Origin of the sequence: Methylosinus sporium (assembly GCF_003113265.1) — a bacterium.
Classification (GTDB): domain Bacteria; phylum Pseudomonadota; class Alphaproteobacteria; order Rhizobiales; family Beijerinckiaceae; genus Methylosinus; species Methylosinus sporium.
The window spans coordinates 1-55,815 of record NZ_PUIV01000016.1; the positions used below are offsets into that span (position 1 = coordinate 1).

At 64.8% G+C, this 55,815-nt stretch carries 54 protein-coding genes; 19 read left to right on the plus strand and 35 right to left on the minus strand.

Annotation, left to right across the window (positions count from 1 at the left end; translation table 11 throughout):
* Window positions 1–295: 295 nt before the first annotated feature.
* From C5689_RS11265 to C5689_RS11320, 12 genes are all read right to left on the minus strand, one after another.
* Window positions 296–493: a DUF1289 domain-containing protein gene (locus C5689_RS11265; RefSeq protein WP_142864557.1), complete on the minus strand. Its 198-nt coding sequence runs from the start codon at window positions 491–493 to the stop codon at window positions 296–298.
* Window positions 493–2,919: a DNA topoisomerase (ATP-hydrolyzing) subunit B gene (gyrB, locus tag C5689_RS11270; RefSeq protein ID WP_108917374.1), complete on the minus strand. Its 2,427-nt coding sequence runs from the start codon at window positions 2,917–2,919 to the stop codon at window positions 493–495. The genes C5689_RS11265 and gyrB overlap by 1 nt, the downstream gene beginning before the upstream one ends.
* A 139-nt stretch (window positions 2,920–3,058) precedes the next feature.
* Window positions 3,059–4,300, minus strand: a complete 1,242-nt coding sequence (locus C5689_RS11275) for a molybdopterin molybdotransferase MoeA (RefSeq protein WP_108917375.1) — start codon at window positions 4,298–4,300, stop codon at window positions 3,059–3,061.
* A complete protein-coding gene (gene moaC, locus C5689_RS11280) occupies window positions 4,293–4,787 on the minus strand; it encodes a cyclic pyranopterin monophosphate synthase MoaC (RefSeq protein WP_108917376.1) in 495 nt (164 codons plus the stop codon). Before moaC ends, C5689_RS11275 begins: the two co-directional genes overlap by 8 nt.
* Window position 4,788: 1 nt before the next feature.
* Window positions 4,789–5,613 (minus strand): indole-3-glycerol phosphate synthase TrpC, encoded by an 825-nt coding sequence (gene trpC / locus C5689_RS11285; RefSeq protein ID WP_108917377.1) that lies wholly within the window; start codon window positions 5,611–5,613, stop codon window positions 4,789–4,791.
* Window positions 5,614–5,730: 117 nt separating this feature from the next.
* Complete coding sequence (gene trpD / locus C5689_RS11290; RefSeq protein ID WP_108917378.1) at window positions 5,731–6,744, minus strand: anthranilate phosphoribosyltransferase; 1,014 nt, start codon at window positions 6,742–6,744, stop codon at window positions 5,731–5,733.
* Between the two features lie 49 nt (window positions 6,745–6,793).
* The gene (locus C5689_RS11295) at window positions 6,794–7,405 is read right to left on the minus strand and encodes an anthranilate synthase component II (protein WP_018266042.1); all 612 of its coding nucleotides are present in this window, start codon (window positions 7,403–7,405) and stop codon (window positions 6,794–6,796) included.
* 119 nt (window positions 7,406–7,524) lie between these two features.
* Entirely contained in the window at window positions 7,525–8,616 is a 1,092-nt protein-coding gene (locus C5689_RS11300) for a site-2 protease family protein (protein ID WP_108917379.1), read from the minus strand.
* A 167-nt stretch (window positions 8,617–8,783) separates the two neighbouring features.
* Window positions 8,784–9,296, minus strand: a complete 513-nt coding sequence (gene ldtR, locus C5689_RS11305; protein ID WP_108917380.1) for a transcriptional regulator LdtR — start codon at window positions 9,294–9,296, stop codon at window positions 8,784–8,786.
* 209 nt (window positions 9,297–9,505) lie between these two features.
* Window positions 9,506–10,066, minus strand: a complete 561-nt coding sequence (locus C5689_RS11310) for a DUF6163 family protein (RefSeq protein WP_108917381.1) — start codon at window positions 10,064–10,066, stop codon at window positions 9,506–9,508.
* 23 nt (window positions 10,067–10,089) lie between these two features.
* On the minus strand, window positions 10,090–11,607 hold the full coding sequence (gene trpE, locus C5689_RS11315; RefSeq protein WP_174800268.1) for an anthranilate synthase component I: 1,518 nt from the start codon (window positions 11,605–11,607) through the stop codon (window positions 10,090–10,092).
* A 5-nt stretch (window positions 11,608–11,612) separates the two neighbouring features.
* Window positions 11,613–13,523 (minus strand): SurA N-terminal domain-containing protein, encoded by a 1,911-nt coding sequence (locus tag C5689_RS11320; protein ID WP_108917383.1) that lies wholly within the window; start codon window positions 13,521–13,523, stop codon window positions 11,613–11,615.
* A gap of 238 nt (window positions 13,524–13,761) precedes the next feature.
* Between C5689_RS11320 and C5689_RS11325 the strand changes: the two genes are divergently transcribed.
* From C5689_RS11325 to C5689_RS11345, 4 genes are all read left to right on the plus strand, one after another.
* Window positions 13,762–14,196 carry a hypothetical protein gene (locus C5689_RS11325; protein ID WP_108917384.1) on the plus strand — a complete coding sequence of 145 codons (435 nt, stop codon included), beginning with the start codon at window positions 13,762–13,764 and terminating at the stop codon, window positions 14,194–14,196.
* Between the two features lie 158 nt (window positions 14,197–14,354).
* Window positions 14,355–14,846: a hypothetical protein gene (locus C5689_RS11330; protein WP_108917385.1), complete on the plus strand. Its 492-nt coding sequence runs from the start codon at window positions 14,355–14,357 to the stop codon at window positions 14,844–14,846.
* A gap of 212 nt (window positions 14,847–15,058) precedes the next feature.
* Window positions 15,059–16,792, plus strand: a complete 1,734-nt coding sequence (locus tag C5689_RS11335) for an ABC transporter permease (protein WP_108917386.1) — start codon at window positions 15,059–15,061, stop codon at window positions 16,790–16,792.
* Window positions 16,793–16,803: 11 nt separating this feature from the next.
* Window positions 16,804–18,111, plus strand: coding sequence for an ABC transporter ATP-binding protein (locus C5689_RS11345; RefSeq protein WP_108917387.1), 1,308 nt, complete (start codon window positions 16,804–16,806; stop codon window positions 18,109–18,111).
* Window positions 18,112–18,133: 22 nt separating this feature from the next.
* On the opposite strand, the gene C5689_RS11350 is transcribed toward C5689_RS11345, so the two are convergent.
* A complete protein-coding gene (locus C5689_RS11350) occupies window positions 18,134–18,559 on the minus strand; it encodes a CHRD domain-containing protein (RefSeq protein ID WP_108917388.1) in 426 nt (141 codons plus the stop codon).
* Between the two features lie 153 nt (window positions 18,560–18,712).
* On the opposite strand from C5689_RS11350, the gene C5689_RS11355 reads away from it, so the two are divergent.
* Window positions 18,713–19,045, plus strand: coding sequence for a rhodanese-like domain-containing protein (locus C5689_RS11355; protein WP_108917389.1), 333 nt, complete (start codon window positions 18,713–18,715; stop codon window positions 19,043–19,045).
* Window positions 19,046–19,058: 13 nt separating this feature from the next.
* Here the strand turns inward: C5689_RS11355 and C5689_RS11360 are convergent, their stop codons facing one another.
* Window positions 19,059–19,925, minus strand: coding sequence for a LysR family transcriptional regulator (locus C5689_RS11360; RefSeq protein WP_108917390.1), 867 nt, complete (start codon window positions 19,923–19,925; stop codon window positions 19,059–19,061).
* Window positions 19,926–20,022: 97 nt separating this feature from the next.
* On the opposite strand from C5689_RS11360, the gene gstA reads away from it, so the two are divergent.
* Complete coding sequence (gstA, locus tag C5689_RS11365; RefSeq protein ID WP_108917391.1) at window positions 20,023–20,640, plus strand: glutathione transferase GstA; 618 nt, start codon at window positions 20,023–20,025, stop codon at window positions 20,638–20,640.
* Window positions 20,641–20,851: 211 nt separating this feature from the next.
* On the opposite strand, the gene herA is transcribed toward gstA, so the two are convergent.
* Genes herA through C5689_RS11400 form a run of 7 tightly spaced genes read right to left on the minus strand, consistent with a single transcriptional unit; the run spans window position 20,852 to window position 30,219 of the window.
* On the minus strand, window positions 20,852–22,558 hold the full coding sequence (gene herA, locus C5689_RS11370) for an anti-phage-associated helicase HerA (RefSeq protein WP_158271799.1): 1,707 nt from the start codon (window positions 22,556–22,558) through the stop codon (window positions 20,852–20,854).
* A 23-nt stretch (window positions 22,559–22,581) separates the two neighbouring features.
* Complete coding sequence (locus tag C5689_RS11375; RefSeq protein WP_108917393.1) at window positions 22,582–23,916, minus strand: SIR2 family anti-phage-associated protein; 1,335 nt, start codon at window positions 23,914–23,916, stop codon at window positions 22,582–22,584.
* The gene (locus tag C5689_RS11380; RefSeq protein WP_108917394.1) at window positions 23,913–24,905 is read right to left on the minus strand and encodes an FRG domain-containing protein; all 993 of its coding nucleotides are present in this window, start codon (window positions 24,903–24,905) and stop codon (window positions 23,913–23,915) included. The genes C5689_RS11375 and C5689_RS11380 overlap by 4 nt, the downstream gene beginning before the upstream one ends.
* On the minus strand, window positions 24,905–26,110 hold the full coding sequence (locus tag C5689_RS11385; RefSeq protein ID WP_108917395.1) for a restriction endonuclease subunit S: 1,206 nt from the start codon (window positions 26,108–26,110) through the stop codon (window positions 24,905–24,907). Before C5689_RS11385 ends, C5689_RS11380 begins: the two co-directional genes overlap by 1 nt.
* Window positions 26,107–27,666 carry a type I restriction-modification system subunit M gene (locus C5689_RS11390; RefSeq protein WP_174800269.1) on the minus strand — a complete coding sequence of 520 codons (1,560 nt, stop codon included), beginning with the start codon at window positions 27,664–27,666 and terminating at the stop codon, window positions 26,107–26,109. Before C5689_RS11390 ends, C5689_RS11385 begins: the two co-directional genes overlap by 4 nt.
* A complete protein-coding gene (gene hsdR, locus C5689_RS11395; RefSeq protein WP_108917396.1) occupies window positions 27,653–30,025 on the minus strand; it encodes an EcoAI/FtnUII family type I restriction enzme subunit R in 2,373 nt (790 codons plus the stop codon). The genes C5689_RS11390 and hsdR overlap by 14 nt, the downstream gene beginning before the upstream one ends.
* The gene (locus C5689_RS11400; RefSeq protein WP_108917397.1) at window positions 30,022–30,219 is read right to left on the minus strand and encodes a helix-turn-helix domain-containing protein; all 198 of its coding nucleotides are present in this window, start codon (window positions 30,217–30,219) and stop codon (window positions 30,022–30,024) included. Before C5689_RS11400 ends, hsdR begins: the two co-directional genes overlap by 4 nt.
* Window positions 30,220–30,435: 216 nt before the next feature.
* On the opposite strand from C5689_RS11400, the gene C5689_RS11405 reads away from it, so the two are divergent.
* The gene (locus tag C5689_RS11405) at window positions 30,436–31,263 is read left to right on the plus strand and encodes a type IV toxin-antitoxin system AbiEi family antitoxin domain-containing protein (protein WP_108917398.1); all 828 of its coding nucleotides are present in this window, start codon (window positions 30,436–30,438) and stop codon (window positions 31,261–31,263) included.
* Window positions 31,260–32,120, plus strand: a complete 861-nt coding sequence (locus tag C5689_RS11410) for a nucleotidyl transferase AbiEii/AbiGii toxin family protein (protein WP_108917399.1) — start codon at window positions 31,260–31,262, stop codon at window positions 32,118–32,120. Before C5689_RS11405 ends, C5689_RS11410 begins: the two co-directional genes overlap by 4 nt.
* On the opposite strand, the gene C5689_RS11415 is transcribed toward C5689_RS11410, so the two are convergent.
* Together C5689_RS11415 and C5689_RS11420 are read right to left on the minus strand one after the other, a co-directional pair.
* Window positions 32,117–32,362 carry a conjugal transfer protein TraD gene (locus C5689_RS11415; RefSeq protein ID WP_108917400.1) on the minus strand — a complete coding sequence of 82 codons (246 nt, stop codon included), beginning with the start codon at window positions 32,360–32,362 and terminating at the stop codon, window positions 32,117–32,119. The genes C5689_RS11410 and C5689_RS11415 overlap by 4 nt on opposite strands.
* A gap of 1 nt (window position 32,363) precedes the next feature.
* Window positions 32,364–32,690, minus strand: a complete 327-nt coding sequence (locus tag C5689_RS11420; RefSeq protein ID WP_174800271.1) for a conjugal transfer protein TraD — start codon at window positions 32,688–32,690, stop codon at window positions 32,364–32,366.
* Between the two features lie 172 nt (window positions 32,691–32,862).
* Between C5689_RS11420 and traA the strand changes: the two genes are divergently transcribed.
* From traA to C5689_RS11435, 3 genes are all read left to right on the plus strand, one after another.
* Complete coding sequence (traA, locus tag C5689_RS11425; RefSeq protein WP_108917402.1) at window positions 32,863–35,781, plus strand: Ti-type conjugative transfer relaxase TraA; 2,919 nt, start codon at window positions 32,863–32,865, stop codon at window positions 35,779–35,781.
* Window positions 35,782–35,909: 128 nt separating this feature from the next.
* Complete coding sequence (locus tag C5689_RS11430) at window positions 35,910–36,152, plus strand: helix-turn-helix transcriptional regulator (RefSeq protein WP_108917403.1); 243 nt, start codon at window positions 35,910–35,912, stop codon at window positions 36,150–36,152.
* Window positions 36,139–36,375, plus strand: a complete 237-nt coding sequence (locus C5689_RS11435) for a hypothetical protein (protein WP_108917404.1) — start codon at window positions 36,139–36,141, stop codon at window positions 36,373–36,375. The genes C5689_RS11430 and C5689_RS11435 overlap by 14 nt, the downstream gene beginning before the upstream one ends.
* A gap of 1 nt (window position 36,376) precedes the next feature.
* Here C5689_RS11435 and C5689_RS11440 read toward each other — a convergent pair whose 3' ends face one another.
* The 5 genes from C5689_RS11440 to C5689_RS11460 all read right to left on the minus strand — a co-directional run bounded on the left by C5689_RS11440 (window position 36,377) and on the right by C5689_RS11460 (window position 41,630).
* Window positions 36,377–37,726, minus strand: a complete 1,350-nt coding sequence (locus tag C5689_RS11440) for a tyrosine-type recombinase/integrase (RefSeq protein WP_108917405.1) — start codon at window positions 37,724–37,726, stop codon at window positions 36,377–36,379.
* Between the two features lie 220 nt (window positions 37,727–37,946).
* On the minus strand, window positions 37,947–39,548 hold the full coding sequence (guaA, locus tag C5689_RS11445; protein ID WP_108917406.1) for a glutamine-hydrolyzing GMP synthase: 1,602 nt from the start codon (window positions 39,546–39,548) through the stop codon (window positions 37,947–37,949).
* A gap of 137 nt (window positions 39,549–39,685) precedes the next feature.
* Window positions 39,686–40,000, minus strand: coding sequence for a type II toxin-antitoxin system RelE/ParE family toxin (locus C5689_RS11450; RefSeq protein WP_158271800.1), 315 nt, complete (start codon window positions 39,998–40,000; stop codon window positions 39,686–39,688).
* Window positions 39,997–40,266 (minus strand): type II toxin-antitoxin system ParD family antitoxin, encoded by a 270-nt coding sequence (locus C5689_RS11455; protein ID WP_108917408.1) that lies wholly within the window; start codon window positions 40,264–40,266, stop codon window positions 39,997–39,999. The genes C5689_RS11450 and C5689_RS11455 overlap by 4 nt, the downstream gene beginning before the upstream one ends.
* Before the next feature lie 71 nt (window positions 40,267–40,337).
* The gene (locus C5689_RS11460) at window positions 40,338–41,630 is read right to left on the minus strand and encodes an RsmB/NOP family class I SAM-dependent RNA methyltransferase (protein WP_108917409.1); all 1,293 of its coding nucleotides are present in this window, start codon (window positions 41,628–41,630) and stop codon (window positions 40,338–40,340) included.
* 203 nt (window positions 41,631–41,833) lie between these two features.
* On the opposite strand from C5689_RS11460, the gene C5689_RS18470 reads away from it, so the two are divergent.
* Window positions 41,834–41,977 (plus strand): hypothetical protein, encoded by a 144-nt coding sequence (locus C5689_RS18470; protein ID WP_018266023.1) that lies wholly within the window; start codon window positions 41,834–41,836, stop codon window positions 41,975–41,977.
* Between the two features lie 69 nt (window positions 41,978–42,046).
* Here the strand turns inward: C5689_RS18470 and C5689_RS11470 are convergent, their stop codons facing one another.
* Window positions 42,047–42,553, minus strand: coding sequence for a hypothetical protein (locus tag C5689_RS11470; RefSeq protein WP_108917411.1), 507 nt, complete (start codon window positions 42,551–42,553; stop codon window positions 42,047–42,049).
* Between the two features lie 107 nt (window positions 42,554–42,660).
* Window positions 42,661–42,813 carry a hypothetical protein gene (locus C5689_RS18415; protein ID WP_158271801.1) on the minus strand — a complete coding sequence of 51 codons (153 nt, stop codon included), beginning with the start codon at window positions 42,811–42,813 and terminating at the stop codon, window positions 42,661–42,663.
* Window positions 42,814–43,192: 379 nt separating this feature from the next.
* Here C5689_RS18415 and C5689_RS11480 point away from each other — a divergent pair, with 379 nt between their 5' ends.
* Window positions 43,193–43,765, plus strand: coding sequence for a recombinase family protein (locus tag C5689_RS11480; protein ID WP_108917413.1), 573 nt, complete (start codon window positions 43,193–43,195; stop codon window positions 43,763–43,765).
* 180 nt (window positions 43,766–43,945) lie between these two features.
* Here the strand turns inward: C5689_RS11480 and glpX are convergent, their stop codons facing one another.
* The 3 genes from glpX to C5689_RS11495 form a co-directional block, all read right to left on the minus strand.
* Window positions 43,946–44,941 (minus strand): class II fructose-bisphosphatase, encoded by a 996-nt coding sequence (glpX, locus tag C5689_RS11485; protein ID WP_108917414.1) that lies wholly within the window; start codon window positions 44,939–44,941, stop codon window positions 43,946–43,948.
* 21 nt (window positions 44,942–44,962) lie between these two features.
* Window positions 44,963–46,282, minus strand: a complete 1,320-nt coding sequence (locus C5689_RS11490; protein WP_108917415.1) for a homoserine dehydrogenase — start codon at window positions 46,280–46,282, stop codon at window positions 44,963–44,965.
* Window positions 46,283–46,404: 122 nt separating this feature from the next.
* On the minus strand, window positions 46,405–46,674 hold the full coding sequence (locus C5689_RS11495; RefSeq protein ID WP_108917416.1) for a hypothetical protein: 270 nt from the start codon (window positions 46,672–46,674) through the stop codon (window positions 46,405–46,407).
* A gap of 545 nt (window positions 46,675–47,219) precedes the next feature.
* Between C5689_RS11495 and cysS the strand changes: the two genes are divergently transcribed.
* The 4 genes from cysS to cimA all read left to right on the plus strand — a co-directional run bounded on the left by cysS (window position 47,220) and on the right by cimA (window position 51,099).
* Window positions 47,220–48,584: a cysteine--tRNA ligase gene (gene cysS, locus C5689_RS11500; RefSeq protein ID WP_108917436.1), complete on the plus strand. Its 1,365-nt coding sequence runs from the start codon at window positions 47,220–47,222 to the stop codon at window positions 48,582–48,584.
* Between the two features lie 282 nt (window positions 48,585–48,866).
* A complete protein-coding gene (locus C5689_RS18960) occupies window positions 48,867–49,001 on the plus strand; it encodes a hypothetical protein (RefSeq protein ID WP_255461837.1) in 135 nt (44 codons plus the stop codon).
* A 2-nt stretch (window positions 49,002–49,003) separates the two neighbouring features.
* Window positions 49,004–49,507 (plus strand): GNAT family N-acetyltransferase, encoded by a 504-nt coding sequence (locus C5689_RS11505; protein WP_108917417.1) that lies wholly within the window; start codon window positions 49,004–49,006, stop codon window positions 49,505–49,507.
* Window positions 49,504–51,099, plus strand: coding sequence for a citramalate synthase (cimA, locus tag C5689_RS11510; protein ID WP_108917418.1), 1,596 nt, complete (start codon window positions 49,504–49,506; stop codon window positions 51,097–51,099). The genes C5689_RS11505 and cimA overlap by 4 nt, the downstream gene beginning before the upstream one ends.
* Window positions 51,100–51,271: 172 nt before the next feature.
* Here cimA and C5689_RS11515 read toward each other — a convergent pair whose 3' ends face one another.
* Window positions 51,272–51,877 carry an LOG family protein gene (locus tag C5689_RS11515; protein ID WP_108917419.1) on the minus strand — a complete coding sequence of 202 codons (606 nt, stop codon included), beginning with the start codon at window positions 51,875–51,877 and terminating at the stop codon, window positions 51,272–51,274.
* A gap of 149 nt (window positions 51,878–52,026) precedes the next feature.
* Here C5689_RS11515 and C5689_RS11520 point away from each other — a divergent pair, with 149 nt between their 5' ends.
* Entirely contained in the window at window positions 52,027–53,937 is a 1,911-nt protein-coding gene (locus C5689_RS11520) for an ABCB family ABC transporter ATP-binding protein/permease (protein ID WP_108917420.1), read from the plus strand.
* A 3-nt stretch (window positions 53,938–53,940) separates the two neighbouring features.
* Here C5689_RS11520 and C5689_RS11525 read toward each other — a convergent pair whose 3' ends face one another.
* Window positions 53,941–55,170, minus strand: a complete 1,230-nt coding sequence (locus C5689_RS11525; RefSeq protein ID WP_174800270.1) for an MFS transporter — start codon at window positions 55,168–55,170, stop codon at window positions 53,941–53,943.
* A 114-nt stretch (window positions 55,171–55,284) separates the two neighbouring features.
* On the opposite strand from C5689_RS11525, the gene C5689_RS11530 reads away from it, so the two are divergent.
* A complete protein-coding gene (locus tag C5689_RS11530) occupies window positions 55,285–55,773 on the plus strand; it encodes a MarR family winged helix-turn-helix transcriptional regulator (protein WP_108917421.1) in 489 nt (162 codons plus the stop codon).
* Window positions 55,774–55,815 lie beyond the last annotated feature (42 nt).

Sequence of the window (55,815 nt, forward strand, 5' to 3'; positions counted from 1 at the left end):
CCGCCCCGCCACACATGATGACCGGCAGTATCTTCGTCATGTCTCGCCTTTCGGTCGAGGGATGGATCGGCGGGGGCAGTTCACGCGGCGGAAGCAGCTTTTGCAAATATGTTCAAACAGATCGAGCGCTTCTGCCACGCAGGTCTCGTCCCTGCGGCCGTCCGCCGACGATTTCGTGAGCTATAGGCCGAACGCGTCGCCTTTGGCAAGTGGACGCGGGCTCTCGTGGATGCGGGTCCCTGCGGCCCCAGCGGACGAAACCCGCGCTGGGGCGGCCGTGCGCGTTCCTTCGGGATCATTTGGGTTGCGGCGAGGCGGGAGCCTCTTTCGGTAGGCGCGCGCGGCGCTCCGGCAGGGCGGCGAGAATGCGCTTTCGCTCCGCCGGCGTTGCGTCGCGCCAGCCGGCGATCTCGCCGATCGTCCGTGCGCAGCCGACGCAAAAGCCGGTCGGCGCGTCGATGCGGCAGATTTTGATGCAGGGCGTTTCGGCCATCACACGTCCAAATTGGCGACGTTCAGCGCATTCTCCTGGATGAATTCGCGGCGCGGCTCGACGATGTCGCCCATCAGCTTCACGAAAATATCCTCTGCCTCCACCGCCTCCTTCACCTTCACCTGCAGCAAAGAGCGCACCTCGCGGTCGAGCGTCGTCTCCCACAATTGCTCGGCGTTCATCTCGCCGAGGCCTTTGTAGCGCTGAATGGTGAGGCCTTTTCGGCCCTGCGCCGCCATCGCGTCATAGAGCGCGATCGGGCCGGAGAGCGCGGTCTCGTCGCCGCGTCGCGCCAGCGCCGCCGGGCCGGCGAAAATCTCGCGCAGGCTCTCCGCGCGCTCTTGCAGCTTGCGCGCTTCGCTCGAGGCGAGCAGAGCGGCGTCCAGCGTCACCGCCTGCGCCACGCCGCGCAAAGTGCGGCGGAAGACATAGCCGTCGTCGCGCAATTCGCCGGTCCAGCCGCGCTCGGTCTCTTCCGCTATGGCGTTGAGACGCTCCGCGACTTCGGCCGCCTTGGCTTCGTCGGGCGGCGATTGCAGCGCGCCGGCCATCGACGTCTGCTCGACGACATTGCGGTCATAGCGCGAATGCAGCCCGTTCATAATGGTGCGGAAGGAGCGCGCGTCCTCCAGCGCCGCGCGCAGATCCTTGCCGGCGCGCGTCTCGCCATTGCCGCAGTGGAGCGCGGCGCCGTCGAGCAGCGAGTCGATGAGATAATCCTCGAGCGCGCGCTCGTCCTTCAAATATTGCGTCGATTTGCCCTTGGTCACCTTATAGAGCGGCGCCTGCGCGATGAACACATGGCCGCGATCGATCAGCTCCGGCATCTGCCGATAGAAGAAGGTGAGGATCAGCGTGCGAATATGGGCGCCGTCGACGTCGGCGTCGGTCATGATGATGATCTTGTGATAGCGCAGCTTGTCGGCGTTGAACTCGTCGCGGCCTATGCCGGTGCCGAGCGCCGTTATCAGCGTGCCGATCTGCTCGGACGACAGCATTTTGTCGAAGCGCGCGCGCTCCACGTTCAAAATCTTGCCGCGCAATGGCAGCACGGCCTGGAATTCGCGATTGCGGCCCTGCTTGGCCGTGCCGCCGGCGGAGTCGCCCTCGACGATGAAGAGCTCGGCCTTCGCCGGATCGCGCTCCTGACAATCGGCGAGCTTGCCGGGAAGATTGGCGACGTCGAGCGCGCCTTTGCGCCGCGTCAGCTCGCGGGCCTTGCGCGCCGCCTCGCGCGCGGCGGCCGCCTCGCAGACTTTGGAGACGACGCTTTTCGCCTCTTGCGGATGCTCCTCGAGCCATTGGTCGAGCAGCTCGTTGACGACATTCTCGACCGCCGGACGCACTTCGGACGAGACCAGCTTGTCCTTCGTCTGCGAGGAGAATTTCGGGTCCGGCACCTTCACCGAGACGACGCAGGTCAATCCCTCGCGGCAGTCGTCGCCGGTCAGATCGACCTTCTCGCGCTTGGTGAGGCCGGAGCGCTCGGAATAGCCGGTGATCTGCCGCGTCAGCGCGGCGCGAAAGCCCGCGAGATGCGTGCCGCCGTCGCGCTGCGGGATGTTGTTGGTGAAGGCCAGAATATTCTCGTGATAGGAATCGTTCCACCACAGCGCGACTTCGACATTGATGTGCTCGCGCTGGCCGTGAATGAGGATCGGCGCGCCGATCAGCGCCGATTTGGCGCGATCGAGATAGCGCACGAAGGCCTCGAGCCCGCCCTCGTAATAGAGGTCCTCGCGCTTTTGCTCCGCATGGCGCGCGTCGGTGAGCACGATATGCACGCCCGAGTTCAAAAAGGCGAGCTCGCGCAGGCGATGCTCAATGGTCGCATAATCGAACTCGACGACCGTCTTGAACGTCTCCAGCGACGGCAGAAAGGTGACTTCCGTTCCGCGCTTGGGCTTGCCGTCCTCGATCGGCGCGGCGCCGACCACGGCGAGCGGCGCGACGGAATCGCCATTGGCGAATTCCATGAAATGCTCGCGCCCTTCCTGCCAGACGCGCAGCTTCAGCCAAACGGAGAGGGCGTTGACGACCGAGACGCCGACGCCGTGCAGGCCGCCCGAGACCTTGTAGGAGTTCTGGTCGAATTTACCGCCGGCGTGCAGCTGGGTCATGATGACCTCGGCCGCGGAGACGCCTTCCTCCTTGTGAATGCCGGTCGGCACGCCGCGGCCATTGTCGGTCACGGTGCAGGAGCCGTCGGCGTTCAGCGTCACGGTGACGAGAGTCGCATGGCCGGCGAGCGCTTCGTCGATGGCGTTGTCGACGACCTCATAGACCATGTGATGCAGGCCGGTGCCGTCATCGGTGTCGCCGATATACATGCCCGGGCGCTTGCGGACGGCGTCGAGGCCGCGCAGCACTTTGATGGAATCCGCGCCATATTCGGGCGGCGTCGTCGCGTCGGCGTCGTCGGTCATGGTCGGAGACTCCTCAAGGGTGAGCGGGCGATTCGAGAGCTTTGATTTTACCGCCAAACGCGGCCGAAAAGCACGAAAAACCAGGGTCGGCGCCAAACCGGTCCGGCAAGACCTCTTGCCGAGTCGGTCTCTCGGCTCCTCACGCCGCGACGAACGCCCCCGGCAGGCGCAAGATGCGGCAGGGGCCGCCCGCCGCCACAGCGCCATCGCCCGCCTCGCGGATGAGCAGCGCCTGCGAGCGCGCCAGCTCGGTCAGCAGCGAGGAATCCTGCAAGGCCTGCGGCGTCGCTGTGAGCCGTCCCTCGGCGTCGCGCGTGAGCGTCGCGCGCATATAGTCGCGGCGGCCCTTATTCGGCTTCAGCGGCGCGCCGGCGACGGCGGCCTCGGTCTCGTCCGCGCCCGCGCGCGGATCGCCTTGCAGCGCGCGAATGAGCGGGCCGAGGAAGACCAGCGCGCAGACGAAAGCCGCCACCGGATTACCCGGCAGGCCCAGAATGCGCGCTTCGCCCAGCGTTCCATGGATCAGCGGCTTGCCCGGCCGCATGGCGATGCGCCAAAAGTCGAGCGCCATGCCCTGGCGGGCGAGGGCCGGCCGCAGCAGATCGTGATCGCCGACCGAGGCGCCGCCCAGCGTCACCACAATATCGGCCTTGGCCGCGCGCGCCTGCTCGAGGCCTTTTTCCAGCTCGGCGATGTCGTCGCGGAAAATGCCGAGATCGATCGCCTCGGCGCCGGCGGCTTCGGCGATGGCCGCCACCGCATAGGAATTGCAGGCGATGATTTGCGCCGGGCCGGGCTCGGCGCCGGGCGGAACCAGCTCGTCGCCCGAGGCGATCAGCGCCACGCGCGGGCGCCGCGCGACGGGAAGCAGCGGATGATTGATGGCGGCGGCGAGCGCCAGCTCGCTCGGGCCGATGCGCGTTCCGGCGAACAGTGCGGGATCGCCCTCTCGGAAATCGAGCCCGCGCGCGCGAATATGCCGGCCGGGCGGGGGAGGGGAGGCGGCGCCGACGCCAGCGGCGTCGATCATGGCGTCCTCCTGCAGGAGGATCGTGTCCGCGCCGTCCGGCACGGGCGCGCCGGTGAAGATGCGCACGGTCTCGCCGGCGCCGAGCGCCGAGTGATAGCCATGGCCAGCGGCGCTCTCGCCGACGAGCGTCAGCCGCGCGCCGGGCGCCGCGAGCTCGGCGGCGCGCAGCGCATAGCCGTCCATGGCGGAGACCGCGACCGGCGGCTGCGTGCGGCGCGAGACGAGATCCTGCGCAAGAGTGCGGCCGAGCGCTTTGAAGAGCGGAACCTCCTCGTCGCCGGAGAGACGCGTCGCGCCGGCGAGCACGCGGGCGAGCGCTTCGTCCACGGACAGCAATTTGTCGTCAGCCATTTTTGTCCATTTCGTCGCGACGCCATTCGCCGGAGCGTCCGCCGCGCTTCTCGACCAGCTCGACGCCCTCGATGCGCATCCCGCGATCGACGGCCTTCAGCATGTCGTAGATCGTCAACAGAGCGACGCCGACCGCGGTCAGCGCCTCCATTTCCACGCCGGTCTTGCCCGTGACCGAGACTTCCGCCGTCGCGCGCACGCCGGGGAGATTGGCGTCCGGCTCGAGATCGACCGCGATCTTGGTGACGGGCAGAGGGTGACAGAGCGGGATCAGCTCATGCGTCTTCTTGGCCGCCATTATGCCGGCGACGCGGGCGACGCCGAACACATCGCCCTTCTTCGCCTGTCCCTCGACCGCGAGAGCGAGCGTCGCGGCGTCCATCACGATCTGTCCGCGGGCGATGGCGACGCGTTTCGTCTCCGCCTTGTCGGAGACGTCGACGATATGCGCCTCGCCCTTGTTGGAAAGATGCGTCAGCAAGCCCATTCTACGTGCGCACCCGCCTGTGATCGCCCTTGACCGAGCCATGCAGCAGCTTGCGTGTCGCCGTCGTCACATCGTCCTTGCGAACGAGGCTCTCGCCGACGAGGAATGTGAAGACGCCGGCCTTCTCGAGCCGCAGGCAATCCTCATGGCTCGTTATGCCGCTCTCGGCGACGATGATCCTATCCTTGGGAATGCGCTCGGCGAGCCGCTCGGTCGTCTCCAGCGTGACGTCGAATGTATGCAGATTGCGATTGTTCACGCCGATGAGCCGCGTCTCCAGCGCCAGCGCGCGGTCGAGCTCTTCCTCATTATGCACTTCGACGAGAACGTCCATGCGCAGATCATGCGCCGTGGTGTTGAGGCGCTCGGCCTCCTCGTCGGAGACGGCGGCCATGATGATCAAAATGCAATCGGCGCCGTGGGCGCGCGCCTCGAACACCTGATAGGGATCGTAGAGGAAGTCCTTGCGAATCGCCGGCAGGTGAGCGGCCTTGCGCGCGGCCTCGAGATCCTCGAGCTTGCCCTGGAAGGAGGGGCCGTCGGTCAGCACCGAGAGGCAGGCGGCGCCGCCGGCTTCATAGGCGCGCGCCAGCGCCGGCGGGTCGAAATCATGGCGCAGCACGCCTTTGGAGGGGCTCGCCTTCTTGATTTCCGCGATCAGTGCGATGCGGCCCTCGGCGAGCTTGGCCTCGATCGCATGGACGAAGCCGCGCGGGGGATCGTGGTCGCGCACATTGCGCTCGAGCGTCGCCAGCGGCATACGCACTTTGGCGTCGTTGATCTCGGTCCGCTTATAGGCTTCGATCTTGCTCAGAATGTCGGTCATGCCGCTTTTGGTCCTTCGCGCCTTCGAGAGGTTTTCTACCACGAAGACACGAAGGACACGAAGCATTTCCCGCCAGCGCGGCGGCGCGCCGCAGTCTTTTCTGGCGGTGCGGCGTCGTCACGCATTGGAGACGCGGATAAGCGCCTCGAGCTTCGCCTGCGCGGCGCCGCTGTCCAGCGCCCGCGCGGCGAGATTTGCGCCTTCGTGAAGATCGGCGGCCGCTCCGGCCACGACCAGCGCCGCCGCGGCGTTGAGCACGGCGATATCGCGATAGGCGTCGCGCGCTCCCGCCAGCACGGCCCGCAGCGCGTGGGCGTTATGGGCGGGATCGCCGCCGACGAGCGCCTGCGGCTCCGCCCGCGCCAAACCGGCCTCCTCGGGCGAAACGACGAAGCCTCTGACGGCGCCATCCTCGAGCGCGACGACGAGAGAGGGCGCGGTCGTCGTCAATTCGTCGAGCCCGTCCTCGCCATGGACGAGCCAGACGCGCTTGTAGCCGAGCTCCGCCAAGACGCGCGCCAGCGGCTCGAGCAGCGCGCGCGAGGAGACGCCGAGCAGCTGCTTTTCCACTCGCGCCGGATTGCACAGCGGGCCGAGCAGGTTGAAAATCGTGCGCAGGCCGAGTTCCCCGCGCACCGGCGCGGCATGGCGCATGGCGGGGTGATGCGTCGCCGCCGCCATGAAGCAAATACCTGTTTCCGAAAGGCAAAATGCGGCGTGCTCGGGCGTGACGCCGACCTTGACGCCGAGTTCCGCCAGCACGTCGCTGGCGCCGGAGCGGGAGGAGGCGGCTCTTCCGCCATGCTTGGCGACGCGCACGCCGCAGCCGGCGACGATGATCGCCGCCAGAGTGGAGACATTATAGGTGCCGGCGCCGTCGCCGCCCGTCCCGACAATGTCGATCGCATCTTGCGCGCCCGCGACCGGCGCCATCGCCGCGCGCATGGCCTCCGCCGCGCCGATGATTTCTTCCACCGTCTCGCCGCGCTGGCGCAGGCTCATCAGAAAGGCGCCGAGCTGCGCCGGCGTCGCGCCGCCTTCGAGCACGGTGGAGATCGCGGCGCGCGCCTCCTGCCGGGAGAGGGTCGCGCCGGCGGCGAGGGCGGCGAGATAGGGCTTGATGTCGGTCACGGCCGAATGTCTCTGTTGAAGTAGAGCGAGCCTTCAGGCTCGCATTGGCTCACGCGACTTTGGCGGGGCGGCGCGTCGCGTTCCACTCCTGCGCGAGATCGAGGAAATTGCGCAAAATCTTGTGCCCATGCTCCGAGGTGATGCTCTCGGGATGGAATTGCACGCCATGCACGGGCGCGCTCTCGTGCGAGAGGCCCATGATGAGTCCGTCCGGAGTCTCGGCGGTGACGCGCAGGCAGGAGGGCAAGGTCTCGCGCGCGACGATCAGCGAGTGATAGCGCGTCGCCTGGAATGGCCCCTCTATGCCGCGGAAGATCGTCTCGCCCTTGTGCAATATGGTCGCCATTTTGCCGTGCACGGGCAGGGGCGCGCGGATCACATCGCCGCCGAACGACAGGCCGATGGACTGATGGCCGAGGCAGACGCCGAAAATCGGAATCGTCGCCCAGGCCGCCGCGATGAGATCGAGGCAGATGCCCGCCTCCTTGGGCGTGCAGGGGCCGGGCGAGAGCACGATCGCCTCCGGGCCGGCGGCGAGCACTTCGGCGACCGAGACCGCATCGTTTCGCTTGACCGTCACCTCGGCCCCGAGCGAGCCGAAATAATGCACGAGGTTGAAGGTGAAGCTGTCGTAATTGTCGATGAGCGTGACTTTTGTCATTCGCGCTTGGGTCCGGTTCTCGGCGGCGTGGGCTGCTCGCCCGCCGCGGCTCGATTTTTTCGGCTCTTCGGCCGCTCAAGTCAATTCATTCGCGCCGCTCGGCGGGGGAGCCGGCGCCTCTAGCCGCGCCGTCCGAGCCGCCAGTCCGGCCGCAGATTGGCGATCAGCATGATCTCGCCGATGCTCTGGCGCGTCAGCAGGCCGACGAGGACGCCATCGGCGTCCAGCACGCCCATGGCCGAGGCGCCGGCGAATTTCTCGATCGTCTCGTCGAGCGGCGCGGCCGCGCTCACGGTGGGGGCGTCGCGCTGCACATGGGGCGCGATCGGCGCGCTGCGGTCGTCGGCCTTCAGCGCCTCGATTATGTCCGAGCGGTCGAGCAGCCCCATGAAGCGGCCGTCCGCCGCGACCACCGGAAACTGGTCCTGCGAGGTGGCGAGCAGAGTCTCGACCGCCTCGCCGAGATCGGCGCCCCAGGCAATGGCGGCGATGCGGGTCTCCATGGCGTCGGCGACGGAGAGGCCGCGGGCAGCCTCGCTCGCTACGGTCATTTGCGCCTCGCCGCTGGCGGCGATGTAGACGAATATGGCGATGAAGACGAGGATGGGATTGCCGAACAGGCCCAAAAAGCCCAGGGCGAAGGCGAAGCCCTGGCCGATGAAGGCGGCGATGCGCGTCGCCTTGCCGCGCGGCAGCCACATTGCGAGCGCGGCGCGCAGCACGCGGCCGCCGTCCATGGGGAAGGCCGGGATCATGTTGAACAGCGCCAGAAACAGATTGGCGGCGGCGAGACGCGCGAGCACATTGAGATGCGGATCGTCGAGCTGCGCCAGCGTCTCCGGCTGGAAGGCGCCGAGCGCGATGAACAGCGCAGCGGCGATGACGACATTCACCGCGGGGCCGGCGAGCGCGACGAGCAATTCCTGATAGGGTTTTTCCGGCATATGGTCGAGATTGGCGACGCCGCCGATCGGCAGCAGCGTGACCTCGGTCGAGAAAATGCCGAAGCGCCGCGCCATCAGAATATGCCCGAACTCATGCAGCACGACGCAGGCGAAAATGAGCGTGATGAAGATCACGCTGTCGCGCGCCGCCGGCGCGCCGCCGCTGCGATAGGCGGAAAAGCCGATCCAGGCGAGCAGCAGCAGAAAAGTGATGTGAATGCGGACGGCCGTGCCCTTGAACGAGCCGAGCGTGAGCGACCAGCGCATGGAAGAGGCCCCTCTATCGACGTGACGACCGCGACGCCTGCTCATAGCAGAAATCGTCGACATTCGGCCAAAAATCCCTGACATTCGGAAAAGAAAAAGGGCGATCGACGCGTGACGCGCAGATCGCCCGAGTGGAGCGGAGAAAGCTATCAGGAGAGGAGGAGACGTCAGAGGCGATAGCGAATCTGATCCGTCCAGAAGCGCTCGAGGCGCGTCAGAGCGGTGTTGACGGTGCGGAACTCCGCGGTCGAGACGCCGCCGATCTGCTCCACCGTCGTCGCGTGCTTCTCATAGAGAGCGGCGACGATGTCGTGAACCTCCTTGCCCTTGGGCGTGAGGCTGATGCGCACGGAGCGGCGATCGACGCGCGAGCGGGCATGGTGCAGATAGCCCATCTCGACGAGCTTTTTCACATTGTAGGAGACGTTGGAGCCGAGATAATAGCCGCGCGTGCGCAGCTCGCTCGCGGTGAGCTCCTTGTCGCCGATATTGTAGAGCAGCAGAGCCTGCACCGAATTGACGTCGCCACGATTGCGACGATCGAACTCGTCCTTGATGACATCGAGCAGGCGGCGGTGCAGACGCTCCACCAGCGTGAGGGATTCGAGATAGATCGGGCGAATTTCGTTGATCTTCTCCGCGCGGACCTGCGCCGCCTCGGTCTTCGACGCCGTATTCATGAACAAGCTCCGTCTCGTCTTTTGCGCCGGATATTCGATAGTCCGGTCCGTGTCTCGATGGGCCAGAACCTATCCGCCGCGAATGAAGACCGCTTTAAACAACAGTCTGAATCCGTCGTTTACCTCCACTACCTTCGATGCGGTAAATAGCCAGTGAATCAAATTGTTAGAATTGCGTTAGGGGTGTTGCGCGCGCCGCTTCGCGCGTCTTACCCGAGCCGGGAGAAAAATGCGCGCGCCTTTCGCCCGATACGGCCGAGGCGGCCCTCGACAGCCTCGGCCTCGGGGCCGCGCCGCCTGCGGCGCTTCTCGCGCAGGCGCCGCGCCTCATAATCGCGGCCGGCCTCGAAAGTGAGGAAGAAATAGAGGCCGATGAGCGAAAGATCGAGCGCGATCAGCCAATAGCCGCCGGCGAAAAATCCCGGCACGCTCAAGGTCACGAAGATTTGCGCGCCGGCGATGAGCAGCCACAGCACGCCGCCCCAGGGCGTCGCCAGCCAGAGCCCGACGCCGGCGACGAGATCGAGCACGGCGAAGAACACGATTGCGATGGCGGCGTTGGTCGGCGCCTCGTCGAATATGGGCCGGCTCGCGGCGAGCACGATCACCCATTGCATCACGCCTTGCAGCAGCCAGAACAGCGCCATTATGCGCATGAACAGCGTGAGCATATGGCCCCAGCGCGCCGCGTCGCCCGCAGCGCCGGCGTCGCCGAGACGGATCGGCCGGTGCGGGTCGTCCGCCTCCTCATAGAGCGTATGCTCGGTCACGCCGCGCCTCTCTCGCTCCGGCTCTACTGCCCGCGCCGCGCGCGCGTCGCGAAGCGCACGGCCTCCTCGGCGGCGCGGAACAGCGCCTTCGACTTGTTCACCGTCTCGCGATGCTCGTAATCGGGGTCGCTGTCATAGACGACGCCGGCGCCCGCCTGCACATGCATCTTGCCGTCTTTGACGATCGCCGTGCGCAGCACGATGCAAGTGTCCATCTGGCCGCCGGCGCCGAAATAACCGATGCAGCCGCCATAAATGCCGCGCTTGTCCGTCTCTAATTCGTCGATGATCTCCATGGCGCGCACTTTCGGCGCGCCGGAGACCGTGCCGGCCGGAAAGCCGGCGGCGAGCGCGTCTATGCAGTCGCGCGCGGGATCGAGCGCGCCTTCGACATTGGAGACGATATGCATCACATGGCTGTAGCGCTCGATGGTGAAGCTGTCGGTCACGCGCACGCTTCCCGTCGCGGCGACGCGGCCGACGTCATTGCGTCCGAGATCGAGCAGCATCAAATGCTCGGCGCGCTCTTTCTCATCGGCGAGAAGATCGGCGGCGAGACGCTCGTCCTCCGCCTTCACCGGGCTGCGCCAGCGCGTGCCGGCGATGGGGCGGATCGTCACCTTTCCTTCGGCGACGCGCACCAGAATCTCCGGCGATGAGCAGACGATCTGGAAGTCGCCGAAATTGAGAAAGCATAGAAAAGGCGCCGGATTGACGCGGCGCAGCGCGCGATAGAGCGCGAAGGCCGGCAGAGCGAAAGGCGCGGTGAAGCGTTGCGACAGCACGACCTGAAAGATGTCGCCGGCGCGAATGTAATCCTTGGCTCGCTCGACCATTTCCAGGAAACGCCCGGGCGCGGTGTTGGAGACCGGCTCCTCGGCGAGAAGATGCGGATCGGCCTCCGCCTCGCGCTGCTCGAGCGGCGCCTCCAAGGTCGCGACCACAGAATCGAGCCGCGCGAGCGCCGCCTCATAGGCGGCCTTGGCGGAGACGCCCGCCGTTGGGCGGGCGGGCGTCACCACGATGATCTCGTCGCGCACATTGTCGAAGACGACCATGACGGTCGGCCGCAGCAAGATCGCATCGGGCACGCCGATCTTATCGTCCTTGGCCGGGGCGAGGCGCTCCATCAGCCGCACAGTGTCATAGCCGAGATAGCCGAACACGCCGGCCGCCATCGGCGGCAGATGCGCGACCTCGTCGATCGCGGATTCGGCGAGCAATTCGCGCAGGGCGTCGAGCGGCGGTTTCGCGCAGGGTTCGAAAGCATTCGCGTCACGCAACGCGCGGCGGTTGATCTCGGCCTTCTCGCCATGGATGCGGAACACGATGTCGGGGTCGAGCCCGATCATCGAGTAGCGGCCGCGCGCGGCGCCGCCCTCGACCGATTCGAGCAGGAAGACATTGGCCGTCCGCGCGCGCGTCAGCTTCAGATAGGCCGCGACCGGCGTCTCCAGATCGGCGACGAGCCGCGTCGCCACTAGGCCGGCGCGGCCCGCCTCATGGGCGGCGGCGAATTCGTCGAACGAAGGTTCGGACAATGCGCTCACTGGTTCTGATCCGCTCCGCCGGTCGCCGCCTGCAACGCATGTTCGTTGATCGACACGTTGAAGACCTTCTCGAGCGCGCCGACATATTGCTCGAGTATGTCATTGGTGAAGGCCGGCCGCAGCTGGTCCGCCGCCGCCTTGGCCTCGATGGAGGCGGGATCATAGGCCGGCGTCGTCGCGCTCTTCACCTGGAAGACGAGGCGCCCGCCATCGACCGCAGCGGAGCCGGCGCCCTTGGACGGCGCGTCGAAAATGGCGACGATCGCCGCAGTCGACAGCTCGGGATGCGGCGCGCGCTTCACATCGCTCAAATGCCGCGTCTCGGCGCCGGCGCCCTTGGCGACATCCTCGATCGCCTTGCCGGCGCGCAGCTCCGCGGTCAGCGCCTCGGCGCGCTCGGTCAGCGCCTTCTGCTGCTTCTCGCCGCGCAGAGCGGTCTCGACCGCCTCCTTCACCTCGGCGAAGCTGCGCTGGCGCGCCGGCTCCACTTTGGCGATCTCGAACCACACATAGCCGCCGTCGCGTGTCGGCACAGTGTCGTTGTCGACGCCGACGTCGGAGGCGAAAATCGCCTTCAGCAGATCCTCGGAGCCGAAGAGGCCGGCGATCTCCTTGCCGGCGGGATCGAGTCCGGTCGAATCCGCCGCCTCGATCGTCGCGACGTCGAGGCCGGCCGATTTGGCGGCCTCGGCCAGCGTCTTGCCGCCGGTGCGCTGATCCTCGATCGAGTCGTGCAGCGTGCGCACGGACGGAGCGGCGCGCTGCTGCGCGATCTCGCGGCGCAGCTCGTCGGCGGCCTCCTCGAAGCTGCGCGTGAAGACGCTGGGGATGATCTTCTCGACCTGGAGAATGGCGAAGCCGAACGCCGTCTGAACCGGGCCGACGAAGCCCGGCTCGCGCGAGGCGAAGACCTTTGCGGCGATCTGCCGGTCGCCGAGGTCGCGCTCCTCGAGCAAGCCGAGGTCTATGTCCTTTTGCGAGAGCTTGCGCTCTCCCGCCAGCGCGTCGAAGGAGAGGCCGCCCTTCAGCCGCTCGAGCGCCTTATCGGCTTCGTCTTTCGAGGCGAAGAGAAGCTGGCGCAAATGGCGCTTCTCCGCCGTGCCGTAGCGCTTGGCCTTCACCTCGTCATAGAGCTTGCGAACCTCCGCCTCGCTCACCTCCTGCGGCTTGGCGAGCGAAGCCGGCGTCACGGCGAGCAGAGCGAGCTTGCGATATTCGCGGGCGCGAAAGCTCTGCTCGCGATCGTCGAAATATTTCTTCAGCTCCTCCTCGCCGGGCTTGGCGACCTCGCCAGCGGCCGCGGCGGGGAGAAGGAAATAATCGATCTCGCGAACCTCGTTGCGGAAGCGATGCAGCGCCTCCAGCACCAGGGGCGGCGGCTCCATGCCGGCGACGATGGAATCGGTCAGCTCCTTGCGCAGATAGCCGCCCTTCTGCTCGAGGAGAAAGCTGCGCTCTGTATAGCCGGCGTCGCGGATGAGCTGCTTGAAGCGGTCGGAGTCGAATTTGCCGGCCGGACCTTTGAAGACATTTTCATCGCGGGTGAGGCGCAAGGTCTCGTCTTCGGAAATGGCGAGGCCGAGCGCTTTCGTCTTCTGGTCGAGCGACAGATCGGTGATCATGCGCTGGAGCACCTGCTGGTCGAGCCCGAAGCGGCGCGCCTCCTCATTGGTGATGGCGCGGCGAGCGCGCTGCTGCAGGCGGCGCAGCTCATTCTGATAGGCGCTGCGATAGGCGTCGACCGAAATTTCGCCCGCGCCCACTTTGGCGAGCCGCGTGGAGGTGAAGCCGCGGAACACGTCGCCTATGCCCCACACCGCGAAGCTCAGCGCGATGAAGCCCATGACGAGCCCGAGGACGATGCGGCCGATCCGATGTTGCGAGGCGATGCGAAGGCCTTCCAGCATGATTTGGGGCTTCCCTTGGGCGTTGCGGTCTCCGGCTCTTTCGTGCGCTCACGGCCGGAATTGGCGCGGACTATAGGTAGCGTCGCCTCCACTTGCAATCTTGCGCTCCGCCGCCCCTTCGGGCGGGCTCTGGCGCGGCGGCGCGCGGCGTGGGCCGAGGGAACCGACCCGCTTCCCGCACGTTGTGACGCCCTGGGGGGCCGCCGCGGGCGCTGGCTCGCGATACGGGAGTGTGCATATGAACCTCACGAATCTGACCATGGGCGCGGTCGCGCTCGGATTGCTCGCCATCTCTCTACCGGCGATGACGGCTCCGGCGCTGGCGCTGCCCTCGGCGGTTCCGGCGCTCGCCGCCGGCGCGGCCTCAGATATCGCCAAGGCTCGTTATCAGGACTATCCGGGCGCGCGCGCCTCCAAGGCGACGAAAGGTCGCTCCTCGGCGACGTCTCAGAAATATTCCAAATCCGGCGCCGCCTCCGGCAAGGCGCGCATGGCCGGCCAGAGCGGATCGCAGGGGCGCTCGGCGATCCAGGGCCGCTCCTCCTCCAGTCAGGGCCGCTCCTATAATAATCAGGGGCGCACTTACAACCAGGGGCGCTCCTCGGTCGGCGGCCATGGCATAGCGCCCTATAGCGACATTCCGCATCGCGCCATGAAGCATCGCGCGCACTAAAGGCGGGCGCGCACTGACGAAGCGCTCTTCGATCGCATCGTTCTGGCCGTCGGACGCGTCTCGCGCCGGCGGCCACGCGCGCTTAACGCGCCGTTAACCATGGGCGCGGACACTCGGGCCACTGAGACATCGCCTCGGCGTCGCTCAGGAGGTCCTTCATGTGGACGGCAGCGGCGCGCCGCCTAGCGCCCCCTTCGCGGCCCAATGGCCTTCGGATTCTCGGCGTCATCGTCGTGTCCGTCTGCGCGGGCGCGGCGGCCGGCTTTTTTCTCGGCTCGCGCACCGGCGTCAAGACCGCGCTGCAGGCCGCGCAGAGCATAGACGGCCAGACCCTCGCCAAGGCGCTCGACTGGAAGCCCGAAGTCTCCTTCGGGATCGAGCAGCGTCGCGAGATCGCCCGCTTGCTCGACGAGGCGCGGGCGACGCGCGCGCTGATCGAATCGCTTCGCCACGACGAGGAGGCGCTGCGCGCCGGCGTGCGGCTGCGCGCGCTGGAGACGGCGCGCGATTTCGGCGCCGCGCGGCTGGAGCAGATCGAGCAGCGGCTCGACCGGCTCGACGGCGCGCGCATCGATCCCGCGCCGACCGGTTCCCTGCCCAAGGGCGAGGCCCGCCGCGAGTCCCGCGCCGCGCCGATGGGGACGCGGTGATCGCGCTCGCGCCGGCCCGGCGCCGATTTTTTTCGGCGATCCCGCCCGGCGGCGACACGCAATTGTCATAAGGCTTGGCCATTGGACGGCGGCGCGTGGCTTTTTCCGTCTCTGCGGAGATGACGGCGATATCCGGCTGTGCGACATGCTGTCCCGCCGGAGCCCCAGCCGCCGGCCATCCCTGCGCCTCGCTTCGCCGAAAGCCTTCGATCATGCTGAATCGTTTCGTCGCGCTCACCTCGCTCGGCCGCCGCACTCTGCCCAATCTGTGGGATTTCGTCGCTCTCGCGCTCGTCCTCGGCGTTTTCGCGCTCGCCGCGCCGGGCTGGCGCGGCATGGCGCTGCCGCTCGAGGCGCCGGAGACGGCGCAATTGTCGCTCGATTATTGGGAGCTGCCCTATTACGGACTGCGCACGACGCTGCGCATGTTCGCGGCGATCGGCTTCTCGCTGCTCTTCACGCTGGTCTACGCCACGCTCGCCGCCAAGAGCCGGCGCGCCGAGATGATTCTGGTGCCGCTGCTCGATGTGCTTCAGTCGGTGCCGGTGCTCGGCTTTCTCTCCTTCACGGTGACGTTCTTTCTCGGCCTCTTCCCCGGCTCGACGCTCGGGGCGGAGGGCGCGGCGATCTTCGCCATCTTCACCAGCCAGGCTTGGAACATGGCCTTCTCCTTCCACCAGTCGCTGCGCACCGTGCCGCGCGATCTCGACGAGGTGGCCAAGGGCTTCGGCCTCACGCCCTGGCAGAAATTCTGGCAGCTCGAGGCGCCCTTCGCGATGCCCGGACTCATCTGGAACATGATGATGTCCATGTCCGGCGGCTGGTTCTTCGTCGTCGCCTCGGAGGCGATCACCGTCGGCGACGTGAATGTGCGGCTGCCGGGCGTCGGCTCCTATCTCGCTCTGGCGATCGAGAGCAAGCGCATCGATTGCGTCGTGGCGGCGGTGGTCGCTGTGGCGCTCATCATTCTCGCCTATGACCAATTGCTGTTTCGGCCTATCGTGGCCTTCTCGGGCAAGTTCCGAGTCGAGCTCTCCGCCTCGCAGGACGAAGCCGAAAGCTGGGTGCGCGATCTCTTCGTGCGCACGCGCTGGCTGCGCGCCGCCGCCGCCTGGCCGGCTTCGCTGCTGCGCCGCGCCTCGCTGTGGAAAATGGCCTTGCCCTACGCGGCCCCGCGCCTGCCGGAGAGCCGCCGCGGGGCGGTGGTCTTCGATGTCGTATGGTTCGCGGCCGTCGGCGCGGCGCTGCTCTATTCGCTGTCGCTGGTGTTCGAATTTCTGCGCAGCGCGGTGAGCCTCGAGGAGTTCCGCCACGCGCTGCTGCTGACATTCTACACGATGATCCGCGTCATCGTGCTGATTGCACTGGCGACGCTGATCTGGGTTCCGATCGGCGTCTTTGTGGGCCTGCGTCCGCGCATCGCCGAGAAGATCCAGCCGCTGGCGCAATTTCTGGCGGCCTTTCCGGCGAATGTCCTCTTCCCCATCGCCGTCATCGGCATTCTCACCTTCCGGCTCGATCCCGACATATGGCTGTCGCTGCTGATCATCTTCGGCACGCAATGGTACATATTGTTCAACGTCATCGCCGGCGCCTCGGCTTTCCCGAACGATCTCCGCGAGGTCTCCGCCAATTTCGGCATTCGCGGCTTCGCCTGGTGGAAGAACGTCATTCTGCCGGCGATCTTCCCCTATTACGTGACCGGCGCGCTCACCGCCTCGGGCGGCTCGTGGAACGCCGCCATCGTCGCCGAATATGTGAAATGGGGCGACGACACGATCGAGGCGCAGGGCATAGGCGCCTATATCGCCGCGGCGACCGCGGCCGGCGACTATCCCAAGATCGTGCTCGGCGTCTCGCTGATGAGCGTCGTCGTCATTTTGTTCAACCGTCTCTTCTGGCGCCAATTGTTCGGCTTCGTCGAACGGCGCCTGCGCCTGTCCTGAAGGGTTCCGCCATGTCCGCGACGAAAGCGCCTCTGCTCGAGCTCCGCAATGTCTTCCAGGCCTATGGCCGCTCTTCCGGCGAAAAAGGCCCGATCGTTCTCGACGATATCTCGCTGCGGCTCGACGATGGCGAGATCGTCGGCCTGCTCGGACGTTCCGGCTGCGGCAAATCCTCGCTGCTGCGCATCGTTTCCGGCCTGGCGCGGCCGACCGGCGGCGAGGTTCTCTATCGCGGCGAGAAAGTGGCCGGCCCGGTCGATGGCGTCGCCATGGTGTTTCAGAGCTTCGCCCTGTTTCCCTGGCTCTCCGTGCTCGCCAATGTGGAGCTCGGCCTGCGCGCCAAAGGCGTGCGCGAGGCGGACGCTCGCCGCCGCGCGCTGAAGGCGATCGACATCATCGGCCTCGACGGCTTCGAGAACGCTTTTCCCAAGGAGATTTCCGGCGGTATGCGCCAGCGCGTCGGCTTCGCGCGCGCGCTCGTCGTCGCGCCCAATATTCTCTTGATGGACGAGCCTTTCTCGGCGCTCGACGTGCTGACCGCGGAAACCTTGCGCACCGATCTCCTCGATCTGTGGGTGGAAGGCCGGATGCCCATCAAATCCATACTGATGGTCACGCACAACATCGAGGAGGCGGTGCTGATGTGCGACCGCATCGTGGTGCTCTCCTCCAACCCCGGCCGCATCGCCGCGGAAATCCGCGTGACGCTGGCGCATCCGCGCAATCGGCTCGATCCGGAGTTCCGCCAGCTCGTCGACCAGATCTATGCGCTGATGACGCGCCGCGCCGAGCCGGCGAAGATGCGGGAGTCGACCTTCCCGGGCCTCGGCCTCGGCATGGCGCTGCCCACCGTCTCGACCAACACGCTCGCCGGCATGATCGAGGAGGTGGCGGCGCCGCCTTATGACGGCAAGGCCGATCTGCCGACGCTCGCCGACAGCCTGCAGCTCGAGATCGACGAACTCTTCCCCGTCGCCGAGACGCTGCAGCTGCTGCGCTTCGCCGAGCTCGCCGAGGGCGACATAAGGCTGACGACGGCCGGCAAGCGCTTCGCGGAGATGGACGTCGACCAGCGCAAGAAGCTGTTCGGCGACCATTTGCTCGCTTATGTGCCGCTGGCGCAGCGCATCCGCCGCGTGCTGGACGAGCGGCCGTCGCATTACGCGCCCGCCACGCGCTTCCGCGAGGAGCTCGAGGATTACATGAGCGAGGACTATGCGGAGATGACGCTGCGCAGCGTCACCACCTGGGGCCGCTATGGCGAGATTTTCGCCTATGACGAAGGCGCGCAGGCCTTCAGCCTGGAAAATCCGCAATAGGCGCAAATGGGCGCGCCATCGGTCACCGCACGCGGTTCAGTTGCCCGCGCAGCTCGCCTTCCGGATGCTTGGCCGAATGGATGTTGAAATACCATTGGCCGTCTTCGAGTTGCTTGACCTGCTTGGCGTCGAGCGTCGCTGAGCCCTGGAATGTCTCCTCCAAGGCCTCGACCGGCAGCACCGGCGCGGCTTTCTCGCCGGCCTTGGCGGGCCCATGGAAATGCGCCTTCAGCTCCTGGCCCTCGAGACCGACAAAATAGCCCTTCCAGCTGATTTTCCGGGTCTTGGGGTCCAGCGTCACGGCGATGGAGCCGACGCCTTTGCTTGCGCTCGGCGGAGTTTCCGCGCCGCCGGAGAGATCGCCCTTGAACATCTGCACTTCGGCGAAAGCGGGCGAGGACGCGACGGCGAGTGCGACCGCGGCCGCGAGCGATGCATTCCTGGACATTTGTAGACCTCCTGTGTCAAATGGCGGAAACAGCGCCCCCGAGGGCTTGCCACCTAACGCGTCCGCGCGACGCTTCAAGCCGCCTGCCCGAGCCTTTGCGGCTGCGGCGCGAGAGCAGATCGTGCGGCGGCGCAGAGATTTTGGGAAGACGACATGGCCGAGTGGTATAACGAGATCAGCCTTGAGGATTTGAAGAGCGGCATCGCCGACAAATCGATCATTCTGGTCGATGTGCGCGAGGCGGACGAATACGCCCAGGGCCATATCGACGGCGCTTTGTTCGTGCCGCTGTCCGCCTTCGATCCGAGCAAGATTCCGGCGCCGGCCGAGGGCCAGAAGGTCGTGGTCTATTGCCGCTCCGGCAAGCGCTCGGTGAACGCCATGGAGCAGGCCCGCCTCTTCGGCCGCCGCGACGTGAGCACGCATTTCGGCGGCGGCATCATCGGCTGGCAAAAGGCCGGGGAGCCGGTCGTCACGGGGATGTGATGGCGCTGCAGGCTCACCTTTTTGCCTGCAGTAGATCCATGAAGAGCCGTGCGGCGCGCGAGGGCGTGCGTCCCGGCGCTGCGGCCAAGCCGAATTCGCGGTAGAGCGGCGGATCGAGCCGCGCGACACGTAAGCCCTTCCGATTTTCCGGCAAGGTAGACTCGGGCGCGAGGCCGACGCCGACGCCTTCGCGGACGAGCGCAATGGCGCTCGTCCAGTCGCGCACCTCCATTCGGATATTCGTCAAAGACAAGCCGGCATGTTCGGCGAGCGTGCGCGCATGGATATGGCATCCTCCGGTCGCGAGCACGAAAGGCTCCGCCGTCAGTTCGGCGAACGACACGGATGATCCACGTCGCGCCAGACGATGAGAGGAGGGCAGAACGCAGACCCAGGCGTCCCGCCCAATCGTGATCGTGTTTCTCTCTGGTGGCGGATTCAATACGACGCCGATGTCCACCGATCCCTCGTCGAGCCAGATCTCGACCTCCTGATCATCCGTCTCCAGCGCGATCACGTCTATGTCGGGGTGGAGCGTGCGGAAGCGCCGGAGCAGGGGCGGCAGAAAGGTCGCGAATACGCTGGGGAAGGCGGCGATGCGGAGCGCGCCGAACGGCTCCCCGGCCGCAATCGCCGCTTCTCGGCGGATCGCCTCCACATGAGTGAAGGCCGCGCGGGCGTGCTCGAGAACGCGTTCTCCGAACGCCGTCAGCTCGATTCCGTTTGCTTTCCTCACCAATAATTTGACGCCGAGACTCTCCTCCAGCGTCGCGAGCGCCTGGCTCAGGCCGGACTGCGTGACGCCGATCGCTGCGGCCGCGGCGGTGATGCTGCCGGATTCTGCTATGGCGATCAGGCCGCGGAGCTGTGTCAGCTTCATATTAGAGCTGCTTATATGAGAAATCTTATTCCGTAATTTTTCTTCTTCCCTGCGTCATGTCAACATGCCCGCGTCCTTCTTCGACGGAGATGTCCGGATGAAGCTGTATTTTGCCGCCGGCGCCTGCTCTTTCGCGCCGCATATAGCGTTGCAGGAGCTGGGGTTGCCCTACGAGCTGGTACGGGTGAACAATCGAACCAAGAGGACGTCGGAGGGCGGCGATTTCTGGACGGTCAATCCGAAAGGCTATGTCGCCGCGCTCCGCCTGGATTGTGGCGCGACGCTGACCGAAGCGCCGGCGATTCTCCAATTTCTCGCCGATCTGAAACCGGAGGCGGGGCTCGCGCCGCCGAACGGCGAATTGGAGCGCGTGCGTCTTCAGGAATGGCTCAACTTCATCGCCAGCGAGCTTCACGCCGGTTCGAGCCCTTTGTTCGATCAGGCGTTGCCGAAGGCGGCGCGAGAGTTCTTCGAGGCGCGACTGTCCAAGCGTTTCGATTGGCTCGATTCGGCATTGGCGGACCGTCCGTTTCTGATGGGCGGGGTTTTCACGGTCGCCGACGCCTATCTCTTCACTGTGCTCGGCTGGATGCCGCGCTTCTCGATCGATCTCGGGCGTTGGCCGAAGATCGGCGCCTATGTCGCGCGGATTGCCGCGCGCTCTTCTGTGGAGGCGGCGCGGGCTCGCGAGGCGGCGATCCCTGCGGTCGAATGATCGTAGCGGCTCGAAGCCCTCACTCCCACTCGATGGTCAACAGGCTTGAATTCGTATTGTGCGTATTGGACTTTCCGCCCGCGACCCAAAACCATACCAACTCCAATACCATCAGGATAAGGGCTCTGGATTCGTGGATTCTATATGATGATATTCCCGCCATAAGCGGGCGCACATCATAAACGAGCGCCGCGAAAATGCAGACCAAAATTTAGACTGACCAGTCTCGCAAGAAGGGAGGGTCTTTTGAGTCCGGCTCGGGATTGGGCCGGCTGACAGACAATCGCGTTGGAACAGGTAGGGCCGCGCCAAAAATAATAGCCTCGCCGCGCCCCAGCCCGGCAAGCTGGCGGGATACGTTCACCCCCGCTGTTTCCGCCGCCGATGCGACCGCCCGCTGATCTGCTTCGTTATTGAGTCGGAACACCGCCCATGTGCCGCATTGCGAGAGCACGGTCGGGGAAACCTCGGACGGGCGCTGGGTGCTGATGAGCAGGGACAGGCCGAACTTGCGTCCCTCTTTCGCTAGTCTTTCATAAGCAAGCGCCTGCTGCCCGCCGTCGGATTCACCGGGTAGCTGACGCAGATAGTGGTGCGCCTCTTCCAATGCCAGCATCGTAGGATGGGTATTGCCGGGGCCGCGCTTGAAGATCTCGGCGGCGAACATCTCAAGCAGCGAACCGAGGACGAACGGCATAAGATCCTGGGTCAAGCGGCTGAGGTCAACGATGTGAATTGACCAATCGTTCTGATCGAAGGCAGGCGGTCCAAATGCCTCCCGAACGAGCGCGGCGCATTCGGCATCCATGCTCAAGGGACGCACCAATCCAGGGCCGCCAGCGATCTCCACAACCGATGTAAACTGTGGGTCTTCGATCAAGCCGCGTATGCGGTTAATCATCGACTGAATATGGCCATACTGGAAGGCGTTTCGTTCTACACCATTCCGGCCCGGCGAAAGCACATACCATTCTGTGGCTAGGCAGGACAACGCGCGCATGTGCGGCCACAGGTTCGCTAAAGGCGATGTTCCTGCCCTTATCGCGGCAATCGCCTGATTGGCTTGCGTGGGATTGCCGGTGTGACAGTCATCGAAAAGGACGTTGGCCTGCCCGCCAACCGGCTTTGCACCGTGGGCGTCCGCTTCCACAAATCGCAGATGCTCAATAGCGAAGCGCAGCGTCGGCATCTGCGCTTTCTCGCTCGGTATTAGCAACCGGGACAGGCCGTGCCGACCAAGGGCGTAGTATGGAATCCGAAGCCCGCCATTGGGGCCGCCTAGCTGCGTGATCTTCACGCGCTGTCCGAGGTGGGCGAAGGCGGGCGTATATTCGCCGTTCACGTCGAACACGACGATCCGCGACTTGGGCAGGCGCAAAAGCTGTTGCAGCACGGCCGCGACGAAATGAGTTTTCCCCTGACCTGTCGAACCAAGGATCGCCATGTGACGCCCGAGCACCTCGTCAATGTTCGCGCAGACTTCTACCGCCCGGTTCCGCGAATCCGCACCAAGCCTGATTTGCTCGGCCTTGATGCCGGTCGCACCGATGGTCGCCACCGTTTCGATGTCGGAGAGCGGATAGACACTCGCCCCGAGAACAGGCAGCCGCCATTCCTGCGGTGAAAAGATCAACTTACCGTCACGCTTTGCCAGAAAGCCGACGACCCGGCCGCGAAGCTGGCGCAGCGGCTCCTGCGGGACATTTTGGGACCGCCCGCGCCCTAGGGCATGGACTTCGCGCGGCTCGGCGAACGCGACCGTCATGATCCGAAGGATAATCGTCTCGGCCCCGGCGTCGATCCCTACCAAATCGCCCGGCTGCTCGACGGTCGATAAACCGTCGCGGTGCCCGGCGACATGACCACGGGAGTCTTCAAGCAGATTGACCAGAAGCTGCGGGCCGTCGATCTCGACCACATATCCGATTGGGCGGCGAGAACTCATTCGAACAAACCCTCGAAGCCATCGCCGGGCGCGGAGGCAGCATCGGGAGCGGCCCCGACTGCCTTATTCGCATCTGCTTTTCCGGCGGGTTTCTTCGACACCTGAATGTTCGTGGCCTGCTTGAGCAGCACTTCAAGCTGGCGCGCACGTTCCGACACCTCGTCCAGCATGGCCGGTTCGGGCAGGTCGTTCGCCAGTGCGTCGAAGAAGCCTCCGGCTCCGAAGCCGCGCACCGTCACCTGCGGAAGCTGCGCCAGAAGCAGGCGCTTAAGCTGCTCGTTGGGCTTGATCGCCTCGCCGGTCGCGGCGAGCGTGTCATAGATGCCCAAACGGTCGATCTCAGGAAGGTAGATGATGAGTTGCAGGGTCGGGTTCTGTAGCGCCGAAACGATAAGACGATTGATGTGATCGTCTGCGAACCCATAGCCATTGACGATGAGGCAGGCGTTCGGCCGGGAGAGAAATTCGGTGAAGCGGCGGATGATCTCGCCATATACGAACGCGGTGGTATGAACGAATTTCGACGCGCCGGGGAAGATCATGAAACCCGGCCAGTCATCTGGCTGATCCGACGCAATGAATAGATCCACCAACGGCTTCACGCTGGCGCAGGGCAACTCGCACACGCTGCCCGACCTGCTCGCCGTCCACGAAATCGAGCCGTGCAGCTTGCCAAGATAGAGGTTGTATGTGCCGAAACGTGCCTCACCGCGCGCCTGCACATTGCGAAGGCCAAGATCGAAGCTGCTCGGACGAAAGGCGCGGTCGTGCGTCCCTGAAAAGCCGTTCACGCAATGGAGGCCCAGCGCCTCGGCCGACCATTCCAGCGCGAGGTCGTAGTTGGTGGTAAACGCCCACGGGGCGGCCTGACCGGGCTGCCGATTTCCGGCAAGCCGCGACACAAGCTTGATGTGGTCTGACAGCTTGGGGTTCAGGATGGTCTGATCCGGCTCCGACCACAGCATTTCATCAAGAATGGCGGCTCGAAGCACGGCCTTTCGCAAGGCGTGCCGCGCCGCCTTCAGCTTGGTCAAGTCAGCGCCAGTTCGTTCGCCGTCCAGACAGGCAATTTCCAGCCGGTCGAGTAGGAATTCGACGTTGCCCGGCTCGCCGTCCGCAAGAAACTTATTGTCCCGAAGGAACCGGATTTGTTCAGCATATTCGGTCGTAAGGAGCGCCCACACGTCCGACATGACCATGCCGCCGACACCTTTGGAGGCTCCGGCGCCAAGCAGGACGCCGACATTTTCTAACCGGATCGCAAGTGCAAGATGCGCCGAAAATTCCTCGGACATTAGCTGCCGGCTTCCCCTGATGGCGAAGTGTGTCATGGCAGCTCCTCCTTGAGGGCTTTGAACTTTGAAACCGCCTGAACCGCAGCTCGCGCCGCGTTCTCCAATGTCGGCATAAGCCTTTCGCGCGTAATCCCTTCGCGTTGGAGCATCAGGCGCAAGGTAGGAATCTCGGAAGCGGGAAGCACGATGCGCCTCAGCATCGGGTGCGCTTCATCATAGAGATAGTAGTCAGGCTCATCTGGGTCAGTCTCTTCCTCCTTGTGGATGGCGTAGACGACATCTTGCACACTGGGCCAATCGCCATTGCGCTCGAAAAAGCCCAGCGCCCATTTGTGCTCAATCTCAAGGAGCAGACCATCCTGAGCGGTGATGAAATCGTTGCCTCGGCGGCGGGGCACGAGTGAACGCATCAGATTACGACCGATCCCGTCCTCCCAATGGTGCATCATGGTGATGGCATGCATGTCGAGCGCCCAGACGCATAGGTCAGTCTGGTCGAGGCCCGCGGCGTAGTCTTCCTGTGCGAAGAAAACTGCGAACATAGGATTGAACGTCCAGTCCAGAAAGCGTGTCGGAACACCGTAATGTTGCGCTATCCCAATATCCTCGGCTCTAATGAACGGGCTGTAGCAGTCCGGTTCGGCCCGAGTGTCGTCAATGACGCTTGGCCCGTAAGCGAGGTCCATGGCATATTCCGAGACGGGCTCGACAACGTCGAAACCCATCTGCCAGCCGATGCGGCGAAACTCGTTCAACACAATCTTCTCACCATGCGTCCAAGCAAGCGCTCGGTGCAGAGCTGTTCCGCGCTCGACTGGCTCGGTGGCTTCGACTTCGGCTTGCGCGAGCCCGGTCAGCAGATTGTGAAGCGGATTTCCCTCATGAGCACTTCGCCAAGCCCTCGGCTTTAGGCGCCACGAAACGTTGCGATGCCCGCGGAAAATCCAACGGACCGGGTCGCCGTCGTCTTCGTGCCAGACGGGATTCGACGCCCTCAGCAGCGCCATGAATGCGCCTGCGTCCATCACAACTCCCCCTTGAACGCCTTGTCGAGAATCGCGGGAAGCATTGCGTCCAGCTCGGCGGCGGTTTCCTCTTGGAACGCCTTAACCGTATTGACCTTGGCTTGCAGCGCATCGAGTTCGGCAACTATGCTGCTTTGAGCTTCCAACGACGGATAGGAGAACGGTGTCGCTCGTAGAATCGCTTGCGATATATTTACCTGTGCATCTGCAAGGCCGGTCTTCCTTGCAACCAAGTGGCCTTGGGCCTGCGGCGAGGAAAGAGCATATTCAAGAAAACGCGGATTGATCATGTCGAGTTTGGGACGAATGCGGATCAGCTTGTCAGAGATCATGAGGTTGGGGTGATCCTTACGGGCGGTAGCCGGAACGCCGACCCGCTTCATGGGGCCAGCCCTGGTAACCAACACATCGCCAGCCTTCACAGAAAGCTCTGAACGGGCGGCGGCCGAAAACGGGAGACATTTATTCTCGTGAGGCCAAAATTCACACCATTGCACTGAGGTCGTTTTCAGTACACCCCATTGACCTTCATTGGCTGGACCATCTTCACATTGTGGACTCCATCCAGCATCCAGCGATTGCGCTATTTCGTCCACGCTGGCAGCCGTCCAACCCACGGATCGGCTGTCGAAGAGTGCGCCGACAGCTTTACTAAAGATGGCGCCCGCCTCGTCTAGCGCCATCGACCTAAGTTGTTTCGCCTCCGCCACCTTCGCGGCCAGTTCCTCGATGCGCGCGACGATGCGGCGCTGCTCGTCAAGCGGCGGGAGGGGGATATTCAGGGCTTTGAAGCGACCTTCTGATAGCCTGACTCGATTGGTGGTGCCTTCGCTGGCTCGTTTGCACAGCTCGACAAACGAGGCAGTCTTTGACATCCAGCCAAGGAATGCGGGGTCCAGACGATCCTTGGCCACATCAAACAGAGGAAAATCGTTGGTGACGACAGCGCCATCCAGATCATCGGGAATAAGGCCGCTTGCGCCGTGCCGCGCGTCAATGCGCGAAATGATGAATTGCCCGGGCTTCGCCCGGTAGCGGCGGTCTGCGGCGATCTCAACGCCCTGCACCTGCCGGCGCTCGACAACCCCCTTGCCGTTGATGCGAACCGTCACCTCCTTGTAGGTTGCTTCCGGGTCGAGCGGAATCATGTGCTCGGAACGACGGAGCACATCGCCAAGCGCGACTATCGGCCAGGCCGCACTCATGCGCTCGCCCCCAGAGCGGCCTTGATCTCCCGCATCAGCTCGGCGATCCGCAGCTCCTTCTTCAGAATGTCGTCGGCAAGCTGCTCCGGTGGCAGATGCTCGAAATCCACTTTGGCGCGCGGGTTCTTGCGGTCGAGGTTGCAGCCCGCTGCCAGCAATTCCTTGGCCGGTACTTTCCACGCCTGATCGTTTTCCTCGCGCTTCGTCCACCACGCCATGCAGCCCGTGAACTCCTCGAACTGCATGGGCTGGGTCTTGGTGTAATTCTTACGGCCCTCAGGCAGGGGCTGTTCGTAATACCAGACCTCCTTCGTCGGGCCGGAGCGGTCGAAAAACAGGATGTTCGTCGGAATGCCGGTGTAGGGCGCGAACACGCCATTGGGCAGCCGCACGATGGTATGGAGGTTGAACTCCTTGATCAGTTCCTCCTTGATGCGCGCGCAAACGCCGTCGCCGAACAGCGTTCCATTCGGCACGACGACCGCCGCCCGCGCCGGGCGGCTAACGGCGGTCGGCTGGCGTTTGAGCTTGCGCATGATGAGCTGCAGGAACAGCAGCGCAGTTTCCGCCGTCTGGCGGTCTTCGGGGAAGTTGCCCTGGATGCCCTTTTCCTCTTCCCCGCCAAAGGGCGGATTGGTGAGGATCACATCGACGCGCTCTTTCTCGCCGATCTCGGAGAGCTTGAAGCGCAGGGCGTTGCCGGGGTCGATCTGCGGCGCGTCCAGCCCATGCAGCAGCAGGTTCATCTGGCAGAGCAGATAAGGCAGGGATTTAGGTTCGCAGCCGGTGATGGTGTCGTTTTGCAGGCGCTTGCGGTCGGCGACGGTCTTCACCTGTTTTTCAAGGTGGTTGTACGCCTCCACAAGGAACCCGCCCGTGCCACTGGCCGGGTCGAGAACGGTTTCGCCAAGGCGCGGGTCGGTGACTTCCACCATGAAGCGGACGACAGCGCGCGGCGTGTAGAACTCGCCGGAATCGCCCGCCGCGTCGCGCATTTCTCGGAGCATGGATTCGTAGAGCGCGCCGAGGGTGTGAAGCTCGTCGGACGACGTGAAATGAATCCCCCCAACCTTGTTGATGATGTCGCGGAGCAGATAGCCGCTTTTCATGCGGTTATCGACGCCCTTGAACACGGTGGCGATCACGTCGCGGCGGTTGTCGCCGTTGGAACTGGAAAGCGCCCGCAAATAGGCGAATAGGCCGGGGCCTTTCTTTCCGTCGGCGCGCACGGCTTCCTCGGCGTTGATGAAGGAAAGCAATTCATCGCCCGTGATGCCTTGGTTGTCGGCGGCCCAATCGCGCCAGCGATACGGGGCCTCGATGGCGGCCTTGAACTTCTTGCCGGACAGCGCGGTTTCTTCCTCGCGCTGCTGCTCGAGGTCGTCGAGGAATTTGAGGAACATGATCCAGGTGAGAAGCGGCAGACGGTCGAGGTCGCCGTTCAGCCCCTTGTCCTTGCGCATGATGTCGCGCGCAGATTTTAGAAGGCTCCCGAGCATCTGGGAGGTCGTCATCGGTGCGGCGTCTGCGCCGTTCTTCTTTTTAGTTCGCGCCATAGAGCAATCCTTGCAGGTCATTTACGGCCCGGCGAAGCTCGTCGGGGCCGCCGAACAACTTGATGATTTCGGCGGGTTGGCCGTGGGTCGAGATGGGCGGAACTTTCAGCACGTCCGGCAGGACAAATTGCGCGTCGCCGTGTTCCGCATATTTTTCCAGAAGCTCGTCCAGCACCTGACGCGCTTCGGGAGAAAACTTCTCGAAATAATCCTTGCGCTCGGCCTTGAGGCGCTGCGCCCGCTCGCGCCTTGTGCGGAGCGGCGCATTGAAAGCCAGATGGCAAAGGAGGTCGAAGGGGTCGGCGTCGGTCTGGCCCGTCTGTTCGGCCAGCACGTTAAAGTCGATGCCGCGCTCGGCCAGCGCGGCAATAATCTCGCTGCGCTGGTCGGCATCTGCCCAACGCCTGCGAAGCTCGGCGGAGGTCGGTGCCAGCGAGCGAACGCTTTCGGCGGCGTAGTCTGTGTATTTGACGACGCGAAGCTGCTTGCCGTTCGGGTCAAGCTCGTGGACCAAGTGGGCCACGACTTCGACCTGGCCTCCATCGAAATAGAATTTGCGCGGCTCGCCAGTCGGCGGTTCGATCACGCCGGGTTCGCCTTCCTCGGGTGGGGCAGGCTCCGGTTCCTGCCCTTCGGGGACGATCTCCGTCGTCGCGGTGGTTTCCCCGGCCTCGTTCACTTCCTCTTCCGTGATTCGGGCCGGATCGCCGTCGAAATCCGGGTCGGCGAACATGCGGGTGGCCGACCCAGTGTAGTCGATGATGTTGAACCACAGCTTGCCGTAGTCATCGCGCAGGCGCGTCCCGCGCCCGATGATCTGCTTGAACTCGCTCATGGAGCCGACGACCCGCGCCAGAACGACATTCTTACAGGTTGGCGCGTCAACGCCGGTCGTCAGCAGTTGCGACGATGTGAGGATAACCGGCGTTTTGGTTTCGAGGTCCTGGAACTTAGACAGATGGCCGCGCCCGATAGCGCCCTCGTCGGCGGTGACGCGCGCCACATAGTCGGGATACTGCGCCACAAGGTCGGCATTGAGGTTGACCAGAGCCTGCCGCATTTCCGAGGCGTGTTCCTGATCGACGCAGAACACGATGGTCTTGGCGAAGCGATCCGTCTTTTTAAGGAAGTCGGTCAGGTGGCGGGCGATGGCCTCCGTCCGCGCGCGCAAGGCGATGGTCCGCTCGAAGTCCTTGGTCTGGTATTCGTCATCGGGGATGGCGCGGCCAAAGCGGTCAACCTCGTCCCTGCTTGGCCGCCATCCGGCCGCGTCCCATTGGGTGACGACGCGATGCACGCGATAAGGCGCGAGAAAGCCGTCGTCGATGCCCTGCCGCAGGCTGTATTCGTAGATCGGATTGCCGAAATAGAGGTAGGTGTCGCGGTTGTCCTCGCGCAGCGGCGTGGCTGTCATGCCAAGCTGGTAGGCGGGCTTGAAGTGCTCAAGGATGACGCGCCATGAACTGTCGTCCCGCGCGCTTCCCCGGTGACATTCATCGACGATGATGAGGTCGAAGAAGTCCGGCGGATAGTCCCGGAAAAGCCCGGCGCGGCGCTCGTCCTCGGCGAGCGCCTGATAGATGGCGAAATACATTTCCCGGCTTTTGACGATCTCGCCGGATTCGATCTTGTGGCGCGCGTCCCCGAAAGGGGTGAAGGTCTTGTCCTTCGGGTCGTCGATGAGAATGTTGCGATCCGCGAGGAACAGGATGCGCGGCTTGCGATGCCCCCCGGTCGTGTTCCAGCGGCTCGACCAGAGCTTCCAGCATATCTGGAAGGCCACGATGGTCTTGCCCGTTCCCGTCGCCATAGTGAGAAGCAAGCGCTTCTTTCCGGCAAGGATGGCTTCGACCGTGCGGTTGATGGCGATCTGCTGATAGTAGCGGGGCGGCTTGCCGCCGACCGTATTGTAGGGGGCGATCAGATGCTCCACGCGCTCGGGCGTGTTGATTCCGCTGCCCGTCTGATAGCGCCGCCAAAGATCATCGGGGGTCGGGAAGTCGACGACGCGCGTTTCCGTCCCCTTGAAATAGTCGATCTCGATGATCTCGGCGCCATTGGTGGCGTAGGCGTATTTAAGGCCGAGGATTTCCGCATAATCGCGGGCCTGCTGCACGGCATCGGTCGCGGATCTATAGCTGGCCTTGGCCTCGACCACGGCAAGCGGAAAGTCCCGCGTGTAGCGCAGCAGATAATCGACCCGCTTGGGCGGCTTGCGGACAAAGCCCTTGCCCACGGGAATGACGCGGCCATCCGTGATGGTGCGCTGCTCGGCGATGGAATGGGGTTCGTTATCCCACCCCGCCGATTGCAGCTTGGGCACGACGAACTTTCGGCATGTGTCGGCTTCGTTCGTCATGCGCCCCCGCTGCCCCCTTGCTGCTCCTCTACCTTACGCTTTATCCAGTTTGCGATTTCCTGCCGCTGGAACCGCCACGATCCGCCGACCTTGAAGCCAGGAATCTTGCCTGCCGAGGCAAGCTTGTAGGCGGTCTTCTCATTGATCTTGAGAAGTTCCGCCACCTCCCGGATCGTCAGGATTTCGTCGGCCATGCGCCCGCCGTGACTCGTGGTTGGGGAAATGTATAGAAGATCAGAGAAAATCAGGGAAGATAGCGGTAGCTGCCCATCCTGAGGGGCGAGCAGCGGCGGCAGGGCCGGAGCTGCTGCCGCATCATATTGGAGAATCCGCCCTGAAAGCGGATTTTAAGGTACAATCCGTTTACTGCTTCATATTGAAAATTCCGTGCTAAGAGCGGATAATGAGATATGATCCGAGTCGAGCGATCAGCCCTGTCCTCCTACGCTTCCGGCCTGCTTGCTGCGGGCCGGGGAGTCTTTTCTGCGGATGAAGCGCAGAAGGAGATCGGCATCGGCCGAGGCGCATTCCTCGACGCCGCCGAGCGTTTGCAGCGGCGCGGCCAGCTTCTCCGGCCCCGGCGCGGCTTCTACGTGGTCGTACCGCCACAACACGCCACGACGGGAGCGCCGCCGCCCGAGTGGTACATCGACGCCCTGATGCGCCACGAAAAACGGCCCTACTATGTGGGGCTGCTGGCCGCGGCGGCGGCCCACGGCGCCTCCCATCAGGCCGTCATGGAGTTTCAGGTCGTCACGGACAAACTCCTGCCCGACATTGAGGCCGGACGGACGCGGATCGTCTTTTCCTACCGCAAGGACATGGCGGCGGTGGCGGCGGGGATCGAGGATCGCAAGACGCAATCGGGCTATATGAAGCTGTCCTCGCCGGAACTCACGGCGCTCGATCTGACGCGCTACCCGCAATCCGGCGCGGGCCTGGACAACATAGCGACGGTGTTTTCCGAGCTTGCCGAACGGCTGCAACCGGAAAAGCTCGCTTCTCTGTCGAGTGCTTTCGAGAAAGCGGTCGTACAACGCCTTGGGCATCTGCTCGGAAGGCTGGGGCATCCCCAGATCGCGGAGACGATGTTCGCGGCGCTAACGGCGCGCGGATCGCTGCCGTGGGTCGAACTCGATCCCAAACAGGCGGGCGATCCCGATTTGTCGCCGCCGCCATCCGAACGCGATGCACGCTGGCGCGTGATCGTTCGGCGACCGCCGGAGATCGACGAATGATCCCGCAGGACTACATCACCGCCTGGAGCCGCGTCGCACCGTGGGCAGGCCAGCGGCAGGTCGAGCAAGACCTCATCATCAGCCGCGCGCTTGTCGCCATTTTCTCCGATCAGTTCCTGCGCGGCGAACTGCGCTTCCGTGGCGGCACGGCGCTCAATAAGCTGCATTTCCCCGCACCGCTGCGCTATTCGGAGGACATCGACCTCGTGCGGACGAGCGCCGGACCGATTGGGCCGGTCCTCGATGGTGTTCGCGCTGTGCTGGAACCGTGGCTTGGCAAGGCAAAGTCCGATCCGAGCCCCGTCGCCCCCAAACTTCGCTTTCGCGTCGATGCGGAAGGCGAGCCTGCTGGTGTGCGTATCAACCTCAAGGTCGAAATCAACACGCGCGAGCGGGAAGCCTACGATCCGCCCATAGAGATTCCATTCGGCGTCGAAAACCCGTGGTTCACCAGTGAGGCGGCGATCCCGACCTTCTCGCGGGAGGAAATGCTGGCGACCAAACTGCGGGCCTTGCTTCAGCGCAACAAGGGCCGCGATCTGTTCGACCTCGATCACGCGCTCACCGTGTTCGAGGGGCTGGACACGGCCCGGATCGTTGAATGTTTCCGCCTTTACCTCGAAAAGGCGGAGATTGCGATTTCGAGGGCCGAGGCGCAACAGCGCATGTTCCAGAAACTCGCCAATCCGACCTTCTTCACCGACATGCGCCCGCTGCTTTCGACGGATCGCGCCAAGGCCCTTACCGACGAAGCGCTCAAGGCCACCTTTGTCCGGGTGATGAAGGAACTGATCGACCGGATACCCGGCGACGAATGGGCGAAGGCCGGGGAAATGCGGGAACGGTTCGGAGTCTAGGCATGTGTGTCGATGCCAACACTTCGGCCGTCCTCGAACGCCTCCTTCCCCTTCGCAGTCCAGAGCGCCAACACCTTCTCGCGCTCATCGCTTCGGAGCTTGTCGGCCATCCAGAGCAGCGCGCCGTAGATGATGGCGCGGTCATCGCCGGTCAGGTCCACGATTCCGGTTTTGACGACGAGGCCGCCGAGTTCGATCAGATGTCGCGTGCGCTTGCGGCGCTCGATCTGCCAGGCGCGCATGTCATGCCGCGCCTCTGCCGTCTGATGACGGTTGCGCGCCACTGTGTTGCGCCGAAGCGCCGCCAGTGTTGCGGCCAGGCGCCGACGCAGTTCGTCGCGACCGGCCCTGAAAGTACGCGGCCCCGCGTTTCGCCCATGCCTCCCTCTTTCCGGCATCCTTGGTTTCGGCCAGCACGATCAGTGCGCCCGCCAATTCGTCGGCGCTGAGCGCGTCGGCTCCAGTCGAAATGACCAGCTCACCAAGCTGTTGCACCTTGCGGTTTCTGAGGTCTCGCGCCTTGTGTTCGAGCGACTTCAGTTCTGCGTCGAAGTCCCGTGGCTTGCGCATCATGTCCTCCACATGCTGTCGATGGGGCGATGATAGTCGAGCGCCTGCCGAAATGCTGTAAGGTCGTCGGGACAGTTGGGGACGGCGTGGTCCCTCCCGAGAATTTTTCGAGGGAGGGCGCGCTTATACGTCGTTCCGACGTGCGCTTCGCTGTGGTGATGTTCGGATCGCGATGGCGATCTATCATCTTCACGTCAAGGTCATTGGCCGCAAATGCGGCTCCAGCGCGGTGGCGTCCGCCGCCTACCGCTCGGCCTCGCGGTTGCGCGACGACCGACTCGGACGCAGTCATGATTTCTCGGCCAAGCGCGGCGTCGTCCATTCCGAGGTAATGCTGCCGGAGAATGCGCCGGAGCTGTGGAAGGACCGCGAACAACTTTGGAACGATGTCGAGGCGCTCGAGGTCAGGAAGGATGCGCAGCTTGCCCGCGAAGTTGAATTCGCCCTTCCTCGCGAGATGACGGAGCGCCGGGGCATCGAACTCGCCCGCGACTTCGTGCGGTCCGAATTCGTAGACCGGGGCATGATCGCCGACCTCAATGTGCATTGGGATATGGCCGAGGACGGAATGCTGAAGCCCCATGCACATGTCATGCTGACCATGCGCTCGGTGGACGAGAATGGCTTCGGTCCGAAGGTGCGGGAGTGGAACCGCACCGAGTTGCTCGAACGCTGGCGGGAGCGTTGGGCCGAGCTTGCCAACGAGCGTCTGGCCGAACTCGACGTCGACGCGCGCATCGACCATCGCAGCCTGGAAGCGCAGGGCATCGTGCTGGAGCCGCAAAGCCAGATCGGCGCGCCCGCACATCGCATCGCAGGCGAAGGCATCGAGGTTGCCGACCGCGCGGAAATGCACCGCGAGATCGCACGCAACAACGGCGTGCGCATCATCGCCGATCCTTCCATCGCACTAGACGCGATCACGCATCAGCAATCCACCTTCACGCGACGCGACATAGCGCTGTTCGCGCATCGCCACAGCGACGGCATCGACCAGTTCAACGAGGTCATGGGCGCAATGCGCAACGCGCCCGATCTTGTCGAACTCGGCAAGGACGGCCGGGGCGAGGACCGCTTCACCACCCGCGATATGATCGAATCTGAGCAGCGCCTGCACCGTGCCGCCGAGATGATGGCCGAGCGGGAACGCCATGAAGTGAACGACAGGAATCGCGAAGCCGCACTGGCTCGTGCCGAACAGCGCGGCCTTGTGCTTTCCGGAGAGCAGGCCGAGGCGCTGGCGCATGTCACTGACGGGCGCGATCTCGGCGTCGTTGTTGGTTACGCCGGAACGGGGAAGAGCGCGATGCTGGGTGTGGCGCGCGAAGCTTGGGAAGCGGCGGGCTACGAGGTTCGTGGCGTGGCGCTGTCCGGCATCGCCGCCGAGAATCTCGAAAGCGGATCGGGCATCTCGTCGCGCACCATCGCCAGCCTGGAACACGGTTGGGGACAGGGCCGCGATGTGCTCACCGCGTGCGATGTTCTGGTGATCGACGAGGCGGGCATGGTCGGCACGCGCCAGTTGGAGCGCGTGCTGTCCCATGCCGCCGAGGCCGGCGCCAAGGTGGTGCTGGTCGGCGATCCGCAACAGTTGCAATCCATCGAAGCCGGCGCGGCGTTCCGGTCTGTCCGCCAACGTCACGGTGGGGTGGAGATCGGCGAGGTGCGCCGCCAGCGGGAGGACTGGCAGCGCGACGCCACGCGCGATCTGGCGACTGGCCGAACCGCCGATGCGCTCAATGCCTATGACAAACATGGCATGGTCCATGCCGCTGCGACACGGCAACAGGCGCGCGACGATCTGATCGACCGCTGGGATCGCGACCGGCAGGCGTCGCCGGGCCGCAGCCGCATCATCCTCACCCACACCAATGCCGAGGTGCGCGCTTTGAACGAGGCCGCGCGCGGCAGGATGCGGGACGCCGGAAATCTCGGCGACGAGGTGCGCCTGGTGGTCGAACGCGGTGAGCGCAGCTTCGCAAGCGGAGATCGCGTCATGTTCCTTCAGAACGAGCGCGGCCTCGGCGTCAGGAACGGCACGCTCGGCGCCATCGAAGAGGTCAGCATGCAGAGCATGAGCGTGCGCACCGATGATGGTCGTTCCGTTCGTTTTGACTTGAAGGATTACGACCGCATCGACCACGGCTATGCCGCAACCATCCACAAAGCGCAGGGCATGACCGTGGACCGCACCCATGTTCTGGCCACGCCGGGCCTGGACGCCCACGGCGCCTATGTCGTGCTGTCACGTCACCGCGACGGCATGGAGCTGCATTATGGCCATGACGACTTCGCCAGCCAGGACCGGCTTCTCGGCGCCCTGTCGCGCGACCGGGCCAAGGATATGGCGTCGGATTACGAGCGGCTCGAGCCGGCGCGCGATTATGCCGAACGGCGCGGCATCACCTTCCGCGCCCGAGTGGCCGAGATCGTGCGCAAGGTCGTGCCCGAGAAGGTGCGCGGCATGTTCGACGGCCTGCGCCTGCCCGCCGCCGGCGGACAGGGGCCGGAAAGGAAGGTGGCGGAAGACCCGGAAGCGGCGCTGCGTCGCGCCCGCACCAAGGCGCTCATCCGCCATGCCCGCGCCGTGGATGCGATCTTCGAGATGCATGAGAGAGGCGGCAAGGCCAACCCGGAACAGGTGAAGGAATTGCAGGAGGCCCGCAAGGTCTTCGAGGAGGTGCGGCCTTATGGCTCGCACGATGCCGAAGCCGCCTACAAGAAGAACCCGGAACTCGCCTCGGAAGCGGCCACGGGGCGCACCGCCCGCGCCATCCGCGCCCTACAACTCGAAACCGAACTGCGCACCGATCCGCAGCGCCGCGCCGATCGCTTCGTGGAACGCTGGCGGGAGCTCGGCCAGACCAGCCAGCGCCAGTATCAGGCGGCGGACATGTCCGGCTACAAGGCCACGCGATCGGCGATGGGTGACATGGCGCAGAGCCTCGAACGCGATCCGCAGCTCGAGTCGATCCTCGCCGGCCGCAAGCGAGACCTCGGAATCGGGGTCGAATCGGGCCGCCGACTCGGATTGGAACTCGCCTTCAGCCACGGCATCGACCTTGGCAGAGGCCGGAACATCGGACTTTGACCCCGCCTATTTTCCGCCGCCGGCGCGCCACGCTGCGACGGCGCGCAAAACCCTCTTGCACAGCGATAAATCCTTGCCCTGTCTGGCTCGGGAGCAGTCAGACAAAGCCAGCAGAAGTCGAGGCAGCCGTGCACCCACCAGACCGTATCATCCGCCTGAAAACCGTCCTCGCCCGGACCGGCCTCTCGCGGTCCACTATTTACCGAAAGATCGCCGAGGGCACCTTCCCGGCACAGATCAAAATCAGCGCCAACGGCGCGGGCTGGTATGAATCCGACATCGACCGATGGATCGCCGATCCCGCTGGCTGGCGAGCCACCAATGACAACGACGAGCCCAGCGCAAAGACGACCCGCCATGTCCCCCGCTGACGCGCCGGAGCCGGGCGAATATCTCGTCCTCGCCAATGACAACAATACCGTGGATGGCCCCACCGCCGAACCGCCGCGCAACGCCGATGTCATCATCCCCGAGCTTGGGCACCTCATCGGCCGCAGCACGGCCCGCGAGGACTTCGCCGCGTGCATCGCCGGCGCGAATGACAACGACAAAGGGTCGGAAGGGGATGACAGAATAAACGCGAGCCGCACGTAGTTCAGAGATCATCGTCCAGTTCGTCGTCGTGGACCTCGGCGGCACGTCGCTTCGCGTCCGCGATCAGCTCTTTTGCGGATTCGCCCTTCACCCAGGCGTCGAGCATGTCAGCCCAGCACTGAAGCATGATCTTCCGCTCGGCGAGGTAGCGGTTCACGTTGTAGACGGCCGCGATCCGGTTCCGAGGCGCGTGGGCCAAGCTCATCTCGATCCAACGATCATCGAACTTGGCGCGGTTCAGGCCGGTCGAAAATGTACGGCGCAGGTCGTGAACACCGAAGCTCTGAAAATCCGGGTCATCCTCGCGGATACGCTCTACCACCGTGTCGATCACGCGGTTGAGTGTGGCGTTGCTGATGGGCGTGTCGCCGTCGTATCGGCCGGGGTGAAGGTATCGGCTTGCGCCGAACATGGTGCGGAACGCCGTCAGAATGTCGAGCGCCTGATCGCTTAGCGGGACGACATGCGTCTTGCCTGCCTTCATGCGCTCGGCCGGGATCGTCCAGCGCGCGGCGGCGAAGTCGATTTCCTTCCATGTGGCGTCGATGAACTCCGATTTGCGGACGCCGGTCAGCAGGACAAACTTCACCGCTGAGCGCAACGTGGGCGCCGCCGTCACATGATCCAACGCCGCCAGGACCGCGCGGACCTCCGATGGAGACAGGGCGCGCTCGCGCGGCTCGAAGGTGGCGATAGTGCTGGTGCGGATCGACTCGGCCGGGTTGCTCACGTCCAGCCCGCTTCCCTGAGCATGGCGGAACACCAGCAACACGACCTCGCGGACATGCACGGCGACGGCCGGCCCGCGCTTCTCTTTAACCTCGTCGCACAGACGTTTGAGACGCTGCGGCGTCACTTCCCCCAGCTTGAGCTTCGACAACTCTCCCGCGATGGCGCGATCATAGACGGATCGGCGCATCGCCAGGGTGCTGTCGGCCAGTTTCTCGGCCCCCGACTTGGGATCGGCTTTGTGCTTGAAATAGGCTTCCGCCCATCCGCCGAACGTTAGCGCCTCGGCTGACGCAGTGCGTTTCTCCACCTTGGCTTTCGACGGCGACTCGCCCCGCTCGACCTGACGCCGGGCGCGCGCCAGCAGCGTCCTGGCCTCCGCAAGCGACACCTCCATGCCGTATTCCAGCGCGTCGGGCGCCCGTGTGAGCTTGCGCGCCGCCTCGGCGCTATATCGGCCGATGGTCAGCGTCTCCTGCCGTCCGTTCACCCGGTAGTGGTATCGAAACGAGATGACACCCGTGGGCGTGACGGCCGCGTGCATCCCGTCGCGGTCCGCCACCTTATACAGCTTGGCCCTCGGCTTCAGAATTTTCAATTCTTTATCAGTGAGATGGCCCATAAATCCGCATCCGGTCTGGGGCGAACCGATACCATCAAGATGGACTGTTGGTATCGGAAGCCCGTTTCTCGACCATCCTGCGCCATACCAACATCGCTACCAACAAAGTGGCTCGGCTGGGGTGACACGCAGCGATACGGGGTGGGAAAAATAATCCTTGTCAGTCAAAGAGATCATACGATTTTTGGCACGGAGCGGGACGGTCTGAAACCACCCTAATTCACTCCCACTCGATCGTCCCCGGCGGCTTGCTGGTTACGTCATAGACCACGCGATTCACCCCGCGCACCTCATTGATGATGCGCGTCGCCGCCCGGCCGAGAAACGCCATGTCGAAAGGATAGAAATCCGCCGTCATTCCGTCGGTGCTCGTCACCGCGCGCAGGGCGCAGACATGGTCGTAGCTGCGGCCGTCGCCCATCACGCCTACGGTGCGCACCGGCAGCAGCACGGCGAAGGCCTGCCAGATCACGTCATAGAGCCCGGCCTTGCGGATCTCGTCGAGATAGATCGCGTCCGCCTTGCGCAAAATCTCCAGCTTCTCGCGCGTGATGCCGCCCGGGCAGCGGATGGCGAGGCCGGGGCCGGGGAAGGGGTGGCGGCCGACGAAAGCCTCCGGCAGACCCAGCTCGCGGCCGAGCGCGCGCACCTCGTCCTTGAACAATTCGCGCAAGGGCTCGACCAGCTTCATATTCATGCGCTCGGGCAGGCCGCCGACATTGTGATGCGATTTGATCGTCACCGAAGGCCCGCCGGAGAAGGACACGCTCTCGATCACATCCGGATAGAGCGTGCCCTGCGCCAGAAATTGCGGCGCGCCGCGCCCGTCGGCGGCGATCTTCTTCGCCTCTTCCTCGAAAGTCTCGATGAAGAGGCGGCCGATCGTCTTGCGCTTGACCTCCGGGTCCTCGACGCCTTCCAGCGCTTGCAGGAACAGCTCCTGCGCCTCCACATGCACGAGCGGGATGTTGTAGTGATCGCGGAAGAGGGTGACGACCTCCTCCGCCTCGCCGCCGCGCAGCAATCCGTGATCGACAAAGACGCAAGTCAGCGCATCGCCGATCGCCTCATGGATCAGCACAGCGGCCACGGCGGAATCGACGCCGCCCGAAAGCCCGCAGAGCACGCGGCCGGAGCCCACCTGGCGGCGGATCGCGTCGATCGCCTCGCCGCGAAAGGCCGACATGGTCCAATCGGATTTCAGCCCCGCGACCTTATGCACGAAATTGGCGATCAGCTTGGCGCCGTCCGGCGTATGCGCGACCTCGAGATGGAATTGCACGCCGTAATAGCGGCGGGCTTCGTCGGCGATCGCGCCCATGGGCGCGTTCTCCGAGGCGGCGATAACGCGAAAGCCTTCCGGCAGGCGGGTGACGCGGTCGCCATGGCTCATCCACACGGGATAGCGGGAACCCTTTTCCCACACGCCGGCAAAGAGCGGGCTCTCCTCGACGACGCCGATCTCGGCGCGGCCGAATTCGCGATGATGGCCGCCCTCCACGGCGCCGCCCAGTTGCGCGGCCAGCAGCTGCTCGCCATAGCAGATGGCGAGCACGGGGATTTTCGCGTCGAAAATGCTCTGCGGCGCGCGCGGCGAGCCGTCCTCGGTGACGGAGCAGGGGCCGCCGGAGAGGATCACCGCCTTGGGGCGGATTTCGGCGAAGGCGCGCTCGGCGTTTTGGAAGGGCGCGATCTCGCAATAGACGCCCGCCTCGCGCACGCGCCGCGCGATGAGCTGCGTCACCTGCGAGCCGAAATCGACGATCAGCAGCTTGTCGTGGCGATCGGCGATGTCGTGATGGAAGCTCTCAGTGGCGGTCATGCTGGTCTTTCGTGTGTGGGGGCTCGCGAGACGTAGTGACTACCCCTCGTCGTCGGCAATGCGCAAGAGCGCGGCGCGCCCCTCGGGATGTTGCGACCCGGCCGGCGAAAGGCGAAGGCCCTGTCTGCGAGGACTGCTCACATTTGCGGAGGTTTCTCGGAAAACATCGTCTCGGCGTCCTGCGCCCCATGAATGACGCGCACGATTCCAATTGGACGCATCGACGGCTCATAGACGATCAAATAGGAAAAGACCGGCCAAAACTTCACCATCTCGTTGGTGAGGTCCCCTCTTCTGTGCCCTATCCCTGGGTTCTCGGCGATGACGCGCAGCGCGCGACGTATTTCCCGCAGGACATGCCGGGCGAGCGTCGGACCGCCTTTGCGGGTCAGATAGCGCCTTATGGCCTCGAGATCGCTCTGGGCTTCCGGCGAAAGGCGAAAGCGGCTCACTCGGCGCCGCGCCGCTCCTCGGCGTCGATCTCCGCTTCCAGCCGATCGAATACGTCCTCGCCGTCCTCGCCTTTTCCGGCCCGCAGCGACGTGAGGCCCGCCGCGATCTGCGCGCGGATCTCATCCTTGCGCCAGGCCTCCAGCCGATCGCGCTCCTCCATCAGGCGCAGCGCTTCGCGCACCACTTCGCTCGCGGAGGTGTAGCGGCCGGTCTGCACCTTCTGATGCACCAGCTGCTCGAGCTCTGGGGTAAGGCTCACATTCATGGGGTCGCCCGGGGACAAAGGTCTCTTTGGCCTAAGATAGCGCAATAACGAGCGTTGACAAATTTCGTTATTCACCCGCGCTTCAGCACGCACACATAGAATCCATCGGTCCCCGCCGTCAGCGGCGTCAGCCGAAACCCCGCCCCATGCGGCGAGGAGAATTGCGTCAGCTCCGGCAGCCCGGCCTTGGCCGCCGCCTCCTCGGCCGGAACGGCGGAAAAATCCGCATGTCCTTCGAGAAAGCGCGCGATCTGCGCCTCATTCTCGTCGATCAGCAGTGAGCAGGTCACATAGACTACGCGCCCGCCCGCCTTCACGAAGCGCGGGGCCTTGTCCAGCAGTTCCTGCTGCTCGGCGATGCGCTCCTCGAGCGCGCCGGGGGCGAGGCGCCATTTGGCGTCCGGGTGGCGCCGCCAGGTTCCGGTTCCGGTGCAGGGCGCATCGATCAGCACGAGGCCGCAGCGCGCCTCGAGATCGGCGAGCACATCCGCCTTCCCGCGCGGGGCGCGGACCTGCACATTGCGCGCGCCGGCCCGCTCGAGGCGCGGATAGATGGGGGTGAGGCGCCGGCCGTCGTCGTCGAAGGCGTAGATCTGCCCGCGATTGTGCATCTGTCCGGCGAGGGCCAGCGTCTTGCCGCCGCCGCCGGCGCAGAGGTCCAGAACCTGCTCGCCGGGCTCGGCGGCGCAGAGCAGGGCGGCGAGCTGCGAGCCTTCGTCCTGCGGCTCGACCAAGCCTTTGACATAGGCGGACTCTGCCGTCAGCGCCGGGCCGCGTCCCTTGGTCGGCGGCGCGATGCGCAGGCCGAGTGGCGACAAAGGTGTCGGCTCCGGCGAAAGATGTGCGAGACGGCGCAGCGCGTCCTCGCGCGAGGCCTTCAAAATATTGGCGCGCAGATCGATCGGCGCGCGCGCGGCGAGAGCGCGGCCCTCCTCGGCGGCGGCCGCGCCGAAGGCGGCGGCGAAGCGCTCGGCCAGCCATTCGGGATAGTCGCCGAGAATATGCGCCGGCGCGCCCTCGAGCGTCGCCGCAGCGAGGCGCTCGCGCTCCTCATCCGTGAGCGGGGCGGGGGCGTGGCCCTCGCCGGAGAACAGCGCCGCGATCTCCTCGACGGACAGCCCGCGCGATTCGCGCAGCGCGCCGACGACCACGGCGCGGGGCGCGTCGGAGCCCATCAGGAAAGCGGCCGAGGCGCGTTTGCGCAGCGCGTCGAACACGAGGCTCGAAATGGAGGCGCGGTCCTTGGAGCCGGCGAATCGGTGCGAAAGCCCCCAATCCTTGATCGCATCGGCGGCCGGACGGCGGCGCTCGGCGAGTTCGGCGAGGATTTCTATGGCGGCGGAGACTTGTGCGGCGGGAGTCATTGTCGCTCTGCTTTACGGCGTCGCGAGCCGGCAGGCCAGCGCCGGCGCGTCCCTGAGACCAGATAGCGCGTGAAAAAACAAAAAGTCTCAGAAAATAGCTATAGTCGCGCTCATGGCCACATTCTAGCCTCAATGGCCTCGCTCAAGTCATGTTGCGCCGCGAAATCCTCGGCGTTTTCCACCCCATCGACGGAAGCCAAAAGATGCGCTCTCTTCGTCCGTTCGCCGCCATTCTGCTCGCTCTCTCCCTCGCCGCCTGCGCGGCTCAGTCGCAGCCCGATTTGACCCCGCCGCCGAAGAAGCCGCTCGACGCCAAGACCCAGCTCGAGACCGGCCGCAAATATTGAGTTTTCGCTTCGCCGCCGCGGGTCGTCGCCAAAAACGGCCATCCGCGCGGCGAAGATCGCTCTTCGGCGTCATTCCGCGATCGAGGATGCGTCCGCGTAGAGCAGCGCCAGCAGTTTCGCCGACAATTCTTGCGTCGTCAGGCCCAGAGCGAAGGCGGTCTGTCGATAATCGCCGTTGAAGCGGCGCAATGTGCGCAGCACCAGCCGGCGTTCGACGGCCTCGATCGAATAGCCGATGAGCATGTCCACGGCTATATCCGCGGTGTCGAGTGGAATTTGCCCGTGCTGCTGCGCAGGCCGGGCGGCGGCGCGGTCGATCGCCTCCTCCTCTCCGGCGATCAGCAGGAGTCGGCTCCGCTCCGCCCCGTCTGTCGGGATGCGCGGGCGTTTGCGCCGATCCGCTCCCATCGGCTCGCCTTTCGACGCCAGCGAAAATGCGACGGGATCGCCGATGGAGAGATAGGGCCCGTCTTCGTCGAACCGCACCAGAAATTGCGGCGCGAGGCCCTGGAAGTCGGCGGCGTAGACGAACGTCAGCTCCGCGCCGAGCGCCCGCAGCCTGACGCGTCGATACATGCTCGGATCGTCGCCGGATCGGCGGCTCTCCGAAACTTCGTCACGACGCGGGCCACGCCGTCCGAAGGCCGATGCGCCGGCGCAGGCGCCTGTGGAGCGGCCCGACATCAGGCGTCTCCTCGCGCCTGCCAGCCCGCATAGACGCCGACAAGGGCCGCCAGAAAGACCAGCGCGGCGGCAAACGCTCCTCCGGCGGCCAGAAGCCCGATAACCGCGCCGGAGACAGCGGCGATCATCATTCCCGTGACCGTGTCCGACACGCGGATGTCCGCGGCCTCGAGATCGCGCGGGCGCGCCCGCTCGTCCGGGACCGCGAGCTCGTCGCGGCCGAATGCCGAAGAAAAAGAAGAGATTTTTTCCTCTCCGCCTCGGCGTCGGGCTGCAGCGTCAAACTCTCGGATTTGCGGCATAAACGGTCCTTTGTGACCATAACTAGCGCGTAAAAATCCTGTGACATCGTGCGCATGTTAGCATTGTAATTACAGGATTATTTTAACCGAGCGCATATTTCAAGGCGCGGGAAAGAAAGGACCGATTTTGTCAAGCCTTTCTGTCTCGTAACGAGATGGTTTGGTAGACGAAAACCGATTCTTTACGACGTGGCAGCGCCGTTTTGGCATCGAGACACGAGAACAAATAATGATCGTCGGCTATGCGCGAGTATCCACAGACGAGCAAAAACTCGATCTGCAGATCAAAGCCTTAGAAAAGGTAGGATGTGATGAAATTTTTACAGATCACGGACGGTCAGGACTTGATTTCGGTCGCGCGGGTCTGGAGAAGGCGATACGAAATTTGAAGTCCGGCGACACTTTGATCGTCTGGCGCCTGGATCGGCTCGGCCGGTCTTTGCCGGCTCTCGTCGCGTTGATGGATCAGCTCGGCAAGCGAGGGATCGATTTTCAGTCTCTGACGGAGAACATCAACACGACCTCGTCGGGCGGCCGGCTGATGTTCCATATGATGGCGGCGCTGGCCGAGTTCGAGCGCTCCCTCATCAGCGAAAGAACGCGGGCGGGGCTGTCCGCCGCGCGTGCGCGCGGCTGCACGCTCGGCCGGCCGAAATCGCTCAGCCCCGATCAGATCGCCGACGCCTTCGAGGCCATACGACATGAGAAGACGCAGATGCAGGAGGTGGCGGAAGAGCTGGGTGTATCCGTTCGCACGCTCCAGCGGAGCCTGCGCAACGCCTTTCCCGCCGGGAGGGGCTAGAGTCTTTCCGTGTTTCATCGAAACACGGAAAGACTCCAGGCTTTTGTTTTGATCGCGTTTCCAACGCCGAACCGGCGTCCGCTTCGGCTAGAAAATGCGCCAGTCTCGTCGATCGCGACGAGTCTTTTCATGTTCCACCGGACATGAACAAAGGCTCGTCGCGCGCGGCCGCCGCGAATGTCATTCGGCCTCGAACTTGCCGCTCGCGCGATGCAGGGCGCGAATGCGCCGGACCGTGCCGGTGGAGGAGCGGTAGACCAGCGTCTCCGTCTCGATCGCTTCCCTGTCGAAGACCGCGCCGAACAGCAGCGGCCCGTCGGTGACGCCGGTCGCGCAGACCATCACATCCCCGGAGGCGAGCTCCTCGAGCGCATATTTCTTGCGCGGATCGCGCACGCCCATTTCCGCCGCCCGCGCGATTTTGGCCGGGCTGTCGAGCACGAGGCGGCCCTGCATCTGGCCGCCGACGCAGCGCAGCACGCCGGCCGCCAGCACGCCCTCCGGCGCGCCGCCGGCGCCGAGATACATATCGACGCCCGTCTCCGCCGGCTGGGCGGTGAAGATGATGCCCGCCACATCGCCGTCGCTGATGAGCCGCACCCGCGCGCCCGCCGCGCGGCAACGCGCGATCAGCTCGGCATGGCGGGGCCGGTCCAATATGCAGATGGTGACGTCCTGCGCCGCGACGCCCTTGGCCGCGGCGAGGGCGGCGATATTGGCGTCCGGCTCATTGTCGAGATCGACGACGCCCGGCGGATAGCCGGGGCCGATGGCGATTTTGTCCATATAGACATCGGGCGCATAGAGCAGCGAGCCGGCCGCGGCGATGGCGACGATGGAGATCGCGCCCGGCATGTCCTTGGCGCAGAGCGTCGAGCCCTCGAGCGGCGCCACGGCGAGATCGACGCGCGGGCCGCCGCCGGCGCCGACCTCCTCGCCGATGAACAGCATGGGCGCGGAATCGCGCTCACCCTCGCCGATGACGACGCGGCCGCGAATCGCCAGCCGGCCCAATTCGCTGCGCATGGCGTCGACGGCGGCTTGATCGGCTGCCATCTCATCGCCGCGCCCGCGCCAGCGCGCGGCCGCTACGGCCGCCCGCTCGGTGACGCGGGCGAGCTCGAGGGTCAGATTGCGATCGAGGGTCTTTTCTGCGGCCGATGCGGGGCGCGCCATGCATTTTTCTCCGGCGATGCGCTATTCGCGCTCGATGCGGATGACCTGCGCCGGCTCGGCGATGACGCCGTCGGCGTAGATGGCGTCGAGCGCTTCGCGCACCAGACGTTCTGTCGTCGCATGGGTGATGAGAATCACCCCGACTTGGGTGCCGACCTGGGCGGCGCCGCTGCGCCGCGCCGCGCGCGCGCCATGCTGCATGATGCTCTCGAGCGAGATTTTGCGCTCGGCCATCGCCGTGGCGATGGCGGCGAAGGCGCCCGGCACGTCCGGCACTGCGAGGCGAATGTAATAGCCGCCCTCGTGCAGCGCCGCCGGGGCGCGCTCGAGCTTGCGCAGCGAGGCGCTGGGCAGGCCGAAAGGAGCCGAGCGCACGCCTTTGGCGATATCGGCGATATCGGCGACGACGGCGGAGGCGGTGGCGTCGCCGCCGGCGCCGGGACCGACCAAGGTCAGCTCATGCACGGCGTCGGCGTCTATGGTGACGGCGTTGGTGACGCCCATCACCTGGGCGATGGCGGTGGTCTTGCGCACCATTGTGGGATGCACGCGCTGCTCTATGCCCTGGGCCGTGCGCTGGGCGACGCCGAGCAGCTTGATGCGGAAGCCGAGCTCGCCCGCCGCGTCTATGTCGGCGAGGGTGACGCGCTCTATCCCCTCTATCTCGACCGCCTCGGGCGCGATGCGCGCGCCGAAAGCGAGCGACGCGAGAATCGACAATTTATGCGCCGAGTCGAAGCCGCCTATGTCGAAGGTCGGGTCCGCCTCGGCGTAGCCTAAGCGCTGCGCCTCCTTCAGACATTCCTCGAAGGAGAGGCGCTCGGCCTCCATACGCGAGAGGATGTAATTGCAGGTGCCGTTCAAAATGCCATAGACGCGCTCGATCGAATTGCCGGCGAGCCCCTCGCGCAGCGTCTTGACGATCGGAATGCCGCCGGCGACCGAAGCCTCGAAGGCGAGCGCGACATGGCGGCTCTCGGCCAGCTCGGCCAGCGCCGAGCCATGGGCGGAGAGCAGCGCTTTATTGGCGGTGACGACCGACTTGCCCTTGGCGAGCGCGGTCTCGACGCTGACGCGCGCCGGTCCTTCGGAGCCGCCGATCAGCTCGACGAAAAGATCTATGCCGTCCGCGGCGGCGAGGGCGATCGGATCGTCATAGAAGGCGGCGCCGGCGAGGTCGACGCCGCGGTCCTTGCCCTTGTCGCGGGCGGAAACCGCCGTGACGACGATCTCGCGCCCCGTGCGCGCCGCCAGCGCTTGCGCCTGCCTTAGCAGCAGCCGCACGACCGAAGCGCCCACCGTGCCCAAGCCCGCGACGCCGACGCGCAAAATTTCCGCCATTTGACCCTGTTCCGGAAAAAGGAGCTCGCGCCGCGGCGCAGGGCCGTGGCGCGCGCTGTTGTGACTTATTCCGGCGAAGGGATCAAGGAAAGCCTTCCCGCGAGGCGGCGAGCCTCAGCGGCTCAGCAGCCGCATTTGGCCTCGCAGGACTTCTTCTCGACCTTGGCCTTGTCGATATTGCCATTATAGGCCTGCGACGCCTTGATCCAGACCTCGTCGCAGCTCTCCATGCAGTGTGCCTGCTTGTCGTCGCCGCGATTGTCGCAGCTCACTTTTTCGATCGGCCGCGGCGAGAAGCCGAGATCGCCGACCCGATGCGGCGTCGCCTGGGCGAGTCCGGCGCCGGCCGCGGCGGCAATGAGGGCGAGGGTGCAGACGAGGCGAATTTTCATTGTCGTTTCCTCCAATTGCGGGCCTCACGAAACGTCGCTCGCGCCGATCGCGAGGGCGTCCGGGCCTTCTTCGGTCGTTTCAGGCGCGCCGCCTTCGACCTGCGGGGCGGTCGAAGGCGGCGCGCGCCACATCCCGCTTTTCTCCGCGGACCGGTCGCCTCGAGAGGGAATAACGGGCGGCCGCCGGCGATGAGCCGTCGGGATGCGAACGGGCGCGATCGCCGACGCGGGAGCGCGCCAGCAATTGCATCGTTATACGATCAAATTCATATCGTGTAACGATGTATCTGGCAAGCCCGCGCTCGCGGCCGTGGCGCGTTCTGGCGAGGGGCTGGGGCAGGGACCGATTGGCCGAGCCTGCGACTGTGAAGTCTGCGACTTGACGGACGGCCCTGGAGCGCGCATGTTAGCGCTATGACGAGCACGCTCCACTCCTGCATCCTTTGTCGGATCATTATCAGCTAGCGCAAAAGCTGGCCGGAGCCGTCACGTCTCTCTTCATGACACGCAATGACGCCCCGGGCCGGCAGGCCGAGGGGAAATTCATGTCGTCCGACGCTCCCGTTCTGAAGCTCTACAATACGCTGACGCGCGCCAAGGAGGAGTTCCGTCCCCTCGATCCGGCGAATGTGCGCATGTATGTCTGCGGCCCCACGGTCTATGACTACGCCCATATCGGCAATGCGCGGCCGATCATCGTCTTCGACGTGCTGTTTCGCCTGCTGCGCCATCTCTATGGCGCCGATCATGTCACTTATGTCCGCAACATTACCGACGTCGATGACAAGATCAACGCGCGGGCCGCCGAGCGCGGAATCACCATCCGCGAGCTGACCGAGGGCACCAACAAGATATTCCAGGAGGATGTGAAGGCGCTCGGCTGCCTCGAGCCGACCGTGCAGCCGCGCGCGACGGAGCATATCGCCGAGATGATCGCGCTCATCGAGAAGATGATCGCCGCCGGCCACGCCTATGCGGCGGATGGTCATGTGCTGTTCGACGTGCCATCGATGGCGGATTATGGACGGCTGTCGCGCCGTCCGCTCGACGAGATGATCGCCGGCGCGCGCGTCGATGTCGCGCCCTATAAGCGCGGCGACATGGATTTCGTGCTGTGGAAGCCGTCGAAGGAGAGCGAGCCCGGCTGGGAGTCGCCCTGGGGTCGCGGCCGGCCCGGCTGGCATCTCGAATGCTCGGCCATGTCGTGGAAACATTTGGGCGAGGTGTTCGACATTCATGGCGGCGGCATCGATCTCGTATTTCCGCATCACGAGAACGAAATCGCCCAGACGCGCTGCGCCTTCGGTCACGAGGCGATGGCGAATTACTGGATGCACAATGGATTCCTGCAGGTCGAGGGCGAGAAAATGTCCAAGAGCCTGGGGAATTTCGTGACGATAAACGAGCTTCTGCACACGGAGAATTTCGGCGGGCGGAAATGGCCGGGCGAAGTGCTGCGCCTCGCCATGCTGCGCACGCATTATCGCCAGCCGATCGATTTTACGGTGAAGGCGCTGGAGGAGGCGGAGGCGAGCCTGCGCAAATGGAGCGCGCAGATCGGCGAGGTTTCCGCTGGGCCCGCGGCTGCGGGCGAGGTTTTGAATGCGCTCGCCGATGATCTGAATACGCCACTCGCGCTCGCATCGCTGCATGAGCTGGACGCCGCTGCGCTCGACGGAGCGTTGAAGCTCTTCGGCATAGACATTCGCGCCTATCGGCAATGGGTCGAAGGCGAGACGAAACAGGCTGTCGATGTGGATCAGGTTTCCTCATTGATCTCGAGTCGTCTCGCCGCCCGCGCCGCCAAGAACTGGGCCGAGTCCGACCGCATTCGCGACGAGCTCGCGGCGATGGGCGTCGCGCTGAAGGACAATAAGGACGGCACGACGACATGGGAGGTGAAGCGATGAAGCTTCACTGCGCTCGCGCATTAGCCAACAATCACGACGCGCGACTCCTTCTCCCGCTATGCGGGAGAAGGTGGCCCGGCCATAGGGCGTCCGAGAGGACGCCCGTCGCAAGCGAGGGGCTTTTGGTCGGGTCGGATGAGGGCTCGCTGCGGCGACGGGAATCGTCAGACATCGTCACGGACCCTCATCCGACCCTCGCTGACGCGAGGGCCACCTTCTCCCATAAATGGGCGAAGGAGACGCGCACGAAGATTCCGTCTTTCGTGAGAGGAGACAACGCCCATGCTTAAGAACGACTGGCGCAGATTTCTGCCCTTTCCGGGGCATTGGGCGTCTTATCTCGTGTTCAAGCTCATCATCCTCGCGCTCGCAGCCGTCGCCGCATGGCATGTGCTCGCGGCTTTCGAGCTGATCTAGCCATGGAGCGCGCCGCTTCCGCTCCCGGGCTTCGTCCCTTTCTGCCGACCGATGCGCCGCGCCTCGCGCAATTGTTTCGCGCGAGCATAGAGACGCTCGCGGCGGAAGATTATGGCGAGGACCAGCTCGCCGCCTGGGCCGCCGCCGCCGATGACGAAGAGGCTTTCGCCAAAAAGCTCGCCGGCGCGCTCACCATTGTCGCCTCGCTCGACGGCGAGATCGCTGGCTTCGCCGCGCTGCGCGACAATAAGCTCTTCGACATGCTCTATGTGCATCCGCGCGCGGCGCGGCGCGGCGTCGCCTCGGCGCTCGCCGACGCCATGGAAAAGCTCGCCGCCGCGCGGGGGACGCACGAGATCAGCGTCGACGCTTCCGACGCGGCGCGCGATTTTTTCGCCGCGCGCGGCTATGTCGCCCATCAGCGTAACATGCGCGAGCTGCGCGGCGAATGGCTCGGCAACACCACGATGAAGAAGACACTCGAGAGCAAGGCTGCAACGCAATGACACGGGAGAGGCTGACGCTCTTCGACACGACGCTGCGCGATGGCGCGCAGACGACCGGCGTCGATTTCTCGCTCGCCGACAAGCGCCAGATCGCCGCGATGCTCGACGAGCTCGGCCTCGATTACATCGAGGGCGGCTATCCCGGCGCCAATCCGCTCGATACGGAATTCTTCGCGAAACGTCCGCCCTTGAAGGCGCATTTCGCCGCCTTCGGCATGACGCGGCGGCAGGGACGCTCGGCGTCCAACGATCCCGGCGTCGCCGCTCTGCTGGACGCCGATTGCGATTGCGTGACCTTCGTCGCCAAGGCCTGGGATTATCAAGTGCGCGTCGCTTTGCGCTCGACGCTCGAGGACAATCTCGACGGCATTCGCCAATCCGTCGCGGCGGCCGTCGCGCGTGGCAAGGAAGTGCTCGTCGATTGCGAGCATTTCTTCGACGGATACAAGGAAAACCCCGATTATGCGCTGGCCTGCGCCAATGCCGCGCATGAGGCGGGCGCAAGATGGATCGTGCTCTGCGACACAAATGGCGGCTCGCAGCCCAATGAGGTGGAGCGCATCGTCGCGGAGGTCGCGCGCGTCATTCCGGGCGCCAAGCTCGGCATTCACGCGCATGATGATACGGGGCAGGCGGTCGCCGTCTCGCTGGCCGCGGTGCGCGGCGGCGCGCGGCAGATACAAGGCGCGCTCAACGGGCTCGGCGAGCGCTGCGGCAACGCCAATCTCACGACGATCATCGGCAATCTTCTGCTGAAGAGCGAGTTTTCGGATCGCTTCGAGATCGGCGTGACGCGTGAGAGTCTGACGCATTTGACGCGCACCAGCCATGCGCTCGACGAATTGCTCAATCGCGCGCCCAATCGTCACGCGCCTTACGTCGGCGCCAGCGCCTTCGCCACCAAGGCTGGCATTCACGCCTCCGCAGTGCTGACCGATCCGCGCACTTACGAGCATGTGCCGCCGGAGAGCGTCGGCAATCAGCGCCGCGTGCTGGTGTCGGATCAGGCAGGAAAATCCAATATCATCGCCGAGCTGGAGCGATTGGGAATTTCGCTCGCGAAGGACGATCCGCGGCTCACGCGCCTGCTGGACGAGGTGAAGGAGAAGGAGGCGCAAGGCTACGCCTATGAAGGCGCCGACGCCTCTTTCTATCTGCTCGCCAAGCGTGTGCTCGGCGAGGTTCCGCATTATTTCGACATTGAGCGCTACAGCGTCGCCGTGGATCGCCGCTTCGGCGTCAATCTCGGCGCGGAGGAGGCGGGCGCGGAGGCGATCGTCAAGCTGCGCATAGACGGGCGCTCGACGATCTCCGCCGCCGAGGGCAATGGCCCGATCAATGCGCTCGATGTCGCGCTGCGCAAGGATCTCGGCAAATATCAATCCTTCATCGAGGATGTGAAGCTCGTCGATTATCGCGTGCGCGTGTTCCAGGGCGGCACGGATGCGGTGACGCGCGTGCTGGTCGAATGCGCGGACGCCAAAGGGGAGATATGGTCCACCGTCGGCGTCTCGCCCAATGTCGTCGATGCGTCTTTCGAGGCGCTGGTCGACGCGATCGTCTATAAGCTGGTGAGGTCTGGCGCGGTCTAGCAGCTCTTCCTTCTCCCGCCTGCGGGAGAAGGTGGCCGACGAAGTCGGGTCGGATGAGGGCTGCTTCGGCTCGCGCAAATCGTCGAGATCGTCGCGGCGGCGACTGCCCTCATCCGACATCGCTTCGCGAGACCACCTTCTCCCATTTCATGGGAGAAGGGAGCGCGCGCCTTCAAAAATGCTTTTCTATCGCCGTCTCGTCGCCTTCGCTCTTGGCGACGCGTGTCGCGCGCAGCATGGGGATCACATCCTCTATGCGCTCGGCGACCATATAGCGCACCTCATAGCCAGGGCGGATGAAGCCGGCGTTGTGCATATGCGCGAAGAGCGAGAGCAGCGGCTTCCAGAAGCCGCCTATGTCGGCGATGACGAGCGGCTTGCTGTGGCGGCCGAGCTGAATCCAGGTCAATTGCTCGGTCAGCTCCTCGAGCGTGCCGATGCCGCCCGGCAGCGCCACGAAAGCGTCGGACTTTTCGAACATCAGACGCTTGCGCGTATGCATGTCCGGCACGACCTCCAGCTCGGTGACGGAGGAGAGCGCGACCTCGCGCTCGTCGAGAAAGCTCGGAATAATTCCAGTGACCTTGCCGCCCTGCGCCAGCGTGGCCCTCGCGACGGCGCCCATCAGGCCGCAGGAGCCGCCGCCGAAGACGAGATTCACGCCTTCGCGCGCTAGCGCTGCGCCCAGCGCTTCGGCGGCATGGGCGTAGACGGGATCATCGCCGGTGGAGGAGCCGCAATAGACGCAGACGCTTTGAATTTTTTTCAGATCGCTCATTTTCGTTTGATGACCCGCTCCAGCGGCTGCGTCAAGGCCGGCGGGGGCCGGCGACGTGAGCGGAGCGCTCGTGCGTTCGCACTTCAAACCACTTATATGAAATCCAGATGTCATAGCGGCGCCTCCGTTGGAAGGACTGGAACAGGGTGATGCGACAGGTCGGTGCAGAAGAAGAACAAGCTTCGGCGCAAGTCTCGGTACATGGGGTCGTCGAAGAGATAGAAAAGCCGCTCGGCCGGGAATCCGTGATCGCGACCATTCGCAAGCTCTGGCCCTATATATGGCCCAAGGGCCGGCGCGACCTGGAGCGACGCGTTCTCATCGCGCTCGCTCTGCTGCTCGTCGGAAAATTGGTGAATATGGCGGTCCCCTTCGCCTTCAAATGGGCGGCGGATGGCCTCGCTTCGGACGCCGCCGTCCCGACGATCCTCGGCGGCGCCGTCGGCTTCACCATTCTCTATGGCGTGCTGCGCGCGCTCTATGCGCTGCTGACTCAGGCGCGCGACGCGCTTTTCGCGGCCGTCGCCATGCACGCCGTGCGGCGCCTCGCCAATCACGTCTTCGTGCATATGCATCAATTGTCGCTGCGCTTTCACATCGGCCGCAAGACCGGCGGCCTGACGCGCGTGCTGGAGCGCGGCCGCGACGGCATTGAGACACTCACGCGGCTCGTGATGTCGACGGCGGTTCCCACAATCGTCGAGTTCGCGCTCGTCGTCGGCGTGCTCAGCGTGCAATTCGATTGGGATTACGCCCTCGTCGCCATGGCGACGATCGCGGCCTTTCTCATCTACACGCTCATCGCCACCAATTGGCGCATCGCCATTCGCCGCTCGATGAACGAGAGCGACGTCGACGCTAATGTGAAGGCGATCGACAGCCTTCTCAACTATGAGACGGTGAAATATTTCGTCGCCGAGCGGCGCGAGGCGGAGCGCTATGACAAATCCATGGCGATCTATGAGAACGCCAGCATTCGCTCTTACATATCGCTCGCGCTGCTGAACGCCGGGCAGGCGGTGATCTACACGATCGGCCTAGCGGTCATGATGGTCCTATGCGTGCAGGGCGTGCGCAGCGGGCGCAACAGCGTCGGCGATTTTGTGCTGGTGAACGCCATGATGATCCAGCTCTATCAGCCGCTCAATTTCATGGGCACGCTCTATCGCGAGACGCGACAGGCGATCGTCGATATCGAAAAAATGTTCGCCATTTTGTCGCAGCAGCCGGAGATCGCCGATCGTCCCGGCGCGCAGGACCTCGAGGTGAGGGAAGGGCGCATCGTCTTCGACGACGTGGTCTTCGCCTATGACAGCAAGCGGCCTATATTGCAGGGTGTGAGCTTCACGGCGGAGCCCGGCGCGACCATCGCGATCGTGGGGCCTTCGGGCGCGGGAAAGTCGACGATCTCGCGGCTGATGTTCCGCTTCTACGAGCCGCAGGCGGGGCGCGTCACCATAGACGGGCAGGATATTTCGGCCGTTACGCAGCGCTCGCTGCGCGAGGCGATCGGAATGGTGCCGCAGGATACGGTGCTGTTCAACGACAGCATCGCCTACAACATACGCTATGGCCGCTGGGACGCGAGCATGGAGGAGGTGCGCGAGGCGGCGCGTCTCGCGCAGATCGACAGCTTCATCCGCTCGCTTCCCGATGGCTATGAGGCGCAGGTCGGCGAGCGCGGGCTGAAGCTCTCGGGCGGCGAAAAGCAGCGCGTCGCCATAGCGCGCACGATTCTCAAAGCGCCGCCGCTGCTCATTCTCGACGAGGCGACATCGGCGCTCGACAGTTTTACCGAGCATGAGATTCAGGAGGCGCTGGCGCGCGTCTCGCGCGGCCGCACGACGCTCGTGATCGCGCATCGGCTGTCGACGGTCGTGGATGCGGATGAAATCCTGTTCCTCGATCGCGGCCGCATCGTCGAGCGCGGCGCGCATCTGCAATTGCTGGAGAAGAACGGCGCCTATGCCGCCATGTGGCGCCGCCAGCGGCAGGCGGATGAGGAAGGCGCCCGGCGCGGAGACGCCGAGCGACGCGAGACCGAGGAAATGCCCGCGTGAGCGCTAGCGGGCGGTCGGGCCGCGACGACCATCGCTCAGGCGGCTTTGCGGGGAAAAACGCATAGCAATAGCGATCGTCAGAAAGACGCCGACCGCCATTGCTTCCCAGGCCCCGGCGAGATCGGCGAAACGGTCTCGGATCGCGCCGGCGGCGAAAGGCGTGAGGCTGGCGATGATATAGCCGCCGCCCTGCACGAAGGCCGCGAGCTCGCCGGCGCGGGCCGGATCGTCGACATGGTCGAGCGTGACGATCAAGGACAGCGGAAACAATGCGCCGAGGCCGAGTCCCAGGAGCATCGCCGCCGGCCATGCGAGCGACAGAGGCGCCACGGCCACGCAGATCAAGCCTGCCGTTATGCTCGTCAGCACGACGAAGAGCGGCCCGCGGCGATCGGGAAAGCGCGCGATGAAAGCGGAGACGGCGAGGCTCGCGGCCACTTCCGCGAGGGTGACGCCGGCGAGCAGATAGCCGCTATAGGCGCGGCTCTGGCCGAGGCTCGTGTAATAGGGCGGCAGCCAGGCGAGGACCAGTGTGAAGGCGCCGGTGCCGACGCCGAAAAACAGCATCAGCGTCCAGGCGCGGCCGTGGCGCCATAAGGGCTCCGTCGTCTGGCTCACGCCGCCGCCGGCTTCTCTCGCGGGGAAAGGGAGCAGCAGCCAGACGAGCGTGGCGATGAACGCTGGAACCGACCAGACGCCGAGCGCGGCGGGCAGGCCGAAGTCGCGCTCGAGCCCGGCGGCGGTCGCGGCGGCCAGAGCTGCGCCGCTCATGATGCCGGTCGTGTAGAGCCCCATGATGCGGCCTGCGCCTTGGCCGAAACGCCCTTTGACGAAACCGGGCAGAAGCGCCTGCACGATCGCGACGCCGAGGCCGGCCGCCGCTGCCGTCGACAGCATTCCGGCGGCGTCGTTCCATTCCGATCGGCTCGCGCAGGCGAGGGAAATGACCGCGATCCCGATCGCGACGCCGGTCTTCGCGCCGAGAAGCCGCGTCAGACGTCGTCCCGCGAAGGCTCCGACGCCCATGAGAAACACCGGCAATGTGGTGAGCAGCCCGGCTTGCGCCGAAGACAGCCCCGCGGATTTTTCGATGATGTCGAGAATTGGGCCGAGTCCGGCCATGACCGGCCGGAGATTGAGCGCGAGGCACAGGATCGCGATCAGGGCGAAGCCATGCCCCTCGTTTCTGGCGCGGGTTTCAGGAGAGGCGGTCGCGCTATCGGCTGTGGTCATGGGCTCACTCGCAATTTTTAGGGGGACGACGCGCGCCTTGCGGCAAATTCATTGGGCGGATAATATCTCGATGATAAGTATCTTTATGTCAAGATATATGGACGGACTCACAAAATGAACCAGGACCGCGCTGCGCTGGCCGCCCGGCAATGGAGCCGCGAAAGGCCTGATTTGAATCCTTTTCCGATGGAGGCGCTGGGCCGGCTGCTCGAGCTGGCGTCGCGGATCTCGCGCGATCGGCTGGCCCCCGTCTTCGCGGAATTCGGCCTGCAGACTGGCGATTTCGACGTATTGGCGACGCTCCGCCGCGCCGGCCCGCCTTATGCGCTGACGCCCACGGCGCTCTATGAGGCGACGATGATCTCCTCCGGCGGCATGACGGCGCGGATCGACCGGCTGGAAAAAGCGGGCCATGTGGCGCGTATCAAGCATCCGACGGATCGGCGCGCGGCGCTGGTGGGGCTGACCGAGCAGGGGAAGTCGCTGATCGACGAGGTCTTGCCCCGCCATGTGCAGGCCGAAGTGGCGGTCTTGTCGGCGCTGACGGAAAACGAGCAGAAGACTCTCGATCGCCTGCTCGCCAAGCTTTTGGGCGGCCTGTAGCGCCGCCGCCGCCGCAGGGCGTTTCTTCGCGCTTCCATCCTC

Bases quoted from the DNA above. Each gene is read 5' to 3' on its own strand.
- trpC (WP_108917377.1), bottom strand. From the start codon at position 5,613: ATGACCGACATTCTGAGCAAGATCGAAGCCTATAAGCGGACCGAGATC.
- gyrB (WP_108917374.1), bottom strand. From the start codon at position 2,919: ATGACCGACGACGCCGACGCGACGACGCCGCCCGAATATGGCGCGGAT.
- C5689_RS11530 (WP_108917421.1), top strand. From the start codon at position 55,285: ATGAACCAGGACCGCGCTGCGCTGGCCGCCCGGCAATGGAGCCGCGAA.
- C5689_RS11390 (WP_174800269.1), bottom strand. From the start codon at position 27,666: ATGGCGCGAACTAAAAAGAAGAACGGCGCAGACGCCGCACCGATGACG.
- C5689_RS11455 (WP_108917408.1), bottom strand. From the start codon at position 40,266: ATGAATGTGAGCCTTACCCCAGAGCTCGAGCAGCTGGTGCATCAGAAG.
- C5689_RS11410 (WP_108917399.1), top strand. From the start codon at position 31,260: ATGATCCCGCAGGACTACATCACCGCCTGGAGCCGCGTCGCACCGTGG.
- moaC (WP_108917376.1), bottom strand. From the start codon at position 4,787: ATGGGCTTGCTGACGCATCTTTCCAACAAGGGCGAGGCGCATATCGTC.
- C5689_RS11460 (WP_108917409.1), bottom strand. From the start codon at position 41,630: ATGACTCCCGCCGCACAAGTCTCCGCCGCCATAGAAATCCTCGCCGAA.
- C5689_RS11380 (WP_108917394.1), bottom strand. From the start codon at position 24,905: ATGGACGCAGGCGCATTCATGGCGCTGCTGAGGGCGTCGAATCCCGTC.
- C5689_RS18470 (WP_018266023.1), top strand. From the start codon at position 41,834: ATGCGCTCTCTTCGTCCGTTCGCCGCCATTCTGCTCGCTCTCTCCCTC.
- traA (WP_108917402.1), top strand. From the start codon at position 32,863: ATGGCGATCTATCATCTTCACGTCAAGGTCATTGGCCGCAAATGCGGC.
- C5689_RS11525 (WP_174800270.1), bottom strand. From the start codon at position 55,170: ATGACCACAGCCGATAGCGCGACCGCCTCTCCTGAAACCCGCGCCAGA.
- C5689_RS11360 (WP_108917390.1), bottom strand. From the start codon at position 19,925: ATGAAGCTGACACAGCTCCGCGGCCTGATCGCCATAGCAGAATCCGGC.
- C5689_RS11295 (WP_018266042.1), bottom strand. From the start codon at position 7,405: ATGACAAAAGTCACGCTCATCGACAATTACGACAGCTTCACCTTCAAC.
- C5689_RS11385 (WP_108917395.1), bottom strand. From the start codon at position 26,110: ATGAGTGCGGCCTGGCCGATAGTCGCGCTTGGCGATGTGCTCCGTCGT.
- C5689_RS11505 (WP_108917417.1), top strand. From the start codon at position 49,004: ATGGAGCGCGCCGCTTCCGCTCCCGGGCTTCGTCCCTTTCTGCCGACC.
- gstA (WP_108917391.1), top strand. From the start codon at position 20,023: ATGAAGCTGTATTTTGCCGCCGGCGCCTGCTCTTTCGCGCCGCATATA.
- C5689_RS11300 (WP_108917379.1), bottom strand. From the start codon at position 8,616: ATGCGCTGGTCGCTCACGCTCGGCTCGTTCAAGGGCACGGCCGTCCGC.
- C5689_RS11515 (WP_108917419.1), bottom strand. From the start codon at position 51,877: ATGAGCGATCTGAAAAAAATTCAAAGCGTCTGCGTCTATTGCGGCTCC.
- C5689_RS11420 (WP_174800271.1), bottom strand. From the start codon at position 32,690: ATGCGCAAGCCACGGGACTTCGACGCAGAACTGAAGTCGCTCGAACAC.
- C5689_RS11480 (WP_108917413.1), top strand. From the start codon at position 43,193: ATGATCGTCGGCTATGCGCGAGTATCCACAGACGAGCAAAAACTCGAT.
- C5689_RS11440 (WP_108917405.1), bottom strand. From the start codon at position 37,726: ATGGGCCATCTCACTGATAAAGAATTGAAAATTCTGAAGCCGAGGGCC.
- C5689_RS11345 (WP_108917387.1), top strand. From the start codon at position 16,804: ATGTCCGCGACGAAAGCGCCTCTGCTCGAGCTCCGCAATGTCTTCCAG.
- C5689_RS11275 (WP_108917375.1), bottom strand. From the start codon at position 4,300: ATGGCTGACGACAAATTGCTGTCCGTGGACGAAGCGCTCGCCCGCGTG.
- cysS (WP_108917436.1), top strand. From the start codon at position 47,220: ATGTCGTCCGACGCTCCCGTTCTGAAGCTCTACAATACGCTGACGCGC.
- C5689_RS11415 (WP_108917400.1), bottom strand. From the start codon at position 32,362: ATGCGCGCCTGGCAGATCGAGCGCCGCAAGCGCACGCGACATCTGATC.
- cimA (WP_108917418.1), top strand. From the start codon at position 49,504: ATGACACGGGAGAGGCTGACGCTCTTCGACACGACGCTGCGCGATGGC.
- C5689_RS11350 (WP_108917388.1), bottom strand. From the start codon at position 18,559: ATGTCCAGGAATGCATCGCTCGCGGCCGCGGTCGCACTCGCCGTCGCG.
- C5689_RS11375 (WP_108917393.1), bottom strand. From the start codon at position 23,916: ATGACACACTTCGCCATCAGGGGAAGCCGGCAGCTAATGTCCGAGGAA.
- glpX (WP_108917414.1), bottom strand. From the start codon at position 44,941: ATGGCGCGCCCCGCATCGGCCGCAGAAAAGACCCTCGATCGCAATCTG.
- C5689_RS11355 (WP_108917389.1), top strand. From the start codon at position 18,713: ATGGCCGAGTGGTATAACGAGATCAGCCTTGAGGATTTGAAGAGCGGC.
- C5689_RS11320 (WP_108917383.1), bottom strand. From the start codon at position 13,523: ATGCTGGAAGGCCTTCGCATCGCCTCGCAACATCGGATCGGCCGCATC.
- C5689_RS11435 (WP_108917404.1), top strand. From the start codon at position 36,139: ATGTCCCCCGCTGACGCGCCGGAGCCGGGCGAATATCTCGTCCTCGCC.
- C5689_RS11490 (WP_108917415.1), bottom strand. From the start codon at position 46,282: ATGGCGGAAATTTTGCGCGTCGGCGTCGCGGGCTTGGGCACGGTGGGC.
- C5689_RS11335 (WP_108917386.1), top strand. From the start codon at position 15,059: ATGCTGAATCGTTTCGTCGCGCTCACCTCGCTCGGCCGCCGCACTCTG.
- guaA (WP_108917406.1), bottom strand. From the start codon at position 39,548: ATGACCGCCACTGAGAGCTTCCATCACGACATCGCCGATCGCCACGAC.
- C5689_RS11495 (WP_108917416.1), bottom strand. From the start codon at position 46,674: ATGAAAATTCGCCTCGTCTGCACCCTCGCCCTCATTGCCGCCGCGGCC.
- C5689_RS11325 (WP_108917384.1), top strand. From the start codon at position 13,762: ATGAACCTCACGAATCTGACCATGGGCGCGGTCGCGCTCGGATTGCTC.
- C5689_RS11470 (WP_108917411.1), bottom strand. From the start codon at position 42,553: ATGTATCGACGCGTCAGGCTGCGGGCGCTCGGCGCGGAGCTGACGTTC.
- C5689_RS11405 (WP_108917398.1), top strand. From the start codon at position 30,436: ATGATCCGAGTCGAGCGATCAGCCCTGTCCTCCTACGCTTCCGGCCTG.
- C5689_RS11330 (WP_108917385.1), top strand. From the start codon at position 14,355: ATGTGGACGGCAGCGGCGCGCCGCCTAGCGCCCCCTTCGCGGCCCAAT.
- C5689_RS11520 (WP_108917420.1), top strand. From the start codon at position 52,027: ATGCGACAGGTCGGTGCAGAAGAAGAACAAGCTTCGGCGCAAGTCTCG.
- hsdR (WP_108917396.1), bottom strand. From the start codon at position 30,025: ATGACGAACGAAGCCGACACATGCCGAAAGTTCGTCGTGCCCAAGCTG.
- C5689_RS18960 (WP_255461837.1), top strand. From the start codon at position 48,867: ATGCTTAAGAACGACTGGCGCAGATTTCTGCCCTTTCCGGGGCATTGG.
- C5689_RS11400 (WP_108917397.1), bottom strand. From the start codon at position 30,219: ATGGCCGACGAAATCCTGACGATCCGGGAGGTGGCGGAACTTCTCAAG.
- ldtR (WP_108917380.1), bottom strand. From the start codon at position 9,296: ATGAATACGGCGTCGAAGACCGAGGCGGCGCAGGTCCGCGCGGAGAAG.
- C5689_RS11265 (WP_142864557.1), bottom strand. From the start codon at position 493: ATGGCCGAAACGCCCTGCATCAAAATCTGCCGCATCGACGCGCCGACC.